This window comes from Mesorhizobium sp. CO1-1-8 (assembly GCF_020164875.1).
GTDB lineage: Bacteria > Pseudomonadota > Alphaproteobacteria > Rhizobiales > Rhizobiaceae > Mesorhizobium.
The window spans coordinates 334,345-389,835 of record NZ_JAIUGZ010000001.1 but is presented as its reverse complement, the minus strand read 5'-3'; the positions used below and the strand labels follow the sequence as shown (position 1 = coordinate 389,835).

Sequence of the window (55,491 nt, the reverse complement as noted above, 5' to 3'; positions counted from 1 at the left end):
ACACGCTTGCCGACTACGCCCAGAACATCGCGGTAGCGCGGCTTCTGTCCGATTTCCTGTCGGCGAACCCGGACTCGCTGTCTTTGGCTTCGGCGCTCACCGTCACCAAATTCGCGCTTTTCGCCATCCCGGTGATCGTCATTGCCGCCTTCTGGCTGGCAGGCCAGAAACGCCAGGCCTGATGCCGCGCGGAAAGCACAGCCGCATAGGGGACACTTCATGAACCAGACCACGATTTTCTGGCCTGTTCTGGCGCATGTGCTGCTGATCTACATCGTCTACTGCGTCCTGGGTCGTCGTAGATACGGGGCAATCAGGTCAGGCGAGGCGAAGCGCGGTCAGTTCAAGGTGCGTTCGACCGAGCCGACCTCCAGCGTCACCGTTGCCGCCAATCTCACCAACCAGTTCGAACTGCCGGTGCTGTTCTATGTGCTGTGCCTGACGCTGCACCTGACCAACGGCGTCAACTATCTGACCCTGGCGCTGATGTGGATATTCGTCGCGTCGCGCTATTTCCATGCCTGGGTTCACCTGACCAGCAACAATCTGCTGCTGCGCAGCCGGTCATTCTTCGTCAGTGCGGTGATTCTCCTGCTGGGATGGATCTGGCTCGCGCTGCACCTGCTCGGCGTGGTTTGATCAGACAGTTCTGCCTTCTCCCCAACGCGGGAGAAGGAAAGAACGCTCGTCTACAGGTCGAACACCGCGATCTTGCGCTTGTCGAACTTGATGCCGATCTCGCCGCGCACCAGCTTGAGCGCAGCCTCGCCGAACACCGCGCGCCGCCAGCCCTGCAGGGCCGGTACGTCGGCTTCCTCGCCCTCGGCGGCGATACGGTCGATGTCGTCGCTGGAGGCCAGCACCTTCGAGGCGACGCCTTCCTTTTCGGCGACGATCCGCAGCAGCACCTTCAACAGTTCCGCCGCGGCGCTCGAGCCCTCGGGCGGCTGGAAACTCTTTGGCAATTTCGGCATCTGCTCCTTGGGCAAGGCAAGTGCGGTGTTGACCGCGCCGAGCAGCGCCGTCGCCGTCGAGGAGCGCTCCCAGCCCTTCGGCGTCGTGCGCAGCTTGCCAAGGGCAGCCGCGTCGCGCGGCGCCTGCTGCGCCACCTCGTAGATCGCGTCGTCCTTGAGCACGCGGCCGCGCGGCACGTCGCGTTCGCGCGCCTCGCGCTCGCGCCACGCCGCAACGCCCTGCACGATCGCCAGTTCCTGCGGCTTGCGCAGCCGCATCTTCAGCCGCTTCCAGGCGTCCTCGGGATGCGGGTCATAGGTCTCGCGCGAGGTCAGGACCTCCATTTCCTCATTGAGCCAATGGGCGCGGTTTTCCCGCTCCAGCTCGGCGCTGAGGTGTTGATAGACCTCGATCAGATGGGTGACGTCGGCCAGCGCGTAGTCGAGCTGCTTGTCGGAAAGCGGCCGGTGGCGCCAGTCGGTGAAGCGCGACGACTTGTCGAGCCGCGCGCCGGTGATGCGCTGCACGAGCTGATCATAGGAAACGCTGTCGCCGAAGCCGCAGACCATCGCCGCCACTTGCGTGTCGAACACTGGATGCGGAACCAGATCGCCGAGATGGACGATGATTTCGATGTCTTGGCGCGCGGCGTGGAAGACTTTGACCACCGCTTCATTGGCCATCAGCCTGAAGAACGGCTTCAGGTCGATATCGGGCGACAGCGGATCGATCAGCGCCGTCACGCCGGGAGCGGCCATCTGGATCAGGCACAGGATCGGCCAAAACGTCGTTTCTCGAATGAATTCGGTGTCGACAGTGACGAAATCCGACTTTTCGAAAGCGGCGAGAACGGTCTCGAGTTCTTTCTGGGTGGTGATGACGTGCATCAAATCGCTTTTGGCAGGAGTAAGGTCTTCCTAGATTTCAGCCGGCGGGGCTTTCGTCAAGCTTTGGCACCGCCATCATTAGGTTCCCGGACCATCGGAATCGCCGTTTCTCCTGGCCAGCCGCGCGAAAACCGTGGAAGTGCGCAGAAGCGCGGTGAAGCGGCCGCGCCTGCCTGCCGGCACGCCGGACCGAGCCTGCATGCGGTAGAGGATGACGGCGATGAAGATCGCATAGACCACCGCGCTGAATACAAACAGGGCGCCCGGTCCGAAATACTGCATCGCCGTCGACGCGGCGAACGGCCCGCCAATTGCGCCGAAGGAATAGAACAACATCAGCGCCGCGTTGATCAGCACGAACTCGCCGGTGTCGGCGCGATCGTTGGAATGCGCCGCCGACAGCGAATAGAGCGGCATGGCGAAACAGCCGAAGATGAAGATGAAGATGAAGTTGAGCGCCGGATTGCTGCCGGCGATGAACACCAGTGCCAGCGCTGAAAGCATCGCGCAGCACGTCGTCATCAGCAGCACCCGGCGCCGGTCCCAGCGGTCGGAGAGATAGCCGAGCGGATACTGGATGATGGCGCCGCCGAAGATGCCGACGCTGACGAAGGTGACGACATCGGCGACCGACATGCCGATCTGCTCGGCATAGACCGGCGACAAGGTGCGAAAGGCGCTGTTGGTGACGCCGACGGCGATGCAGCCGAAGCAGCCCAGCGGCGAAATCCGCCAGACGCGCGCCAGGTCGAGCTTGACCTCCTCGGGCGGCGTCGGATTGGAGCGGTCGCCGAGCGAGACCGGCACCAGTGAGAGCGTGATCATCATCGACATGATGGCGAAGAGGGCGAAACCGCCGGCGCCGAAGATCGGGATCAGGAACTGGGCTGATGTCACCGAACCAATATCGACCATCCGGTAGATCGCCAGCACGCGCGCACGGTCGTGATTGCTGACGCCGGAATTCAGCCAGCTTTCCACGATCGTGAACAGCCCGGCGAAACAGAACCCCCCGGCAAAGCGCACCGCGCACCACATCACCGGATCGATCACCAGCACCAGGAGCAAGGTGCCGACCGAGGCGATTGCCGCCAGCGCCGAAAATGCCCTGATATGGCCGACGGCCTTCATGATGCGGGTGATGGCCAGGCAGCCGAGCAGGAAGCCGGCGAAGTAGAAGGTGCCCATCAGCCCGATGTCGGAAGCCGAAAACCCTTCCTGCGCGCCGCGCAGCGCGATCAGCGTGCTCTGCAGCCCATTGCCGCCGAGCAGTATGCCGGCGGCGAGAAGGAGCGGGATCATCGGGCGGATGGAGGACATGAAGGGGTAATCACGTGTCGGTGATCCCTTCTTGAACCATCGCCTTGGCCAATGCCAGCGGCAATTCCCGGCAAACTACAGCGAGATATGTCCAATTCCTCGTGGAAGGTCCAAACGCTTATGAACCGGCCGTCGTTTAGGTCCTTGCAGCAGAGGGTAAGGATTACCCTTTGTTGCCGACGGTCGCGTGCAACCAAGCGCCTTGAACCGCGCCCAATCGTCTATGCGAGCCGCGTCAAGCAGGTTGAAGATGCGGCGACGCTCTTGAGATGTCAGAAAGAGCTTTTGGTCTTGCATATCCTGATCTCATTGCCGCAAACGTGGGGGTAAAGGATATCGCTATCCATTGTGCCGCCCAAGTTTACAACTGATGGCCTGCCCAACGCCGCTTGCCTTGACAAATCCGGCCTCCCATGCGCTTTTCGCGCAAATTTTGAGGCCGGGCTTGATGCTTCGGCCTGCAACCCAGCACCCCGGACTTCACCAATGACAATGCACCGTTACCGCAGCCATACCTGTGCCCAGCTGAGGAAGAGCGACGTCGGCTCGACCGTTCGCCTGTCGGGCTGGGTGCATCGCGTGCGCGATCATGGCGGCCTGCTCTTCATCGACCTGCGCGACAATTATGGCCTGACCCAGATCGTCGCCGATCCGGATTCGCCTGCCTTCCAGGTCGCCGAAACCGTGCGCGGCGAGTGGGTCATCCGGGTCGACGGCGAGGTCAAGGCGCGCTTGCCCGAGACCACCAACGCCAATTTGCCGACCGGCGAGATCGAGATCTTCGCCCGCGCGATTGAAGTGCTGTCGGCGGCCAAGGAATTGCCGCTGCCGGTGTTCGGCGAGCCTGACTACCCCGAGGATATCAGGCTGAAATACCGCTTCCTCGATCTGCGCCGCGAGACGCTGCACAAGAACATCATTGCGCGTACAAAAATCATCGCGGAAATGCGCAAGCGCATGGGCGAGGTCGGCTTCACCGAATTCTCGACGCCGATCCTCACCGCCTCGTCGCCGGAAGGCGCGCGCGACTTCCTGGTGCCGTCGCGCATCCATCCCGGCACCTTCTACGCGCTGCCGCAGGCGCCGCAGCAGTATAAGCAGCTGATCATGGTGTCGGGCTTCGACCGCTACTTCCAGATCGCGCCCTGCTTCCGCGACGAGGACCCGCGCGCCGATCGTCTGCCCGGCGAATTCTACCAGCTCGACCTCGAAATGAGCTTCGTCGAGCAGGACGACGTGCTGTCGACCATGGAACCGGTCATGCGCGGGGTCTTCGAGACCTTCGCCAACGGCAAGCCGGTGACGCAGAATTTCCAGCGCATTCCCTATGATGTGGCCATGCGCAAATACGGTTCCGACAAGCCGGACCTGCGCAACCCGATCGAGATGCAGGCCGTTTCCGACCATTTTCGCGATTCCGGCTTCAAGGTGTTCGCCAACATCCTGGCCAACGATCCGAAGGCCGAAGTGTGGGGCATTCCCGCCAAGACCGGCGGCAGCCGCGCCTTCTGCGACCGCATGAATTCCTGGGCGCAGGGTGAGGGCCAGCCGGGGCTGGGCTATATCTTCTGGCGCAAGGAGGGCGACAAGCTCGAAGGCGCCGGCCCGCTCGCCAAGAACATCGGCGAGGAGCGCACGGAGGCGATCCGCCTTCAACTTGGCCTTGCCGATGGCGACGCCGCCTTCTTCGTTGCAGGCGACCCGAAGAAGTTCGTCTCCTTTGCTGGGGCTGCGCGCACCCGTGCCGGCGAGGAGCTGAACCTTGTCGACCGCGAGCGTTTCGAGCTGTGCTGGATCGTCGACTTCCCGTTCTTCGAGTGGAACGAAGAAGAGAAGAAGATCGACTTCGCCCACAACCCGTTCTCGATGCCGCAAGGTGGCATCGATGCGCTGAATGGCGAGGACCTGCTCGGCATCAAGGCGTTCCAGTACGACATGGTCTGCAACGGGTTCGAGATCGCCAGCGGCGGTATCCGCAACCATCTGCCCGAAACCATGGTCAAGGCGTTCGAGACGGTCGGGCTGGATCGCGCCACCGTCGAGGAGCGCTTCGGCGGCCTCTATCGTGCCTTCCAGTATGGCGCACCGCCGCATGGCGGCATGGCTGCCGGTGTTGACCGCGTCGTCATGCTGCTGCTCGGCGCCAAGAACCTGCGTGAGATCACCATGTTCCCGATGAACCAGCAGGCCTATGATCTGTTGATGAACGCACCGTCGGAAGCGAGCCCGCAGCAGCTTCGCGACCTGGCGCTACGCGTTGCCGTGCCCAAGAAGGACGCCTGATCGCGCGCTTCGGGCGATGCTTTAAAGAACCGCCCGAACCGATTCTTTCGCTTCGCTAATCCAGGAAAGCCCGGCATCGCTGCCGGGCTTTTCGCATATTTAAGATCGCTTCGATCAGTCTTCGTTGGCCTTGACGGTGACGCCGAGCGTCTTCGGCAGGTCGAGCGGGTTGGACATGGCGCCCGCCATGATCAGCGCGAACGGCACGGACGCCGGCGGCTCGGCCGAGATTTCCAGGCTCTTCGGATCGTCGAGGAATTTGCCGACCGCGGCCGTCACTTGTGCCGTCAGCTCGGGATTGTTGAGCTGCGCCATGCCGAATGGCACGATCGCCTTGGCCTGGTTGGCGATGTCCTTGCCGGACATGCCTTGCTGCTTGCCGACATAGTCCAGAACCTTGTTGGTCAGCGAATCGTCGTCGAAGCGGATCGAGGCGCTGTTGAACGAAAGCTGCTGCAACAGGCCGAGCATGGCCATGCCTTGCGCCGAATTGTCGGCGCCTTCAGGCTGGGCCGCCATCTTCTTCTGCATTTCCTGCAGCGACTTGATAAAGTCCAGCGTGTAGCCGCCGAGATTGAAGGTCATGCCGAGCGTGCCGGCATTCTCGACCGAGACGTCGTATTTCGACAGTTCCATCTTGCCGTCCGTGGGCTGCCAGGTGCCGGCCATTTCGAGATTGCCCGCGATGTTCTGGTAGCCGAGCGCGTTGATGACTTCCTTGGACTTGGGATCGTCGACCAGCGTCAGGTCGGCGTTGAATTTTTCCGTGGTGGCGGTGAATTCCATCGCCTTGCCGTCCGCCGGCGGCGTGATCTCGATGGCAAGTCCGTCCATCGAGAAGGCGGTCTTGTCGGCGACCTTGACGGTCATGTTCGAGAGTTCGGCTGACTTGTACATCATCAGCGAGCCCAGCGGGCCGGTGGCGCCGTCGGCCGGAACTGTCATGTCATGGATGACGAAGGGGCTGAGGTCGAGGGTGACGCCGTCCTTGCTGTGTGTGAAGGCAGCCGTCGATACGGTGGCGATGTCATAGCCGCCATTTGCCTCGGTCACGCCTTCGAGTTTGACGTCGCCGATGGGAAGCGCTTCCTTCTCCGCCGCCGGTTTGATGGCAACGCCCTGCAGCACCATGCTGGTGTTGTCGCCGGTCACCCCGGTCCAGGTGATGTCGACACCTTGTGCGACAAGCGCTGCCTTCAGCCGGTCGGCCACTGCCGTATCCTGTGCGAGGGCCGCATTCAGCGGCAGCGTGAGCAAGAAGGTCGAGAAAGCCAGTTTCTTGAGAGTTGAGCGTTTGATTGTCATCGCAAGGTCCCTGAGAGTGTGCTGAAATTGTTTTTTTCAATTATTTGCGCCATCACCATTCCGTGACGAACTGGACCGGAAAAAGGCGTGTCCCGGCACATTGGTCAAAAATCGCGGTGAAAGGCAAACCCGATCCCACCGTCTTTGCGCAAACCGGTGAATTTGTCATGAAGAGCCGATAGCCGGATATCGTCGCGCTTGGCCATAGAACCCGCATGTAACAGGCTGATGTTGGCCGAGATCCCCCGGGTGCGGTTTCATGTTGCAGAAAGGCCGGTATCTCCGTCGAGCTCTTGCCGCGAATCACCCGCTCGGCTAGTCCGAGCCCATGGGAAAAAGGCTTTTGCCGCCTGAAAGTGGCGGTGGCGATCATATCGAGCCGGTCGATCTGAAGAAGGCGCTGGAAGAGCGCTATCTGGCCTATGCGCTGTCGACCATCATGCACCGGGCACTGCCCGATGTGCGCGACGGACTGAAGCCGGTCCATCGCCGCATCATGCACGCCATGCGCCTGCTGCGGCTCAATCCCGACCAGGGCTTTGCCAAATGCGCCCGCATCGTCGGCGAGGTGATGGGCAAGTTCCACCCGCATGGCGACCAGTCGATCTATGACGCGCTGGTGCGGTTGGCGCAGGATTTTTCGATGCGCTATCCCCTGGTCGACGGGCAGGGCAATTTCGGCAACATCGACGGTGATAACGCCGCCGCCATGCGCTACACAGAAGCGCGCATGACCGATGTGGCGACCGAACTGTTGTCCGGCATCACCGAGGACGCCGTCGACTATCGGCCGACCTACAACGAAGAAGACGAGGAGCCGGTGGTCTTGCCCGGCGCCTTTCCGAATCTGCTGGCCAACGGCTCGTCCGGCATCGCGGTGGGCATGGCGACATCGATCCCGCCCCACAATGCCGCCGAGCTTTGCGATGCCGCACTTCACCTGATCGAAAACCGGGACGCGCCGGTGGCGAAGCTGATGGACTTTGTCCAGGGGCCGGATTTCCCGACTGGCGGCATCATCGTCGACAGCCGCGCCTCGATCCTCGAAGCCTACGAAACCGGTCGCGGTGGCTTTCGCGTGCGCTCGAAGTGGTTTCAGGAGGACCAGGGCAGGGGCACCTGGAGCATCGTCGTCACCGAAATCCCCTATGGCGTGCAGAAGGCGCGGCTGATCGAGAAGATCGCCGAGCTGCTGATGGCGCGCAAGCTGCCGCTGCTCGAGGACATCAGGGACGAAAGCGCCGAGGACGTCCGCGTCGTGCTGGTGCCGAAGAGCCGTTCGGTCGACCCCGGCATCCTGATGGAATCGCTGTTCAAGCTGACCGAGCTCGAAAGCCGCTTCCCGCTCAACATGAATGTGCTGTCGCGCGGCAAGGTGCCCAACGTGCTGTCGCTGAAGGGCGTACTGCAGGAATGGCTCGAGCACCGCCGCGAGGTCTTGATCCGCCGCTCGAAACACCGGCTCGGCGAAATCGAAAGACGGTTGGAGATACTTGCCGGCTACCTGATCGCCTACCTCAACATCGACGAGGTGATCAGGATCATCCGCGAGGAGGATGAGCCAAAGCAGGTGATGATGGCCCGCTGGTCGCTCACCGACAACCAGGCCGAAGCCATCCTCAACATGCGGCTGCGCGCTCTGCGCAAGCTTGAAGAATTCGAGATCCGCAAGGAATTCGACGGCCTGAGCGCGGAGAAGAAGCAGATCGAGGCACTGCTTGCTTCAAACGAGAAGCAGTGGGCGACGATCAAGTGGGAAGTCACCAACATCCGCGACAAGTTCGGCCCGGAGACCGAGCTCGGCAAGCGCCGCACCCAGTTCGCCGACGCGCCCGAGCATGATCTGACCGACATTGCCCATGCCATGATCGAGCGCGAGCCGGTCACCGTCGTCGTCTCGGAAAAGGGCTGGCTGCGGGCGATGAAGGGGCATCTGGCCGATCTCTCGACGCTGACCTTCAAGGAGGGCGACAGCCTCAAGCTCGCCTTCCATGCCCAGACCACCGACAAGGTGCTGGTCTTCACCACCGGCGGCAAATTCTACACCATCGGCGCCGACCGGCTGCCTGGCGGGCGAGGCCATGGCGAGCCGATCCGCATCATCGTCGATATGGACAATGACCAGGACATCGTCACCGCCTTCGTTCATGACCCGAAACGCAAGCTGCTGCTGGCCTCGCACGACGCCAACGGTTTCATCGTGCCGGAGGAGGAAGTCGTCGCCAACACCCGCAAGGGCAAGCAGGTGATGAACGTCAAGGCGCCGGACGAAGCCAAGCGCTGCATCCCGGTCACCGGCGACCATCTCGCCATCGTTGGCGAGAATCGCAAGATGCTGGTGTTCGCGCTCGCCGAGATTCCGGAGATGGGCCGCGGCAAGGGCGTGCGCCTGCAGAAATACAAGGACGGCGGCCTTCTCGACCTCAAGCCGTTCACGCTGGAGAGCGGCCTCTCCTGGCAGGATTCAGCCGACCGCACCTTCATAAGGTCGCGGGAGGAACTGGCCGAATGGATCGGTGCGCGTGCGTCGGCCGGACGCATGGTGCCGAAGGGATTCCCGAGGACGGGGAAGTTTGGGTAGCGCCAAATCTCCCCCTCGAGGGGGAGATGTCGCCAAAGGCGACAGAGGGGGTCGGTACGACCGGACGGGACCTCCCTTCGCCGGCAGAGGAGGCTAGCGCTTCACGCGAGGCGACCCCCTCTGGCCTGCCGGCCATCTCCCCCCCAAGGGGGGGAGATGGCCACGCCCACCCCAATCATTTGGACTATCGTCACGATTGCTGCACTATATCAGTGCATAGACAGGAGGGGTGTTTGGGAGAGCCAGGCGTTTGAAGGAAGCAAGAATCCAGAAACCCGAACGGCAGCAGCGCCTGTTCGGCCTGTCGACGCCGCTCAGGGCAGCCGTCATCCCGCCGCTGTCGGCGGCACGCTGGCTGCTGGTGCTGATCGTCGCCGCCGGCGTCTATTTCTTCCACGGCTTCCTGTTTCCGGTGCTGGCGGCGCTCGTCATCGCTTTCGCCAGCTGGCCGCTCTACCGGCGCCTGCTCGTTGCAGTCAGTGGCAACCGCACCATCGCCGCGACCTTTGCCATCCTCTTCATTCTCGCCTTCCTGGTGATACCGATCGCGCTCGCCGGCACCTATGCGATCAACGAAGTCCGCGAATGGGTCGCCTGGGCGATCGAGACCAACCGTCATGGCGCGGTGACGCCGCACTGGATTGCCACCATGCCTGTCGTGGGCGAGTGGCTGAACGAGCAGTGGACGACCAATTTCGGCCATCCCGGCGGCATTGGTGAGCTGATCCAACTGGTCAGCGGCGCCAACATCGGCAGTATCTATCGCGGTGTGCTGGCCGCAGGCGGCAGTGCTTTCGGCCTCCTGTTGACGCTGCTGTTCATGATGATCGCGCTGTTCTTCGCCTATCGCGACGGTGAGCATTTTGCCGGCCAGGTCGACCGTCTCGGCGAGCGCATCCTGCCGACCAGATGGGAACGGATTTCGCGTGTCGTGCCGGCGACGATCTCGTCGACCGTGACCGGCATGACCGTCATCGCCATCGGCGAAGGCCTGGTGCTGGGCATCGCCTACTGGCTGGCCGGCGTGCCGTCGCCGGTCACGCTTGGCGCCCTCACCGGCGTCATGGCGCTGATCCCCGGCGGGGCGCCGCTGTCGTTCACGCTGGTCTCGATCTATCTCGCCGCCAGCGGCTCGCCGATGGCCGGGCTTGCGCTGTTCCTCTGGGGCGCTGTCGAACTGTTCATCGTCGACAAGACACTGCGCCCGAAGCTCGTCGGCGGGCCGATAAAACTGCCCTTCCTGCCGACGTTTTTCGGCCTGATCGGCGGCGTCAAGACCATGGGGTTTCTCGGCCTGTTCATCGGCCCGGTGCTGATGGCCCTGCTGGTCGCGATCTGGCGCGAATGGCTGCGCGAGGTGGAAATGGCCGACGACGTCGTTCCGGGCTCGCCAGCCGAAATCGAAGCCGGTCCGCAAATCGAGGTTTTGCCGGAACCTGACGTGGCGAAGAAGGCCAGCGCCTGATCTTAACGCACCTTAGGCCGGATGTTGCACCGCAAGGTCGCCACGCCGCTTGCGTCCCTCGTGAAGTTGCCACAGCGAATGCGCGATCAGCGTGACGATCAGGATCGCGCCGCCGATCAGGCTGTTGCGCGTCGGTGTTTCGGCAAAGATCATCCACACCCAGACCGGCGCCAGCACGGTTTCAAGCAGGTAGAACATCGCCACTTCCGGTCCCGAAATGTATTTTGGTCCGGCGGCAAGGCAGAAGAACGCTATCGGCATGATGACGGCGCCGTTGAGGATGATCCACCAGGGCGCTTCCACCTGAAAGCCGGTTCTGGAGACCATCAACGCCGCCAGCCCGAAAGGCAGGACGACGCCGATCAGTGAGGTAAAGCCCATATCCTTGCCGCTGGCGCGCGAGATGGTGATGGCGCAGGCAATCAGGAAGGCCGAACACAATGCCATCAGGTCGCCGAACAGATGTCCGGTGCCGACGGAATCGCCGACGATGATGGCGACGCCGACGATCATCATGGCCAATGCCGCAAAGGTCAGCGGCCGCGGCCGCTCCTTCAGGAACACCCACGACAGCAGCGCGGCGAACATGGTGGTGAAGGCCAGGATGAAAACCAGGTTGGCGGTCGAGGTGTTGTAGACGCCGGTGATGAAGGCAATCGCGCCGAGCCCGTAGATCGCGGCAACGATCAGGCCCGACCAGCCAGGTATCAGCTGCGGCGCATTCTTGCTGAACGAGCGCCAGATGGTCCACATGATCAGTGCCGCGGCCAAGGTGCAGCCGGTGCGCAGCAGCAGGATTGTCCACGCCTCGCCGTGGGCGAGCCGGATCAGCGGGATGTCCACGGTCAGCGTCAGCCCGCCAAATGCGGTGAGCAGAAGGCCTTTGGTGTGAGTATCGTGAGACGACATGCAGCGACTTTCACAATGAATTCGGGAGAGGATGGCGGACCGGCGCAATCGCACGCTCTCCGCCAACCAGCGGAAAGACCAGCATCGTCTCGATTGAAAATGTTTAAGCCCGGACTTGGGAAAGAGTAATCAGCGCGCGACCGCTTCGTTGGTGTAGCGCTCCCAGCCCTTCGGGCCGAGATGCTCCTGCGGCATGAAGCGCATCTTATAATTCATCTTGCGCGAGCCGTTGACCCAGTAGCCGAGATAGACATGGGGCAGGCCCATCGCTCTGGCGCGGGCGATGTGGTCGAGGATCATGAACGTGCCGAGCGACCGTTCCTCGAAATCGGGATTGAAGTAGGAATATACCATCGACAGGCCGTCGGCCATCTTGTCGGTGAGCGCCACCGCGATCAGCTCGCCCTGTCCTTTGCCAGTGATAAAGGTGTCAGGCCCGCGTCGGCGATACTCGATCACCTTGGTGTCGACATGGGTATCCTCGACCATCATCGCATAGTCGAGCACCGTCATGTCGGACATGCCGCCACGGCGGTGGCGGGCGTCGAGATAGCTGCGGAACAGGGAATATTGTTCGGTCGAAGGCTCGGCATTGTGCATGTGGCCGACGAGGTCGGAATTGTGCTGCAGCACGCGCTTCATGTTGCGGCTGGCGACGAATTCCTGGGCGAGGATGCGTACCGAAACGCAGGCGCGGCAGGTCTCGCAGGCCGGCCTGTAGGCGATGTTCTGCGAGCGTCGGAAGCCGCCTTGCGTCAAGAGGTCGTTCATCTCCGCCGCCTTGTCGCCGACCAGGTGCGTGAACACCTTGCGCTCGAACTGGCCGTCGAGATAGGGGCACGGCGACGGAGCGGTCAGGAAGAACTGCGGCGACTGGGTCGGATGCTGCGTCATCGAGTCTTGGAAACACTCCTTCGAATCGCTCTACCTTTGGCGCGGACGGCGAAAAATTCAACAGGATTGTGTGGGCGTGGTCGACTCGACGCCTTCACATTTGTGCTCAACCGCTTGCGACTGCTCTTCAGAGGGCCGTTTCAGCGGTCGGTGCGGCTGACGACCGTGCCAAGCAAAAGATCATGCAAGGTGCGCTTGCGGTCGGAAAACAGCGTCACCAGAAGCACCAGCGGCGACAGGATGACATTGCCGGCCCAGAACAGCACCGAGTGGACGACCGCGGTGAGGCCGTCGATCGGCCTGCCGTCGAGCCGGTCGAGGCGGATGCCCATCATCTTCATGCCCGTGGTGGCCTGGTCGGTGCTGCCCAGCGTGTTCCAGATGTAGAGGATGGCCACAGTCGGCAACAGGATGCCGAACAGCATCCAGCCAAGCCCGAGGGTCAAAAGCCCGAGGAAGAACACCAATATGGCAAACGGAATGGTGAGCAGCGCGACGATCACATAGTCGATCACGAAGGCCAGGATGCGCTTCGTGCGCACACCGTCATAGGCCCTGACATCGTCAAGCCTGCCGGTGATGATTTCGCCGTCGAGAACGCGCGCGTCCATGTCATTTCCTCGTAACAAGGTCCGACGTAGGGTGCGGACCGCTCAGTGATGAAATGGTGAAGGCCTGTGGCGGAATCAAGATCGGTCTTCGTGCGGTGCGCCGGCTTCGATGGCGCCGGTTGAATTTGCGGCGCGGATAGCATTAGCTTGTTGCGGCGCAGCAAAGCGCACATGGCGGGGGACTGGGCAATATGGACTACGACATGCTGGTCATCGGCAGCGGCCCTTCCGGCCGCCGTGCCGCGGTGCAGTCGGCCAAGCTTGGCAAATCGGTGCTGGTGGTCGACCGCGGCCGGCGTCTGGGCGGTGTCTCGGTGCATACCGGCACCATTCCGTCGAAAACGCTGCGTGAAACGGTGCTCAACCTCTCCGGCTGGCGCGAGCGCGGCTTTTATGGGCGCGGCTACCGAGTCAAGCAGGATATCTCGGTCGGCGATCTGGTCGAGCGCCTGCACAAGACGCTCGACCATGAGGTCGAGGTGCTGCAGCACCAGTTCATGCGCAACACGGTCAAGAGCGCCCGCGCCGCGGTAAAGTTTCTCGGCCCCAACAAGGTTAGCCTGACCACCGACACCGGCGATTACAGCGAGGTCGGTTTTGCCAATGCGCTGATTGCGGTCGGCACCAGGCCGCACCGGCCGCGCGACGTGCCTTTCGATAAGACCCGCGTCTTCGACAGCGACGAGATGCTGGAGCTTGACCGCCTGCCGCGCACGCTGACGGTGATCGGCGCCGGCGTCATCGGCGTCGAATATGCAACGATCTTCTCCGCGCTCGATGTGCCGGTGACCTTGGTCGAGCCGCGCAACTCCATCCTCGATTTCGTCGACCGCGAGATCGTCGACGATTTCATCCACCAGATGCGCGATCGCGGCATGACCATCCGGCTGGGCAGCGCGGTGAAGGAAATACGCTCCAAGCCCGACGCCGCCGAAGTGGAACTGGCCGATGGCCGCACCATTCGTTCGGAGGTCGTGCTCTACGCCGCCGGCCGCACCGGCAATGTCGGCAGCCTGGGCCTGGATGTCGTCGGCATCGATGCCGACTCCAGAGGGCGTATCAAGGTCGATCCGCAATCCTTCCAGACCAGCGTGCCCAACATCTATGCCGCCGGCGACGTCATCGGCTTTCCGAGCCTGGCCTCGACTTCGATGGAGCAGGGCAGGGTGGCCGCTTGCCATGCCTTCGGTGTGCCTTTGCCGCCGCCACCGGAAACCTTTCCCTATGGCATCTATGCGGTGCCTGAAATTTCGACGGTCGGCCAGTCCGAAGAACAGGTGCGTGAGAGCGGTGCGGCCTACGAGGTCGGCGTGGCGCGTTTTCGCGAGACCTCGCGCGGCCACATCATGGGCGTCAACACCGGCTTCCTGAAACTCTTGTTCTCGATCGAAACGCGCCGTCTGCTCGGCGCGCATATCGTCGGCGAGGGCGCCACCGAGCTCATCCACATCGGCCAGGCGGTGATCAATCTCGGCGGCACCGTGGACTTCTTCGTCAACAACACCTTCAACTATCCGACGCTCGCCGAAGCCTACAAGATCGCCGGGCTGGATGCCTGGAACAGGATGGGACGAGGGTAGAAGGAGCTGCAGTGACGAAGGAGCAGGCCGAACATCGAAGGCCCCTCAACCTGTCTGCGCCACCGCCGCCGATCCCGCCAGCCATTGCCTGACGATCGCGGCGTCGGCGCTGCCGAATTCATGACCCGATGCAACAATCCGGGCATCGATCTCCGCGCCGTGCTGGCTGAGCAACGTCACCAGAGCAGGGGCGAAAGGCGCATAGGTGAGGTCGGCGGCGCCGGCGATCATCAGCACCCGCACCTTTGACAGATCCGTCGCCGGCACATCATCCAGCACCGGCATCGGCCGCAGCAGCGCGGCCCGTTCGACCAAGCCTGGATGCAGCAGCATCAGGCTCGAAACCAGATTGGCGCCGTTCGAATAGCCGAGGAACGTTGTGCGCGAGAGGTCGAGATGGTGACGTGCGGCGACGTCAGTAACGAAGCCCGCAAAGGCCTCGGTTTCGGTGCGGATGCTCGCCTGTTCGAAGCGCGTCGGCGTGATGCGCACGAACCAGCGGAAACCGTCCTCCTGGACAACACGGCCACGCACCGCGATGAGCGTGGCACGCGGTGCGATCTCTCGCGCCAGCGGCACCAATGTCGTCTCGTCGACACCCGACCCATGCAGCAGGAAGAAGCACTCGCCCGTTGAATCCGCCGGGCTGTAAAGGCGGTAGCGAAAGGCGAGATCACGCCGCAGCGCACCATCTTGTGAGGTCTCTTCCATCATCGCCCATCCTCTTGATTATATTACGTTTCGCTCAATTTGCCGGCTTCAAAACGCAATATTTTCAAGCTCCGCGAAAGTTGATTGAACCGGGCCCATTACAGTCCGTTTCTCCGCCGATAACATTCCTTCGGGAGGAATCGAAGCGGTGCGCCTGGGGTCGCATTGCCGGTATGAACAACCAGCTTTGAGGCCTTTTTGTCGATGACCACCCAGATTTCCCCGGACCGCGATTCGGGTGTCCCAGACCGCAATTCGCGTGTCTCGGATCGCACTGAGCGTGACACGCGCATCGATGTGATCCGTGCTCTCGCCTTGCTGACCATCTATGTCGACCATGTGCCGGGTACCGCCTTCGAGTATCTGACGTACAAGAATTTCGGCTTTTCGGATGCGGCGGAGGTCTTCGTGCTGATCTCGGGCATCTCGGTCGCGCTCGCCTACGGCAAGAAATTTCAGCCTGGAAACCGGCTGTTGGCAACCTTGAAGATGTTGCGCCGGGCCGGTGTGCTTTATGCCACCCACATCGTCACCACCATGGTGGTGATGGCCATTTTCTGCGCTGCGGCGGTGTTTGCCAGGCGGCCGGAACTTTTGACGATGATCAACATCGAGCCGTTGATCAAAAATACGCCGCAGGTGCTGATCGGCATCGTGACGCTGGGCCACCAACTTGGCTACAACAACATCCTGCCCGTCTATGCGGTGCTGCTCTTGCTGACGCCGCTGTTTCTGCTCATTGTCAGCTATCGGCCGGTCCTGGCACTGGCGGCATCCGGCGCCCTGTGGCTGGTCGCGGGGATTTATCAGATTGCACCGCCCAACTATCCCGAGCCCGGCTTCTGGTTTCTCAACCCGCTGTCGTGGCAGTTCCTTTTCAACATCGGCCTGGCAGGCACGCTGCATGTGCGTCGCGGCGGCACCATCCCGGTCAATCGCTGGCTGGTTGGCGCGGCCTCGGCCTACACCGTTATGGCACTGGTCTGGGTGCACAGTCCGCTCTGGGGGCAGATCTCCTGGTTTGGCCTGCCTCCGGTGCTGACCGGCTTCGACAAGACGTTCCTGTCGCTGCCGAGGCTGCTGCATATACTGGCGGTGAGCTACCTGATCATAGCATTCCCAGCGATCTCGAACCTGTTTCGCACCGGGCGCGATCATCCGCTTGCCATATTGGGCAAACGATCGTTGCCGGTTTTCATTGCCGGCACGGTGCTCGCGATGGCGGCGCAGGTGCTGAAGCTGATCAATCCGGGCGGATTTGCCTATGACAGCCTGTTGATATCGGCCGGCATCGTCATGCAGTTCGCGCTTGCCTACTATCTCGAATGGCTTTCGGGCCTTGGCTGGTCCGGCAAAAGCAGGCCGGTTCACAACGCCGCACCGCCCGTCCATGCTGCATCCTTCGCGATGCCGACCATGGCGACAGGAATGGGCCGTTGAGCTCAGGCGGGCGAGGGGCCGGATGAGGCTCGCACCAGGAGTTCGACCGGCAGCGATTGCCGGCTGAACGAGCCGTCATTTTCAAGGATCGCCTTGACGGCTAGGCGCCCCATCTCGGCGATCGGCTGGACGATCGTGGTCAGCGGCGGACTGGAAACCGCTCCTTCCGGAACACCGTCGAAGCCGACGACCGAAACATCGCCCGGTACCGAGATGTCGTGCTTCCGCAACCAGTCCAGCGCATGGAGCGCCATCCTGTCCGACATAGCCAGGATGGCTGTCGGCGTCTCGGCACCGGCGAAAATATGGTCGAGGCCGGCCCACACGCTCTCCTCGTCATTGACGGTTTCGTAGATCGGTACACGCTCGACGTCGATGTCGACGCGGGAGAGTTCCGCGAAATAGCCACGCAGGCGGTCGCGCGTCCCGGAATACAGGGCCTTCTCCATCTGCTCCCTTGTGGTGGGGCCGAAGCCGGAGTCCGCGACGGGCAGGGCAAGCACCGCAAAGCGACGATGCCCAAGCTCGGTCAGATGTCGAGCCGCGAGGCCCGCCCCGGCGATGTTGTCGACACCGATGGCGGCGACCGCGTCGTCGTCGTCTGAATCGAGATCGAGCGCAACGAAGGGGAGCTTGCGTTCGCGCGCCAGTTCGACCAGCTTTGAACCGCCGTCGACGCAGAAGACGATGAAGCCATCGACTAGCGCGCTCTGGATGTTCCAGGCGAGTTGCTCATTGTTGGCGGCGGAGACCAGTGAAATCCCCGCACCGGTCGCGTCGCAAGCCTGCGAGATGCTAGCCATCATCACCCGGGCAAAAGGGTCGTCGAAGAAATAGGAGAGGGGTTCCGCGGTCGCGACACCGATGGCGTTGACCTTGCCGGCGCGCAGCAGCCGGCCCTTGGGGTCGGGCCCGCCATATCCCATAGCCTCGGCTGCCGCCTTGACCCGCTCGCGGACCTCCTCGCGCACGATCTCCGGACGGGCGAACACGTTGGACGCGGTGCCGTGCGATACGCCGGCTGCCTTGGCGATGTCCGCCAACCGCACCGGTCTTGTCTTTGCAGAGATAAGTGGCGCCATCTTCGTCTCCTGAATTCCCCCATCTAACACTTTCGTTGGATCGGTTCAAATTTTGACTTGATCGAAGCCTCGATAAGGCCTATGTTTGAATCGATCCAAGGGAATGTCGGTCGTTAGGATTGGATCGATTCAACATCAAGCAAGGAGTTGTGTCATGCATCCCGTCAATTTTCTGTTCGAAGACATTTACCGCAACGACTGGAGCATCTCGTCGACCACCGCGACGCAGAGGCGTCGTGGCAAAGCCGATCCATGGGTCCGCGAGCTGCGGTTCCTTGTGGAGCGCAAGCGGAGTTGAGCGGGGCGGTTTTTCGTGCCCATCGATTGGATCGATTCAAGCACTGAAAGGAGTGCACATCATGCATCCCGTGAGCTATCTATTTGAAGACATCTATCGCAACTATTGGGGCATCGCGCCGGCTTCCGAACAGCCGGAGCGGCGTCGGTTGGCAAGGTTCCGGCGGCGCAATCGCGAATTGGTCATCCAGCCCGAGCCCCGGCAGGACTAACGGCCCGGCAAACGACGTTTGACAGGCGGAGGTCTGTTTATCGGGCAGGGCGCCCAGAGGCGTTCAGGAACGTGCGCGCACCAGCGCCGAGGCAGCGATCGCCAGCCAGCCAGCGATAAGTAGGGTGCCGCCGATCGGCGCCGACAGCGGGAACAGTCGCGACCCGATGAAATCGCGGGCCAGCAGATCGCCGCAGAAAAGCAGAAGCCCAACCAGCAGGATCAGGCTGGCGATGCGCAGGATCCGGTTTGCGCCAAGCAGTCCGGCGGCAAGGAAGACCGGCGCGTGCATCAGCAGGAACGATGCCGCGGTGCCGACGAAAGCGCCACCCAGATGCGCCGCCGCGGCCGACAGCGCCACACCCGCCGCGCCGCAGAGGCCGCTGGCCAGGACGAGGATACGGCTGCTGGCGCCGGAAAATTGCTCGGCCGTGCTCATGTCCGTGGCTCCGTGGTATCAGAGGGAAATGCCTGACTCGGTCAGGGCTTGCCGGGGTTGGCGAGCATGTCCTGCGCGCGGCGTGATTGCGCCAGCCAGTTATACACCGCGCCCCCGGCCATCAAGACGGATGTGCCCAAAAACACCGAGCGCATGCCGAAATGACCACCGGCAAAGCCGCCCAGCAAGGGGCCTGCGACTTGCCCGACATACTGGGCGGAAATCGACAACCCGAGCACATTGCCGCCGACGCCATCGGGAACATTGTGGCGGATCACGCTGGTGATGCAAGGCAAGAGACCGCCCAGCGCCAGGCCCATCAGGAAGCGCAGGCCGATGAGTTGCCAGCTTTGTGTGACGAAGGCCTGCGGGATCAGCAGCAGCGCCGAGACGGCAAGTGCGCCGATAATGACGTTCCAGTGGCCGACGCGGTCGGCGAGCTTGCCGAGGCGCGAGGCCGACAGGATGGCGCCGAGGGCCGCCGCCGACATGACGACGCCTGATATCATCGTGACGCGGCTTTGGTCCGCAATCAACTGCTGCACATAGACGGTGATGATCGGCTCGATCGACATGGTGGCGAAGCTCAACAGCATGCCGGTCGCCAGCATGGCGACGACAGGCCGCTTGTCGGGGATTTGTGCCCAGCCGCCTTTCTGCTTCTGCTTCGACGCGGCGTCTGCTGTTTTCGGCCGGGGATTCTCCTTGATTAGAAACGTGGTCGCCAGGAACGCCAGGAAGATGACGCCGCCGGACAAGAGGAAGGTGGCGCGGATGCCGATCAGCGGCGGCAGGGCGCCGCCAACCAGCGGGCCAACCAGAGCCCCACCCGTGATGCCGGCCGACAGCAGGCCCAACGCCCAGCCGGAACGCTCCTTCGGCGTCTGCATGGCGACGAGGATGGTCGATCCCGAGGAATAGCCGCCGGCAAAACCGATCAGCAGCCGCAACAGCACCAGTTGCCAGACCGTCTGCACCATGCCGGTCAGCGACATGCATATGGCCATGCCGAAGCTGGCGCGAACCAGCATCACCTTGCGGCCGTAGCGGTCACCGAGACGTCCCCAGAGCGGCGCCACCAGCGCCGCAGCCAAGAACGTCGCGCCATAGGCGATCCCTGACCATTGCACGATCGCCGCGTGGCCCTCGGCACCCAGCTGCTCGATATAGAGCGGCAGGAAAGGCAAAAGCAATGTCATGGCGACGAGCGTCGAGAACGACCCGGCAAAGCACACGAACAGATTGCGCCGCCAGTGGATATTATAGGTGCTGTCGGTCACCGGGGGCGTGTTCTGCGGCATGTCATATGTCCTGTCTCAGCACCTCTTTTATCGATGGTTGCTGCGGGTACCAGTTTGGGATACCAATATGGTGCACGTCATGGACGCAAGCTTGGCCGCTGTCAATGCAACCTGTCGAACGTGATCGGCAAGACGATTGCAACGACCAAAAGATGGAAACGACAATGTCGCAGATGCAGAGCGTCGAAAAGCAGCTTCGGCAGATGATCCTGGGCCTCGAGATCGGTCCCGGCGAAAAGCTGACCGAGCGCTGGATAGAGAGCCGTTTCGGTGCATCGCGAACCCCGGTCAGGGCAGCACTTCTGCGGCTCGAGACCGAGGGCCTGGTCGGTAGGGACGGGCGCGGCTGGACGGTGTCGCCGATCAATCTGGCTGAACTCGAGCAGATCGCCGTCTACAGGGAGGCGGTCGAGGTCGCGGCCCTTCGCCTGACATGCAGCCTGGCGGACCGGAGCGCCGTCGATGTCATCGAGGCGATGCTCGAATCCTGCGGCAACGACACGCCGCGCGAGGAATGGCATCGCGTCGGCATGGATTTTCACATCGAACTGGCGCGTCTGTCGGGCAATGAATTCCTGTTCCGGGCGGTGCGCGATGCCATGACGCGCCTGTCGCGGGCGCGCTGGCTGGAGGTTCGCGACGAAGCGGCCCTCAGCCGCGCCTGGGCCGAACATCGCGCCATACTGGCGGCGGCACGCCTTGGCGACGCCGATGAAGCCGCACGCCTGCTCTCGGTTCACATCGTCGGCAGCCGCGACCGGCTGGTGACGTCGCTCGCCAACGATCGGCGCGGTCTTCGCGCCAGAGGCTTTGCCGTCGTTGCTGCTTGAAGGTGGATGAAGGGGCGCAAAGCGGCGTCTGAACGTATGCGCACTTTCGCCTCGCTTCGCAGACGCCGATGGCGTAAGGAGCGGCGATGGAAAACAACCGATTTGAAACACCTGTGACTGTGAAGTCAGTCGCGGCGGGAAGCACTCAGCTCTTGCGCACGGCGCGTGAGGCTTCCGACTACCTCCTCAACAGCTGGCCCGGCAAGCGCAGCCCCAAGCATCGCGCGGCCCTGCAGGCCTGCCATGACGCACTCGCCGGCGACAAGCCGGCGATGAATGCCAGGCGCGCCTTCATTGCGGCAGCACGCGAAGTGGACGTCTTTGTCAGCGACAAGGCGCCGGCCTGACACAAGGCGACTTCCGGGGCGGCAATCCGGATTGAGGCACGGCCCGCATTCGCGGGCCTTTTGCCGTCACTTTGCCGTTTCGGTTTCGCCTTCGGTTTCGTCCTCGGGCTTCGAACGTTCCCTCGCTGCGACCTTGGCTGCGAGCTTCTCAGCCTTCTTGGCCGCCTTCTGGCGGTCGCGTTCCTTGCGTTCCTGATCGTAATTTGGTGGTCGTGCCATATCGGCTCCTTTTCACTGCCTCGCGGCTCTGGTCCTGCCTAGGAGCATTAGCCGTCAAACACAACAGCTGAAGCGATAGTGCGTCGATGATGGCCAGGCTTGCAAGATGCGCGTCGCGATGAAAGGCCAAGCCCGTTATTGCGGTGGCCGATTACCTATCGCCGTCGATTTGCCGGTCAGATGCCGCTTCGGTCAATCACCAGATCGGCGGCACCAAAGCGGTCCTTTGCCGTCAGTTGCTGGTGCCAGTAGGGATAGAGCAAGGGCGGCCGGCTGACCGCGTCGAGGCGCTCGCGCTCTTCGCCGGAAAGCACCAGGCTTGCCGCCGCGATGTTGTCCCGGAACTGCGTTTCCGTCCTGCCGCCGATCACCAGGGAGCTGATGGAGGGCCGGCCAAGCAGCCAGGCCAGCGCCACCTGCGCTGCCGACACGCCGCGCTGCGCGCCGATCTCCACAAGCACATCGACGATCCGCCACAGCCGGTCCTCGTCGCGGATCGGCGGTTCCGACCAGCCCGCGAGCTGGCGGGCGGAGGGGCTGTCGCGGCGGTATTTGCCGGACAGCAATCCGCCGGCAAGCGGGCTCCAGACCAGAACGCCCAATCCCTGGTCGACGGAAATCGGCAGCAGCTCGTACTCCGCCTCGCGCGCTTCCAGCGTGTAGTGGATCTGCTGCGTGACGAAGCGGGGCTGATGATGGCTGTCGCTGATGCCGAGCGCCTTCATCACCTGCCAGCCGGAATAGTTGGAGCAGCCGACATAGCGGATCTTGCCCTGGGCAACCAGCGTGTCGAGCGCGGCGATGGTTTCCTCCAGCGGTGTCACGCCATCCCATTCGTGCAGGAAATAGATGTCGATGACGTCGGTCTTGAGCCGCTTCAGGCTCTTCTCGCATTCGCGGATCAGGTGATGGCGCGACAGGCCTTCATCGTTCGGACCTTTGCCGATCCGCATCCGCGCCTTGGAGGCGATCAGCACTTCGCCCTTGCGCTTGCCGCCGAGCGCTTCACCGATGATCTCTTCCGAAATGCCGTTCGAATAGACATTGGCGGTGTCGATGACATTGATGCCGGCGTCGATGCAGAGGTCGATCATCCGGCGCGCCTCGTCGAGGTCGGTCTCGCCGACAGCCGAAAACGCGCCGGCGCCACCGAAAGTCATGGTGCCCATGGTCAGCGTCGATACTTTCAGGCCGGAACGGCCGAGAGTGCGGTATTCCATGTAGGTCCTCGCGATTGCATTGGGAAAGGGGCCGGGGAGAGCCCCGAATATGGCTGCTATTTGTAGGACAATTTGAGGTGATTTGTCTCCATGCCAGTACGACGGATCGATCATGCCTGGCGGGATTGGCAGCTGCGGTGATCACGCCAGGGCTGCAATAAAACCGTCATTGCAGGCCTATATTGAAGTCGGCTCAGGTGTTGCCTTTCCCAGGCCGTAAGCCGGGATTTTGGGCGCCGGACGTGGATCGACAGAGCTTGCAAGTGGAGCAGCCGATAATGACCGAGCTAAAACAGAATTCTCCGGCCAGGGATTGGCTTGAAGCCGAGCTCGCCGACACGCTTGACGAAGACTATGAGCTCGAAATGTCGGAGCCGGCGCTGTCGATGGAGATCGCCAAGATCTACAAGAACGCGCATCCGCCTTCGATCGATCGCATGCAATATTTTCGTGATTTGATCAGCCTGCAGTCCGAATTGATCAAGCTTCAATCCTGGGTCGCCTACCACAAGAAGAAGCTGGTGGTGATCTTCGAGGGCCGCGACTCGGCCGGCAAGGGCGGGGTCATCAAGCGCATCACCCAGCGGCTCAATCCGCGCATCTGCCGTGTCGTGGCACTGCCGGCGCCGACCGAGCGCGAAAAGTCGCAATGGTATTTCCAGCGCTACGTTCCGCATCTGCCGGCCGGCGGCGAAATCGTGCTGTTCGACCGCTCCTGGTACAACCGCTCCGGCGTCGAACGGGTGATGGGCTTTGCCCAGTCCGATCAGGTCGAAGAATTCTTCCGCGACGTGCCGGAGTTCGAGCGCATGCTGGTCCGCTCGGGCATTACCGTGGTCAAATACTGGTTCTCGATCACCGACGAGGAACAGCAGATGCGCTTTTTGATGCGCATCCACGATCCGATGAAGCAGTGGAAACTGTCGCCGATGGACCTGCAGTCGCGAGTGCGCTGGGAACACTACACCAAGGCCAAGGAAGAGACCTTCGCCCGCACCAACATCCCGGAAGCGCCCTGGTTCATCGTAGAAGGCAACGACAAGAAGCGCGCGCGGCTGAACTGCATCGACCACCTGCTCAAGCAACTGCCCTACGAGGAAGTGCCGCACGAGGAGATCACGTTGCCGGAGCGCGTCTTCAACCCCGAATACGAGCGCCAGGTGCTGCCGCGTGAACTCTACGTGCCGGAGAAGTATTGAGACGAAGCTGCGATCTCCGCTCTCGTGGGGGAGATGCCCGGCAGGGCAAAGGGGGGCGTGTAGGATCGCCGGCCTCTCCACAGCCTGTCGAAACAGGCCAAAGGCAAAGTCGCTATGGATTGAAGCGCTGGAGGGACAGCGCCGCCCTCTGGCCTGCTGGCCATCTCGCCCGCACGGGGCGAGATTGGCTCGCCACCTTACGCCCGCTTGACGGTGACGTGCGTGGCGAGCGGTGTCGCCACCTGCTCGCTGCAGAGATAACCCAGCTTGGGCATGTCGAGGCCGGCAAAAAGGTTCTCGCCCGTGCCGAGCAGCACCGGCGAGATCGCCAGATGCATCTCGTCGATGAGCTTTTCCTGCAAATACTGGCGGATTGTAGCGACACCCCCGCCGACCCGCACATCCTTGCCGCCAGCGGCAGCCTTGGCCTGTTCAAGCGCCGAATGGATGCCATCAGTGATGAAATAAAAGGTCGTGCCGCCCTCCATGACGATCGGTTCGCGCTTGTGATGGGTCAGCACGAAAACCGGCACGTGGTAGGGCGGGTTGTCGCCCCACCAGCCCTTCCAGCTGTCGTCAGGCCATTCGCCGCGGAGCGGCCCGAACATGTTGCGGCCCAGAATCCAGGCGCCGACATTTTCGAAACTGCGCGCCGCGAACGCCTCGTTGATGTCGGTGGTGCCGCCATCTTGTCCGAGCACCATCTCACGGAAGGTGCGGGTGTCGACAAACCACTTGTGCAAGGATTCCCCGCCGACGCCGAGAGGATTTTGCAGATCCTGATCGGGACCGGCGCCATAGCCGTCGAGCGACAGGGTGAAAGCATTGACGCGAAGTTTGGACATGCGAGCCTCCTCGATAACCAATTGTATTTTGCAATCAGTTATTTTGTAGCAAACCGATTGCGAATTGCAAGCAGCATTTTTGGGCGACGATCGGACTGTCGGCTTTGAAGACAAGCCAGCAGCCTCGCCGGCGAGAACCCGCCGTGGCTGCCGCACTAATTACATGAGCGGAGAAGAAAGATCCGGTGGTCTCGACACGCGAAAAAAGCTCCGTTGCCTGGATGCGATTGCGTGTGACGAGATAAATCTCACACCCCTCCCTTGCGACGCGAAGCAGGATGCCGCCGCAGCCTGTCTGCTAGATTCCAAACGATCTAGCGGCCTATCCCTTCAGCAGTTCCGCCACTTCCGGAGCGAAATAGGTCAAGATGCCGTCGCAGCCGGCGCGCTTGAAGGCGAGCAGCGATTCCAGCATTGCCTTCTCGCCGTCGATCCAGCCATTGGCGCCTGCCGCCTTGATCATCGAATATTCGCCCGACACCTGGTAGGCGAAGGTCGGCATCTGGAACTCGTCCTTGAGCCGCCGGATGATGTCGAGATAGGGCAGGCCGGGCTTGACCATCAGCATGTCGGCGCCCTCGGCGATGTCCTGTTCGGCCTCTCTCACCGCCTCGTCGGAATTGGCATGGTCGATGTAATAGGTCTTCTTGTCGCCCTTGAGCAGGCCGGCGGTGCCGACCGCCTCGCGATAGGGACCGTAGAAGGCCGAGGCGAATTTGGTCGCATAGGACATGATCGCGACGTCCTGAAAACCATTGGCGTCGAGCCCGTCGCGGATGGCGCCGATGCGGCCATCCATCATGTCGGACGGCGCAATGATGTCGGCGCCGGCCGCCGCCTGGATGACGGCAGCGGCAGTCACCTGTTCCACCGTCTCGTCGTTGACGATGATGCCGTCGCGCAGGATGCCGTCATGGCCGTGGCTGGTGAACGGGTCGAGCGCGGCGTCGGTGATGATGCCGATCTGAGGCACCGCGTCCTTGATCGCGCGGGTGGCACGGTTGATGACATTGTTTGGGTCGAGGATGTGCGAGCCGGTCTGGTCGCGCAGCGAGATGTCGACATTGGGGAAGGTGGCGAGCGCGGGAATACCGAGCTTTGCCGCGCGCTCGGCCTCCTTGACGGCGAGATCGATCGACAGGCGGAAGACCCCCGGCATGGCGGCGATCGGTTCGCGGATATTCTTGCCGTCAACGACGAAGATCGGCCAGATCAGGTCGTCGACCGAAAGCCTGTTCTCCTGCACGAGACGGCGCGACCAGTCGGCCTTGCGCATGCGGCGCAGACGGCGGCTGCCGGTGATCTCGTCGACGCCGCGCGCGCCGGCGGGCTTAGCGGGGGTGAATTTGTTCATCGCCAATACTCTCGTTCGGGCAGGCTTTTACCACGAGCTCCCGCCGCTGACCAATGCGGCACGATTGTGCCAGCGATCCGTTCGAGGTCTATTCGGGCTGCCCGTTGCCAGACAGAATCTGTGCTGCGCCCCTGATGGCGACACGGAAAGCCTCGTCGAAGCTGACACCGCGCACCTGCCAGATGTAAGTCTTGCCGGCCATGGCCAGCCGCCAGTCGGCGATCCAGCCCAGTTCCTTGTCGCTCCAGACGAGACTGCCGGAAAGCGCGTGGTCGGCGCCGGCCTTCTTCGCGAGTGTGTCGAGCTTCGTCATCTCGGCATTGCGAAGCGCCTGATCGTCCAATCCGGCCTGCGCCAACTGCGCCGCCGTGAGAAAAGCCACCTGCATGGCCAGCGGTACGGCGGCATTGCCGAACGATTCCCGCATCGGCATGCCACGGTCGTCATCGGCAGCGAGCGCATAATGCATCGTTCCGCGCTCGGTCGCCAAAAACACCGCCAGTCGTGGCCGCGCGGTCAGCCATGGCCTGCTGCCGAGCGAAGCAAGCACCGGGTCGATCACTTCAGGCTTGTACTGGCAGTAAAGGTTGTGAGGCCGGTCGTAGGTGCCCTGGTCGTCATGGTTGGGAATGCCTTCCATGCGGTCGCGATAGCGGAAGCTGGCGACGAAGCTGCCGGCCTTGTCGCGCAATGCCGTCATTTCAGGTTTCGCCGACAGGCGCTGATCGCCGGAGACCCGCGTCAGAACCGCGTCGAGACAGCGCCTGAAGCCGGACTGACGGTTCTTCTCGTACTTACCGTTGACGATGGTCTGCGAACTGTAGAGGTCTTCCAAAGCCTCCGCCAAGACCGGGTGAACAGCCAAGCAGATGCTCAGCCCAATTGCCACCGGCGCAAGGCGTGAAAATCGAGTCATAATCAATCGTCCCGTTCGAAGACCCGCCAGAGCTGCGCTGCATGAACTCTATCCAGTTTTTCAGCATTGCACCTCGATTTTTAGCACTGGCTCCTGGTCCGGGCCAGAGCTTGCACCGGTGTGCTCGCCATTGACGCACCCATGCGCCACGCTTTAGCACTTCAGTCCCGGCGGCCGGGAGAGGGATTCTTCACGATGGATTTTGGCGGAGGCGACGAGATCCGCTTCGAACATCTGGGCCGGGCCGGCGTTGTCACCTTGACGCGGCCGCAGGCGCTCAATGCGCTGACGCACCGCATGATCGGGGCGCTCGACGCTGCTCTTTCCGCCTGGGAGGTCGACCAGGGCATCGACGTCGTCGTCGTCAAGGCAGAGGGCAGGGCCTTTTCGGCCGGCGGCGATATCCTGCATGTCTATGAGACAGGCCGGGCGGGAAAACCGCCTGTCGAGTTCTTCGCCGATGAATATCGCCTCAACGCTCGCATCAACAGTTTCAAGAAACCTTACGTCGCCCTGATCGACGGCATCGTCATGGGCGGTGGTGTCGGCATCTCCTTCCACGGCTCGCACCGGGTGATGACCGAGAATGCCCAGTTTGCCATGCCGGAAGTCGGCATCGGCTTCTTTCCGGATGTCGGCGCCAGCCACCTGCTGCCCGATCTCGGCGGCTCCTTCGGTATGTATCTGGCGCTGACCGGCAATCGCATCCGCTATGGCGATGCGCTGTGGTCGGGGCTTGCCACCCATACCATCAAGGCCGAGGACCAGGCTGGCTTCCTCGACCGGCTGGCGTTGACCGGCGATCCGGAATCGGTGCTGCGCGGCTTCTTCGTGCAGGCAAGGCGAGAAACCGACAGACCGACGCTGGAGGCGATAGTTCGCCATTTTTCGCAGCCGTCCCTGAACCGCGTCATCGACAGCCTCGAGCGTGCGGCGGATGCCGATGAGTTCGCGGCAAAGACACTGGCGACGATCCGCACCCGTTCGCCGACCAGCCTGCGCGTCGCCTGGCGGCAGATCAGCGCCGGACTGACGCTGTCCATGGAAGCCTGCATGAAGATGGAGTTCCGCATCCTCAACCGGATGCTCGCCGGCCATGATTTCTACGAAGGCATCCGCGCTGCCATCATCGACAAGGGCTCGAAGCCGCAATGGCGGCCGGCAAGCCTCGCTGCGGTCAGCGAAGCGGATGTCGATGCCTATTTCGCTCCGCTCGGCGAACGGGAACTCTTGATATGAGCGAGGTGACCTCAAGGCGCGTCGTGCTGCAGCCCTCCGGGGTGGAGGTGATCTTCGCCTGGTTCCAGCGCGTCATATCAGGCTACTGCCTGCTGTTCGGCATTCTCTACTGGATCAAGCTGATCGGCTTTTATCCGGGCACACTGTGGCGTTTCGACCTGATGCCCGTGCACTGGCAGGTCGCGGCGGTGGTGCTCGCCGTGTTCTTTCCCTTTGCCGCTGCCGGCCTGTGGATGCTGGCGTCCTGGGGCCCGGTGATCTGGTTCATTTGCGCGGTGACCGAGACGGTCATGTATGCCGGCTTTCCCGAGCTCTTCGGCCACCGCTTGCTGATTGTCGTCTCGCATGCGGCGGTGGCGGTGCTCTACATCGTCTTTCGCGTCCTCATCTACCTGCAGAAGCGCCCGGTCCGCCACTAAGCCGTTGAACCCATTGTCGGCCCGGCTGTCGCCTCGCACGAGCCCCGCAATCGTTGCCGAAATCTTTAGGTTAATTATCCTTGCTCGGGTGACCGTTCGTTAAGCCTCTTCCGAAACCTCTTACCGGTAAGCTCTTGTTAGCCCTAGCGTTTAAGTCGAATTTTATGAGTATTCGATAGTGTCGCGATCAAGGTGAAAAACAAAAAATCACCAGGGCGACAAACGAGAGGCAAAGACAATGATCAATTCGCGTCCGGCGGCGAAGACCGCCAACGTATCCGACGATCGCCGCGAGGCTATCCGTTCCCTGTACATGGAATCGCTGCAGCTCGTTGAGCGGCTGCACCGCCGCCTGCTTGATGTGATCAAGGACGAATTCGACCGCAACGGCCGTTCCGACATCAATGCCATCCAGGCGCTGCTGCTGTTCAACATCGGCAACTCCGAGCTGACCGCCGGTGAGCTGCGCTCGCGTGGCTACTATCTCGGCTCCAACGTCTCCTACAATCTGAAGAAGCTGGTCGATCTCGGCTTCATCAACCACCAGCGCTCGCGCATCGACCGCCGTTCGGTCCGTGTCTCGCTGACGCCGAAGGGCAACGAGGTGGCCGAGGTCGTCGCCGGCCTTTACGAGCGTCATGTCGGCTCGATCGAACAGGTCGGCGGCATCAACACCGACGAGTTCAAGCAGATGAACCGCGCTTTGCAGCGGCTCGACCGCTTCTGGAACGACACCATCGCCTACCGGATGTAAGGCGCAGAGATCCGGCCCGCGCCACAGAAGCGCGGCCGAAATATCGACCTTCAGTCAGGGCCGGTACCGCAAGGCATCGGCCTTTTCTTTTTCCTGATCCAAAGCCCAAATATCCGGCCATGTATGCTTTCGCTGCAGCAGCGAGCCCTGTGACGACAACGACCCGATAGTGACGCTTGCCGACAAAGCAACGGAGATGTGGGTGGTCCGCTGCACGTTGGACAAGGTTCAGAAGATCAGCCACCTGGATGTCGTCATCCTGGATATGACGTGTACGGATGGCGAGAGCACAGACAAGAGGCGGGAGCTGCTGCTCAAGCTGGAGGACAACAAAGTCCTGCGCCATCCCAGCATTTCCTACGCTACCGCCAGCATGAGGTGTTGCAACGCTGTTCGGAATTGAAGGCGCAGCCAGTCCGGGTCCAAAGGTTGAAACCCCACACTGAGGGATCGTGAGGATAGGCAGCGCGTCTCGTGGAGCGTCCGAACCGCCGCCTGCTTGACGCGATCAAGGACGCTGATCGATACCGAAAAAGCACGGGCCTTTCATTTCGCTGCGTCGCCCGATGCAAATCGCGGGCCAAGGCCACGTTGCCGCCATATTCCAGTGGAACCGAGAGGGCCAGTGATGCTGGTGTGAAGACCATGCGTTCACCCGCAATCCGTATCGCGCCTGGGCGCTGTCACACCAAGGTGATGCGGAGCATGGTTGGCTAATTGTTAAGATTGCCAATTTTACAGTGCGGGCGAGATCGCCCGGTGATCAACGCAGCAAGTGATCGAACTGCTACCAATGTCTGGAACGTCCATGAGAACCAGCCGTCGTTTTTTCCTCTCCGGAGCCTCCGCGCTCGCAGCCGCGATGGTCGCCGGCGGCGCCAATGCGCAGGATGTGATCGGTGATATTCTGAAATCCTCGGCGCGCGGCAATTGGGACGACCAGTTCGACGCCCGCGCCAGCGAGGGCGGCAAGGTGGCCTCGACGCTGCCGATCTTCAGCCCTCAGACCGTCGCCTTCACGGAGCAGGCGGTCGGGCAATACCAGAACATTGTCGGGCAGGGTGGCTGGGTCGAGGTTCCCGCGACCAAGAAGCTGCAGCTCGGCGTCGATGATCCCGATGTGGTGCCGTTGCGCAAGCGGCTGATGGTTTCCGGCGACCTGTCGCAAAGCGCCGGCATTTCGACGGCTTTCGATTCCTATGTCGACTCGGCGGTCAAGCGCTTCCAACTGCGTCACGGCCTGCCGGCTGATGGCTCGATGGGCAAATACACCTATGCGGCGATGAACGTTTCGGCGCAGATCAGGCTTGGCCAGTTGCAGACCAATCTGCAGCGGCTGCGCGAGAAGGCCGGCACGCTGGGCAGCCGCTACGTGCTGGTCGACATTCCGGCAGCCCAGGTCGAAGCGGTCGAGAACGACCGCGTCGTGCTTCGCCACACCGCGATCGTCGGCAAGATCGACCGGCAGACGCCGATCGTCAATTCCAAGATCAACGAGATCATCGTTAATCCATACTGGAACGCGCCGGTCTCGATCGTGCGCAAGGACATCATTCCGCTGATGCGGAAAAATCCCGATTATCTCAAGAACAGCCACATCCGCCTGTTCGCGCCGGATGGCAGCGAAGTCGATCCGATGAATGTGGACTGGTCGACCGACGACGCCGCCAAGTACCGGTTCCGCCAGGATCCCGGCTCAGAAAACGCCATGGCTTCGGTGAAGATCAATTTCCCGAGCCCTGACGGCGTCTACATGCACGACACGCCGCAGCAGAGCCTGTTCGGCAAGATGTTGCGTTTCGATTCCTCGGGCTGCGTGCGCGTGCAGAATGTGCGCGACCTCGTCACCTGGATACTGCGCGACACGCCCGGCTGGGACCGTCAGCATTTCGAGGCGGCGATCAAGACTGGTGAAAACACGCCGATCCAGGTCACCAATCCGGTGCCTGTCCACTTTCTCTATCTCTCGGCCTGGTCGACCGGTCCGGGTGTCGTGCAGTTCCGCGACGACGTCTACGCGCTTGACGGCAACAACGAGCTGCAGATCACGTCTGCGCTATAAACATTTGATTCTTATATTAAAAGGGCCGCCTCTCAGGGCGGCCTTTTTCATTGATTGGGTGCCGCAGCGTTTTTCACGGGACGGGCGGCTGGACGGATCGGCCGGCTTTGCGCATGGTCGGCGGGAAAGCCTGGAACCGGACCATGGAAGTCGCCGTCTTCATTCTGGTCGTGCTTGTCTTCGTGGCGCTTTCCGGCGCTCTGGTTCGCCTGGTGCGGGTGCCGTTGCCGGTGCTGCAGATTGCGATCGGTGCCGCGCTCGCCTGGCCGGTGCGCGGCATCCATGTCGAGATCAATCCGGAACTGTTCCTGCTGGTGTTCATTCCGCCGCTGCTGTTCGGCGATGCCTATGGTGCACCGAAGCGTGAACTGATGGCGCTGCGTGGACCGATCCTGGATCTGGCCATAGGGCTGGTCTTCTTCACCATCGTCGGCTTCGGCTACGCCTTGCATTGGCTGGTGCCGAGCATCCCTTTGGTGGTCGCTTTTGCGCTTGCCGCGGTGCTGTCGCCGACCGACGCGGTGGCGGTGTCCTCGATCGTCGACAGGAATGTCGTCCCGGCGCGGCTGATGCACATTCTTGAAGGCGAGTCGCTGCTCAACGATGCGTCGGGGCTGGTTATGTTCCGCTTTGCCGTCGCAGCTGTGCTAACCGGCAGCTTTTCCCTTGCCGCGGCTTCGCTCAGTTTTCTCTATGCCGCGGCGATCGGCATCCTGATCGGCGTGGCGGCGCTGTTCGTTGCCGCCAAGCTGCTGCAATTGCTCAACCGGATCGGCGGCGTGCCGGCCGAGGCGCAGGTGCTGGTGATGGTCCTGCTGCCCTTCATCGCCTATCTCGGCGCCGAGCATGTTGGAGCTTCGGGTGTTTTGGCGGCTGTTACCGCCGGCCTGCTCACCGGCGGCTCCGGCGTGTTTCGCTTCCTCGGCGTCTCGGCGCGCATGCAGACGATGTCGCTGTGGACGACGCTTTCCTTCGTTTTCAACGGTGCTCTCTTCATCGTGCTCGGCCTGCAGCTTCCCGACATCATCCGCCGTGTGCCGCCGGAACTCATGAGCCTGCATCCGATCATCCAGCCGATCGCGACCGTCATTGCGCTGACGCTGTGCCTGATCGCGCTGCGCTTCCTGTGGATCTGGGTTGGCGAGCTCGCGGCCGGCATCGCCGCGCGTCTGGGCAAGCGCAAGGTGGAGCCGTTCGGGCTGCGCGTGCGACTTGCCGGTTCGATGGCCGGCGTGCGCGGCGCCATTACGCTGGCCGGCATATTGTCGCTGCCGCTCGCCATGCCGGACGGCTCGCCGTTTCCGGCGCGCGACCTGGTCATTTTCCTGGCCGCCGGCGTCATCATCTGTTCGCTGGTCTTCGCCAGCCTCGCTCTGCCGACGATCGCCAGGGGCCTGGTCGAGCCCGGTGAGGATGCCGGCGCCGCCGAGGAGCGCCTGGCGCGTGTCGGCGCCGCCAAGGCCGCAATCGCGCGCATCGAGAGCATTGCCGGAGCCGCTGATGATGAGGGAGGCGAGGTGCCCGGCGCCAGGCTTGCCGCCGCCGATAATATCGTCGCTGGTTACCGGCGCCGCATCGCCGCCTCGGACGAAGCCGATGAGGCCCGCGCTGAGGCGCGCGAAGCCGGAAGGCTGGAACTCGAATTGAGATTTGCGGGCATCGAAGCCGAGCGCGAGGCCGTGCGCGCCATGTTTCGCAGCGGCGAGATCAACGACCATACGTCGCAGGCGCTGTTTGCCGAGATCACGCTCACCGAGGCCTTGCTGAAAGGCCGGAAGGCGAGGAAATAGCGACCCGCCGGCCTGGCTGGCGCAATCCGGCCAGCAAATTTCGCGCCGCAAACGTGGCGGGGCGAAAACAACTGTGTTAATGGCGCGGCAAATGCAAGTCGCCCAAAAGTGTGCAGCGGTTTTGGAACTACGACTTGCATAAATCGAAAATTGCCCCCGAACCCCGAGGATTTCCATGGCAACAGCAGCGGCAGTGTCGAACAAATTCGAATCCTTCTTCGAAACCACGCTGGCCGATGCCGATCCGGAGATTTTCGGCGCTATCCGCAACGAACTCGGCCGCCAGCGCCACGAGATCGAGCTGATCGCCTCGGAAAACATCGTTTCCCGCGCCGTGCTTGAAGCGCAGGGCTCGATCATGACCAACAAATACGCCGAGGGCTATCCGGGCAAGCGCTACTATGGCGGCTGCCAGTTCGTCGACGTGGCCGAGGAACTGGCCATCGAGCGCGCCAAGAAGCTGTTCGGCTGCAACTTCGCCAACGTCCAGCCGAATTCCGGCAGCCAGATGAACCAGGCGGTTTTCCTGGCGCTCTTGCAGCCGGGCGACACTTTCATGGGCCTCGACCTCAATTCCGGCGGCCATCTGACCCACGGTTCGCCTGTCAACATGAGCGGCAAATGGTTCAAGGTCGTGTCCTATGGCGTGCGCCAGGACGACCATCTGCTCGACATGGACGCCATCGAGAAGACCGCGCATGAGACCAAGCCGAAGCTGATCCTGGCCGGTGGCACCGCCTATTCGCGCGTCTGGGACTGGAAGCGTTTTCGCGAGATCGCCGACGCGGTCGGCGCCTATCTGATGGTCGACATGGCGCACATCGCCGGCCTGGTCGCCGGCGGCGTGCATCCGTCGCCGCTGCCGCATGCCCATGTCGTGACCACCACGACACATAAGTCGCTGCGCGGCCCGCGCGGCGGCATGATCCTGTGCAATGACGAGGACATCGCCAAGAAGATGAATTCGGCGGTGTTCCCCGGTCTGCAGGGCGGCCCGCTGATGCATGTCATCGCCGCCAAGGCTGTCGCCTTCGGCGAAGCGCTGAAGCCGAGCTTCAAGGTCTATGCCGAGAGCGTCGCCGCCAATGCCAAGGCGCTTGCCTCCAGTCTCAAGGAAACTGGGCTCGACATCGTCTCCGGCGGCACCGACAACCATCTGATGCTGGTCGACCTCAGGCCCAAGAACGCCACCGGCAAGCGCGCCGAGGCGGCGCTCGGCCGTGCCAACATCACCTGCAACAAGAACGGCATCCCGTTCGATCCGGAAAAGCCTTTCGTCACCTCGGGCGTTCGTCTCGGCACCCCGGCCGGCACCACGCGCGGCTTCGGTCAGGCCGAATTCCGCGAGATCGGCAAGCTGATCGCCGAAGTGCTGGATGGTCTCAAGGTCGCCAATTCCGACGAGGGCAACGCCGCTGTCGAAGCAGCGGTCAAGGCCAAGGTCGTGGCGCTGACCGATCGCTTCCCGCTCTATCCCTATCTCGGCTGACGCGATAGGAAGTCTTGCCGCCTGCTGCAACGACAAGCGTCGTTTCAGCAGGCCGGGGCGACCGGCAGGAGCCTTGATGATGCGACCATTTCGTTTCGCCGACCTTGGCGCCGTTGGCGCTCTGGCTGCTTTGATCGCCGTGCCTTTCCCCGGCATCGCCTTGGCGCAAACCGCCCCTGCTCAAGCCGCGCCTGCGCAACCCGCACCTCAGGCTGAGCCCGCGGCGCCAGCCCAGGCCGCACCCAAGCTCGAAACCTTTGGCAGATGGTCGACCCTGGTCGACGAGGTCGACACCGGTGAGGATCTGCGCAAGACCTGCGCGGCCTCGACCGCCTTTATCGGCGCTGGCGGCGAGAGCGGCGTTCTGACGCTCATCATCACGAATGGCGATGCACTGCCGCCGGATGCCTACCCGTCCATAACGATCGCCGTCGACAACAAGGCCTTGCCGGCCGGCAAGTCGGTTGCCGCCACCTTCGGCGACGACAAGGGTCGCGTCACTGCCAAGCTCCATTCCGATGGCGCCGTCAACGGCCGGCTTAGCTGGACCGTGGATAACCAGGCCAAGACCAGCCTGGCGCTCCTGCGCGCCATGCGCCGGGCATCGGTGCTTGATGTTTCCTTCGGCGATGCGCCGGTGGGAAGCATATCCATGGACGGCTTCACCAAGGCCTATCGCAGTCTCGGCGCATCGTGCGGGTTTCCGACCGCCGACGTTGCTCCCTGAGGACATCGGTACGCTGTGCGGCTGCCTGGCGAGGCTGGCAATCCTGCTTGCGCCTCGCTATCTCTGAAGGGCGAGGGGCTGTTGGCGACACTTTGCCATCGCTGCAAAAACCTCTAAGCCTTTCGCTTCACCAGATTCGCCAACCAAAGGCTTCTCCATGCGCTGTCCCTATTGCCAGTCGGAAGATACGCAGGTGAAGGATTCGCGCCCCGCCGAGGATGGCGCGGCGATCCGCAGGCGGCGCGTCTGCCCCGATTGCGGGGGCCGCTTCACCACCTTCGAGCGCGTGCAGTTGCGCGACCTCGTGGTGGTCAAGAAATCGGGCCGCAAAGTGCCGTTCGACCGCGACAAGCTGCTGCGCTCGGTGGAGATCGCCGTTCGCAAGCGCAATGTCGACCCCGAGCGCATCGACCGCGCGGTGACCGGCATCGTGCGCCAACTCGAAAGTTCCGGCGAGACGGAAGTGGCCTCCGGTGAGGTTGGCCGGCTGGTCATGGAAGCGCTGAAATCGCTCGACGATGTCGCCTATGTCCGTTTCGCCTCGGTCTACCGCAATTTTCGCGAGGCCAAGGATTTCCACGAATTGCTGGGCGAGCTCAAGGGAGACGAAATCAAGGGTGAAGAGGAAGCCAGCTGAGCATGACTGCAAGCCAACAGGCCGCCCTTGATCGCCGCTTCATGGCGGCGGCACTCAGACTGTCGCGAAAAAATGCCGGGCGCACCGCGACCAACCCGTCCGTCGGCACGCTGATCGTGCGCGATGACGGCAACGGTCCGATGATCGTCGCCACCGGCGTCACCGCTGTCGGCGGCCGTCCGCATGCCGAGACCGAGGCCCTGACCGAGGCCGGCGACCTCGCGCGCGGCGCCACCGCCTACGTCACGCTGGAGCCTTGCGCCCATCACGGCCGCACGCCGCCTTGCGCCAATGCACTGGTCAATGCCGGCGTTGCGCGCGTCGTCGGTGCTGCCAGCGATCCCGATTCGCGCGTGTCCGGCAAGGGCTACGCAATCCTGCGTGCCGCCGGTGTCGAGGTGGTCGAGAAGGTGCTGGCCGAGCAAGCCTCCGAGCAGATGGCCGGCTATTTGATCCGATCATTGAGAAAACGCCCGGAAGTGATTCTCAAGCTTGCGCTTTCCAGCGACGGCAAGATCGGTCGGGAAGGCGAGGGACAGGTGTCGATCACCGGCGATATAGCACGCCGCGAAGTATATCTGATGCGGGCCGAGGCGGACGCCATACTGGTTGGTATCGGCACGGCCCTTGAGGATGATCCGGCTCTGACGGTGCGTTTGCCGGGGCTGGAGAACCGTTCGCCTGCCCGCATCGTGCTCGACCGCCAGATCCGGTTGCCGGAGGCTTCGAAACTGGTTTCGGGCGTCGACCGGGTGCCGCTCTATGTCGCCGCTTGCCTGGAGGCCGATCCGCTGCGGCGGGCAGCGCTCGAACGCGCTGGCGTCCGCTTCATCGGCACCGAGACGCATGAGGGCGGCATCGCGCTGCCGGAACTGCTCGAGGACCTGGCCGCGCTCGGCATGGCCAGCGTGCTGGTCGAGGGCGGCGCCAAGGTGGCGAGCGCTTTCCTGGCCGATGAACTGGTCGACCGCATCGTGCTGTTCCACGGGCCGGAATCGATCGGCGACGACAGCATTGCATCGCCGATCGACGCCGACCATATGCCGGCAGGTTTTCGCAAGCTTCGCGAGATGCGTTTCGGCGAAGACAGCTACGCCGAGTGGATAAGAGACCTTTAGGGGCCAACACCGATGTTTACCGGAATTGTCACCGATGTCGGCACTGTCGCTTCCGTCAAACCTCTGAGGGAAGGGGTGGGTTTGCGCATCGACACCGCCTATGACCCGCAGACCATCGCCATCGGGGCCTCGATCTCGTGCGGCGGCGTCTGCCTGACAGTCACCGCCTTGCCCGACAGCGGCTCGAACGCGCGCTGGTTCGAGGTTGAAGCATGGGAAGAGGCGCTCAGGCTGACGACGGCGATGGTCTGGAAGTCGGGCACGCGGATCAATCTGGAACGGGCGCTGAAGGTCGGCGACGAACTCGGCGGCCACATCGTTTCGGGCCATGTCGACGGCATGGCAGAAATCGTCCAGCGCAAGGACGAGGGCGACGCGGTGCGCTTCACGCTGGAGGCGCCGCGCGACCTGGCGAAGTTTATCGCGCCCAAGGGGTCGGTTGCGCTCGACGGCACCTCGCTCACCGTCAACAAGGTCGAAGGCACGCGCTTCGACGTGCTTCTGATCCACCATTCGCTGACCGTGACCACCTGGGGCGAGCGCCAGGTCGGCGACCGCGTCAATCTCGAGATCGATACCATGGCCCGCTACGCGGCGCGGCTGGTGGAGACCGCGAAAGGGGGGCTTTGAGTGTGTCAGCCGCCTCCGTCTCGATCTCGACTTAATCAGTTTTAATCGCTATGATTAAGCTTGATGTGAGGCTCAGATGATACAATGGATACAAAAGTAATCACCGCTCACGTTCCGCTTCCGCTGGCAGAAAAGGTAGATCAGTTGGCTGCTCGCCTTGAGCGCCCGCGCGGCTGGATCGTCAAACAAGCTCTATCCGCGTGGGTGGATTTGGAGGAGGAGCGCCGACGGCTCACGCTTGAAGCAATGGCCGATGTCGACGCAGGACGTGTCATCGATCACCAGGCCGTGCAGGCGTGGGCTGAGAGTCTTGGTACCGACAAGCCACTGCCGGTGCCTCGTTGATGGAATTGAAATGGACCGACAAGGCTCTGTCCGACTTGGTCCGGCTCCATAATTTTCTCGCGCCAGCAAATGGCCCGGCGGCTGCACGTGCAGTGCAGTCGCTTACTACCGCACCGGTGCGGCTAGTCGAGTATCCGCGCATCGGTGAGAAACTAGAAGAATTCGAGCCACGAGAAGTGCGCCGCATTTTGGTAGGCAGCTACGAAATTCGTTATGAAATACAGAACACGACAATTTCCGTGTTGCGCCTGTGGCATACGCGAGAGGATCGATAGCGCGAGCGTCCATCCCGCAATCTTCCGCTTGCGATCAAACCGGCTTCGGCCTAAGTCACCGGCAACTCCCCGGAGACTTTTATGGCTGGTACATCCCAACACGGCAAAGCCTTCATGCGTCCGAAGGCGAAGGCGCATCTGCTCATTGTCGAAGCGCGCTTTCACGACGACCTTGCCGACGCGCTGCTCGACGGCGCGACAAGCGCGCTCGATGAAGCGGGCGCGACTTACGACGTCATCACCGTTCCAGGTTCGCTCGAGATCCCCGCGGTGATCACCTTCGCGCTGGACGGCGCGACTGAAGGCGGCACACATTATGACGGCTTTGTCGCGCTCGGCACCGTCGTCCGCGGCGACACCTATCATTTCGACATCGTCGCCAATGAATCCAGCCGCGCGCTCATGGATTTGAGCGTGCAGGACTCGGTCTGCATCGGCAACGGCATCCTCACCACCGAGAATGACGCCCAGGCCTGGACTCGCGCCAAGCGCTCGGAAGGCGACAAGGGCGGCTTTGCCGCGCGTGCGGCGCTGACCATGATTGCCCTCAAGGAACAACTGGGAGCGCGATCGTGAGCGAACCCGCTTCGCCCGGCCAGCCCGCAATGCGCCACGCCAACAAGCGCGGCGCTGCCCGTCTTGCCGCCGTGCAGGCGCTCTATCAGATGGATGTCGCCGGTAGTGGCGTCTTCGAGATCACCGCCGAATACGAGGCCTTTCGTCTCGGCAAGGAAGTCGACGGCGCGCTCTATCGCGAGGCCGATGCGCAATGGTTTCGTGCTATCCTGGCGGGTGTCGTCGAGAACCAGAAGACCATCGATCCGATCATCCGCCAGGCGCTGACCGAGGACTGGCCGCTGTCGCGGCTCGATTCGACGCTGCGCGCCATTCTGCGTGCCGGCGTCTACGAGTTGATGAAGCGCGAGGATGTCCCCGTCGCGGTCATCGTCTCCGAATATGTCGACATTGCCAAGGCCTTCTACGAGGAGGACGAGCCGAAGCTGGTCAATGCCGTGCTCGACCGCGTGTCTCGCCGGGTGCGTGGCGAGGGGCGCGGCAAGGACGCATCATGACGGCCATCGCCCTCGAGGCCGGTCAGGAGGCGCGCCGCACCGCTTTGATCCTCGCCGCCTCGCAGGCGATCATCGGCTCGGCCGCTCCCATCGCCATTTCCGTGGGGGCGCTGGCCGGGCAATATCTGCTTGGTCCCGACAAATCATTGGCGACAGCGCCGATCACCGGCTTCAACATCGGCGTGGCGCTCGGCGCGCTGCCTGCAGCGGCCATCATCCGCAGAATGGGCCAGCGCGGCGGCTTCATGACCGGAACCGTCGTCACGGCGCTTGGCGGCCTCGTCGCCACGCTTGCGCTTTTTCAAGGCAGCTTTTGGCTGTTTGCCTTCGGCTTGCTCACGATCGGTGTCGGCGGCGCCTTCGTCCAGCAGTTCCGCTTCGCCGCCGCCGACAACGCACCGCCGGAATTCAAGGCGCGCGCCATCTCCTTCGTGCTGGCCGGTGGTATCGTCACCGCCATCCTCGGGCCGCAGATTGTCATCTTCACCCGCGAAATGTTGGCGCCGGTCATGTTTGCCGGTTCCTTCGTCTCCATCCTGCCGCTGGCTGCCGTCGGCGCCATCATCCTGTCGTTCCTGCGGCTGCCGGCGAAAGCATCCGGCAGAGTGGAGATCGTCGACAGCGACGCCAGGCCACTGGCTGAAATCGTCACGCAGCCGCGTTTCGTCGCCGCGCTTTTCTGCGCGGTCGGCAGCTATGCGCTGATGAGCTTCGTCATGACGGGCGCACCGCTGGCCATGGTCGGTTGCGGCCTGTCGGAGAACGACGCGACGCTCGGCATCTCCTGGCACGTCATGGCGATGTTCGCGCCAAGCTTCTTCACCGGCTCGCTGATCCATCGCTTCGGCGCCGAACGCATTGTGGCCACCGGCCTGATCCTGCTCATCGGCTGCGCCATTGTCGCTCTGTCGGGCCTGGCGCTGTGGCAGTTCTGGACGTCGCTGATCCTGCTAGGCCTTGGCTGGAACTTCGGCTTCATTGGCGCCACCGCCATGGTGGCGGCCAGCTACCACCCGTCCGAAAAGGGCAAGGTGCAGGGCTTCCACGACTTCGTCCTGTTCGGATCCGTCGCCTGCGCGTCGCTGATGTCGGGCATGGTCTACAACGCCTGGGGCTGGACGATGCTCAACTGGATGATCTTTCCGGTCGCCGCACTTTGCTTCGTGGCACTCGGCGCGCTGAAGATCACAAGCTTGCGGCCGGCTTGACGCCAATTTGAAAGTTATGCGTCCGGCGGCAGGACCTGAAGCACCCGCGCTATGAACATATGGAACTCAGCCATATAATTGCGCAGGAAGTCTTCGGTGGATTCAACCGTCACCTCGCCCTCATCCGTGATCAGCCCCGGCGTGAACTGGATATAGGCTTCGGGCGCATTCATCTGCGGCGAGTTGCAGAAACTCAGAACGCTGCGCAGGCTTTGTTGGGCGACGGCGGTCGCGATGGCGCCCGGCGATGTTCCGATGACGGCGGACGGTTTGCGCGCGAACGAATTCTTGCCGTAGGGGCGACTGGCCCAGTCGATTGCGTTCTTCAGTCCGCCGGGTATCGAGCGGTTATACTCCGGGGTGACGAACAGCACGGCCTGGACGGAGGCGATCTCCTTTTTGAAGGCCTGGGCGGCCGGTGGGAAATTGGCATCATAGTCGTAACTGTAGAGCGGCAGATCCTTGAACCCGATTTCCGTCATTTCGAGCTCGGGAGGGGCAAGTTGAACGAGCGCCTTCGCGAGCTTGCGGTTGATGGATTCCCGGGCAAGGCTGCCGATGAGATAACCGACTTTGTGTATGGCCATGACACGCTCTCCCTGTTTGCCGCCCATCCCTCGCCGCATTATTCACCCGATGGCGGCTGATCGCCAGCCCGCCGTTGCCGCCGCGCCGAAATCGGCGCGTCTGGAACAAAAATATTGCGCTGATCCCCCTTCTTATGAAACCGTATGCCCCGACTGGCCGTTGAAGCCATGCTCATATGCGCCCACCGCATTTCGGTTCACAGCAAGGGGTTTTCACAATGTTTTCAGTCAAGTTTCTGGCCGGCGCGGCATTGGCGCTCGGCATCACGGTGGCTTCCGCCAATGCCCAGGTGGTTGTCTCTTCGAAGATCGACACCGAGGGTGGCGTGCTCGGCAACATCATCCAGCTCGTCCTCAACGCCAACAACATCAAGACATCTGACCGTATCCAGCTCGGCGGCACGCCGGTGGTGCGCAAGGCCATTACCGCCGGCGAGATCGACATCTATCCCGAATACACCGGCAACGCCGCCTTCTTCTTCGAGAAGGCCGACGATCCGGTCTGGAAAGATGCCGCCAAGGCCTATGAGACGGCCAAGAAGCTCGACTATGACGCCAACAAGATCGTCTGGCTGTCGCCGTCGCCCGCCAACAACACCTGGGCGATCGCGCTGCGCAAGGAGGTTGCCGAGACCAACAAGCTCGCCACGCTCACCGACTTCGGCAAATATGTCGCCGGCGGTGGTCAGGTGGTGCTGGCGGCTTCCGCCGAATTCGTCAACTCGGCTGCCGCCCTGCCGGCCTTCCAGACCACTTATGGCTTCACGCTGAAGCCTGAGCAGCTGATCACCCTCTCGGGCGGCGACACCGCGGCAACCATCGCCGCAGCCGCCAACCAGACCAATGGCGCCAATGCAGCCATGGTCTACGGCACCGATGGCGGCATCGCACCGTCCGGGCTCGTCGTGCTCGACGACGACAAGGGCGTGCAGCCGGTCTACCAGCCGGCGCCGATCATCCGCGAAGCGGTGCTGAAGGAACATCCCGAGATCGAGACGCTGCTGAAGCCGGTCTTCGCCAAGCTCGACCTTGTCACGCTGCAGGAGCTGAACGGTCGCGTGCAGGTCGGCGGCGAGCCGGTCAAGGGCGTCGCCGAAGACTTCCTGAAAAAGAACGGCTTCCTGAAGTAGGACGATTCCGGCGCGCCGCTTTCGTGGCGCGCCGGGTCGACTGACGGGGGAGGGCGTGAACATCCGATTCGACAAGCTGGGCGTGGTCATTGCCGCGATATCAGCTTACGTGGCTTTTGCCGCGCCCTTTGCCACATTCCGCGCCAACCGCATTGTCCCCGGCCAGGCGCGCTCGATTCTCGAGGCGCTGCCGGCAACCACCGGGACGCTGCTGCTCGCTATCATTGTCGTTGCCGCACTCATTGCTCTGTTCAAAACACCGCTTGTACTGCGCCTTGCCGCCAGCGTGGCGGCGCTTGCCGCGCTCGCGCTGCTGATCGGCGTCGCCGGAACATTTCTCACGCCGGCGGGCAACACCTTTGCCCGGATTTCGCCAGCCTCGGGCTTTTGGATTCTGATCTTTGCCTTCACGCTTTTGCTCGCCGATGTGCTGACACGCCTGAACCTGTCGCCATTGGCACGGGTTGGCGTGCTTGTGGCTTCAGCTTTGGCGATCGGGCTGCTGTTGATTTCGGGAACCTGGGACAATCTGTCGATCCTGAAGGAATATTTCAACCGCGCCGACAGTTTCTGGGTGGAGGGCTCCAAGCATGTGACGCTGGCGCTCGGTTCGCTGGCGGCCGCGGTGATCGTCGGCCTGCCGCTCGGTATCCTGTGCCATCGCGTCGACAATCTGCGGGCCGGGGTTCTCAACGTGCTCAACATCATCCAGACCATTCCCTCGATCGCGCTGTTCGGCCTGCTGATCGCGCCGCTCGGCTGGGTGGCCACGCATGTGCCAGGGGCTGCCGCGCTCGGCATTCGTGGCATCGGCACCGCACCCGCCTTCGTCGCGCTGTTCCTCTATTCGCTGCTGCCGGTGGTGGCCAACACCGTGGTCGGTCTCGCCGGCGTGCCGCGCGCGGCCAACGACGCGGCACGCGGCATGGGCATGACCGACAGGCAGCGCCTGTTCGGCGTCGAGTTTCCGCTGGCTTTTCCTGTCATCCTCACCGGCATCCGCATCGTTCTGGTGCAGAACATTGGCCTCGCCACCATTGCCGCGCTGATCGGCGGCGGCGGTTTCGGCGTTTTTGTCTTCCAGGGTGTGGGCCAGACGGCGATGGACCTTGTGCTGCTCGGCGCGGTGCCAACGGTCGCACTCGCCTTTGCCGCCGCCATCATCCTCGATGCGGTGATCGAAATGACCGCCACCAGGCGCAGGGTTGAAACGGCATGATCGAGATCGAAGGCATTACCAAGCGCTATGACGCGACGACCGTGGTCGATGACGTTTCGATGGTCATCGAGCCGCGCACCATCGCCGTCATTGTCGGCACGTCCGGTTCCGGCAAGACGACGCTGCTGCGCATGATCAACCGGCTGGTCGAGCCGACCTCGGGCATCATCAAGCTCGATGGCGCCGACAACCGCTCGCTGCCCGGCTACGAGCTGCGCCGCAGCATCGGCTACGCCATCCAGGGCCACGGCCTGTTTCCACATCGCACGGTGGCACAGAACATTGCCACCGTGCCGGTGCTGCTTGGTTGGGACAAGGACCGTATCAAGGCCCGGGTCGACGAATTGATGACGCTCTATCAGCTTGACCCCGAAGCCTTCGGGCCGCGCTATCCGCACGAACTGTCCGGCGGCCAGCAGCAGCGCGTCGGCGTTGCCCGCGCACTCGCCGCCGAGCCCAACGTGCTGTTGATGGACGAACCGTTCGGCGCCCTCGACCCGATCATCCGCACCAAGGCGCAGGAAGATCTGCTGGCGATCCAGAAGCGCTTCGGCACCACCATCATCCTCGTCACGCACGACATGGAAGAGGCCGTGCATATGGGCGACAAGATCGCGGTCATGGATGCCGGCAAGCTGGTGCAATACGCCAAGCCGGCCGAGATCCTGGCAAAGCCGGCAAGCGCCTTCGTCGAGACCCTGGTTGGCGCCAGCGAGAGGCCGTTCCGGTTGCTGTCGCTAGGCCGGGTCCGCGATGCCGTGGAGAAAGGCTCCGCCGAAGGCGAGGCAATCCCCGGCGATGCCAGCCAGCGCGACGCGCTGGCCGAATTGTTGTGGTCGGGTCGGCCGGCGCTGCCGGTCACAGGCGCCGACGGCAAGCCGATTGGCCGCGTCACGGTCGACGGCCTGGTGAAACGCGCGGCGAGGCCGGCATGAAGGCCTGGCTTCCATCGCTGCTCAGGCTGGCTTTGGTGGTGCTGCTCGTGGCCTTCGTCACCAATCCCGGCTGGTTCGAGCCGCTGCTGAAGCCGCTGACCGAAAACAATGCGCCGGTGATCTACAACCAAGGCAGCCTGCTGACGCTGACATTGCTGCATTTGCGCACGGTTCTGATCGCCACCGTGGCGGCAACCATCGTTGCGGTGGCGCTTGCCATCCTGGTCACCAGGCCCGCCGGCGCCGAATTCCTGCCGCTGTCGCGCAGCCTGGTCAACATCGGCCAGACCTTTCCGCCGGTGGCGGTGCTGGCACTTGCCGTGCCGGCCGTCGGCTTCGGCGAGAAGCCGACGCTGATCGCGCTGTTTCTCTACGGCCTGTTGCCGATCTTCGAAAATGCACTGACCGGCCTGACGACGCTGCCTGCCAATGTCGTCGAGGCGGCGCGCGGCGCCGGCATGACCGGTTGGCAAAGGCTCACCAAGGTCGAGCTGCCGCTCAGCGCCCCGATCATTCTGGGTGGCATCAGGCTGTCGGTGGTGATCAGCCTTGCCACCGCCACTATCGGTTCGACTGTGGCGGCCAAGACGCTCGGCGAAGTGATCATCGCCGGACTGTTGTCCAACAATCTCGCCTTCATCTTGCAGGGCGGCCTGATCGTGGCAGCCCTTGCCGTGCTGATCTATGACGGTCTGTCGGCGGTCGAGCGCTACACGGCGCGCCGTATGGGCCGGGAGGCGGAGTAGCCGCGTCCCGCGTCAGGGCCAATTTCAATCGATCTAATAGGGGCGTGCCGACGGCGGTCGTCGCTTGGCCCGAACCATTTGGGCGAAAGCCGGGCAAAAACCGAACAATATCTTGACGTTCGCAGCCCTGTTTCGCATACACCGATGCGAAGAGGCGGATTCCGTGCACGGAGTCCAGTCTTTGTCTCAACGGCCCAGGGAGGGGTTCTTTTGGGCCATCAATCGAGGAAAATCCGGCAATGACAATTATTTCCGCCGTCATCGCCTGCGGCCTGCTTTCAATCCTTTACGCCATCTGGGCGACACGTTCGGTCCTTGCGGCCGATCAGGGCAATGCACGCATGCAGGAAATCTCCGCGGCTATCCGCGAGGGCGCACAAGCCTATCTGGCGCGTCAGTACACCACCATCGCCATCGTTGGCGTCGTCGTCCTCGTACTCGCTTGGTGGTTGCTGTCCATCACCGCCGCGATCGGCTTCCTGATCGGAGCGGTGCTTTCGGGCGCTGCCGGCTTCATCGGCATGCATGTCTCCGTTCGCGCCAACGTTCGCACGGCGCAGGCCGCATCGAACAGCCTCGCTGCCGGCCTCGACATCGCTTTCAAATCGGGCGCCATCACCGGCATGCTGGTTGCTGGCCTGGCCCTGCTCGGCGTGTCGATCTACTACCTCATCCTGACCCACTTCATGGGCCTCCAGCCCAATGACCGTATCGTCATCGACTCGCTGGTCTCGCTCGGCTTCGGCGCATCGCTGATCTCGATCTTCGCCCGTCTCGGCGGCGGCATCTTCACCAAGGGCGCCGACGTCGGCGGCGATCTCGTCGGCAAGGTCGAAGCCGGTATTCCCGAAGATGATCCGCGCAACCCGGCCACCATCGCCGACAATGTCGGCGACAATGTCGGCGACTGCGCCGGCATGGCCGCCGACCTGTTCGAAACCTATGCGGTGACCGTCGTCGCCACCATGGTTCTGGCTGCCATCTTCTTTGGCGGTACCGCCGTTCTGGGTGCGGCCATGCTTTATCCGCTCGCTATCTGCGGCGCCTGCATCCTGACCTCCATCGTCGGCACCTTCTTCGTCAAGCTCGGTTCCAACGGCTCAATCATGGGCGCACTCTACAAGGGCCTGATCGTCACCGGCCTCTTGTCCATTGTCGGCCTCGGCGTTGCCACCCAGGTCACCCTCGGCTGGGGCGAGATCGGCACGGTCGCCGGCATCGTCATTACCGGCAAGAACCTGTTCATCTGCGGCCTCGTCGGCCTCGTGGTGACCGGTCTCATCGTCGTCATCACCGAATACTACACCGGCACCAACAAGCGCCCGGTCAACTCCATCGCCCAGGCGTCGGTCACCGGTCACGGCACCAACGTCATCCAGGGCCTTGCGGTCTCGCTGGAATCGACGGCGCTGCCGGCGATCGTCATCGTCGGCGGCATCATCTCGACCTATCAGCTCGCCGGCCTCTTCGGTACGGCGATCGCGGTCACGACGATGCTCGGCCTTGCCGGCATGATCGTTGCGCTCGACGCCTTCGGCCCGGTCACCGACAATGCCGGCGGCATTGCCGAAATGGCTGGCCTGCCCAAGGAAGTGCGCCAGTCCACCGACGCGCTCGACGCGGTCGGCAACACCACCAAGGCGGTGACCAAGGGCTACGCGATCGGCTCCGCCGGTCTCGGCGCACTGGTGCTGTTTGCCGCCTACTCGAACGACCTGAAGTTCTTTGCCGCCAATGGCGACAAATATCCCTACTTCCAGGGCATGGGAGAGATCTCCTTCGATCTCTCCAACCCCTACGTCGTCGCCGGCCTGATCTTCGGCGGCCTGATCCCGTACCTGTTCGGCGGCATCGCCATGACGGCTGTCGGCCGTGCGGCGGGTGCCATCGTCGAGGAAGTGCGCAAGCAGTTCCGCGAGGATCCGGGCATCATGGCCGGTACCTCCAAGCCGAATTATGCCCGCGCGGTCGACCTTCTGACCAAGGCGGCAATCAGGGAAATGATCATCCCGTCGCTGCTGCCGGTTCTGGCGCCGCTCGTCGTCTATTTCGGCGTGCTGCTCATCTCTGGCTCGAAGGCGTCCGCCTTTGCCGCCCTTGGTGCCTCGCTGCTCGGCGTCATCGTCAATGGCTTGTTCGTCGCCATCTCGATGACCTCCGGCGGCGGTGCCTGGGACAACGCCAAGAAGTCCTTCGAAGACGGCTTTGTCGACAAGGACGGCGTCAAGCATCTCAAGGGTTCCGAGGCGCACAAGGCTTCGGTGACCGGCGACACGGTCGGCGATCCCTACAAGGACACGGCTGGCCCGGCCGTCAACCCGGCGATCAAGATCACCAATATCGTCGCGCTCTTGCTGCTGGCCGTGCTCGCGCACGGCTGATCGAGGCTTCAGCCCGAAAAAGCCCGCGGGAGCGATCCCGCGGGTTTTTGTTGAGCAGTGTCATGCCGACGTGTCAACAAGCCGATCTCCGCCTTTTATGGGGTTAATGCGTCGGCATCTCATCTACCCGGCTTGGGTTTCGACGGCTTAAGCACCTCAGACATACCGGGACCTTGCCCGAAGCGTGGCCACAACAAAAACCCGCAGGATCGCTCCCGCGGGTTTTTGGTCGCCTGAGATGATGAGGCTTCCGGAATGGAAGCCGAAGGAATTAGACGCCGCCGCCTGGAACGCTGGGTGCCAGCTTGCTGGCACCGTTGATGATCTGGCTGAGGAAGTTCTGGTCCTTGCCGCCGGTCGGTGTGGTGCGCGAGATGAAGTCGAACATCTTGCCGTCCTTCATCCCGTAATTGGCGATCTGGGTGACGCGGCCATCGGCGCCGAAATAGACCGCCAGCACATGCTGGTCAATGAGCCGCGGCTTGTCGAAGGCGACGTAGCGCTTGCGCGTCTGCGAAATGTAATAGAAGGCCTCGTTGTCGAAGGTCGCGGTCGTCGACGGCGTGCCGAGCGCCAGAAGCACCTGCTCGCGGCTCGAACCGACCGGCACCAGGTCGATTGCCTGCTGGTCTATGACGTAACCTTGCGTCAGCGTCTCACTCGGGCTGAGGTCGCCGATCATCTTGGAGGTGTGGCAGGCGGACAGTGCCGAAACGATCACCAGCAGCGAGATCGCGCCGGCGGGCCTGGACGAGAAGGTCGACTTGAAATTCAGCGCGCGCAACAACAACTCCATTAGCTGGCCGCAACTTGCGCTGGGCCGCGAAACCGGTAAACCAGCTTGCTTGCCGATGCAACAAGCCCACTTCAACAAACGGTCCCCAGGAGACCATCCCCAATGTTCCAGCGCTTTTTTGGCCGCGAACGCTACGCCAACCGCGCTATCACCGAGGCGCTTTACGCACAAATCGTGGCGGCGGCGCGGCAGACTGTGTTTTATTCCCACTGGAATGTGCCAGATACGCCGCTTGGCCGTTTCGAGATGCTGTCGCTGCATATGTTCCTGTTCCAGCACAGGTTGCGCGATGAGAGCGGTGCGGCGCAAGAGGTGGCCCAGGTGCTGATCGACGAGTTCTTCCTCGACGTTGACCATTCGTTGCGGGAATTGGGCATTGGCGACGTTGGCGTGCCCAAACGCATGAAAAAGCTGGCAAAGATGTTTTATGGCCGAACCGCTGCCTATGACGATGCCCTGGAAAGAAACGACCGTGAAGGGCTGACCGCGGCTCTTGCCCGCAATGTCCGGCCCGACGCGGGCGCCTGGCCGGAAGCATCGCTGCTGGCCAACTATGTTACCGACGCGCGCAATCATCTGGCCGCGCAGACATCCGAATCGATTGTCTCCGGCACGCTGACCTTTCCCGCCGCCAAGGAGGTTGAACAATGAAGCATGTTGACCCGCATAGCCCGGTCTCCTTCCGCGCCAATGTTACGCGCCTGCCGCAGAAGGGCCTGCCGCTGGTTATCGAGGCCGATGCCGCACAGCGTGCGGCACTGGCCGAGGAGCACGGGCTGATTTCCGTCGAATCCTACCGCGCCGAGCTTCTGGTCGCATCGTGGAAGCGCAATGGCGTGAAGATAAGCGGTCGCGTCGAAGCCGACATCACCCAGGCCTGCATCGTCACGCTCGAGCCTGTCGAGGCGCATATCGGCGAACCGGTCGAAGCGCTGTTGCTGCCCGAGGATTCCAAGCTTGGACGGCAGGGTTTCGATGGTGGCGGCGAGATCCTGCTCGACGCGGAAGGCCCTGACAGTCCAGAGACATTTTCCGGTGACACGATCGATGTCGGGGCACTCGCCGAACAGTATTTCGGGCTCGCCATCGACCCCTATCCGCGCAAGCAGGGCGCATCGCTCAACGCCGGCAGCGAGAACGAACCGGCGGAGAATGAATTTCAGCAAAAACTGCGATCCTTGCTGGGAAAATCCTGAAAAGCTCGCCCGCGACGGAAAAGTCGGTTGTGCGGCAGCCCAAAACCGTTATTTTCGCCGAACCTTCGCGGTCGCTAAAGCGACCTGCCGCCTAACCGTGAGATAAATACCGCGTGATCAGGATTTCCATCGATGCCATGGGCGGCGATCACGGACCAGCCGTGGTCATTCCAGCGCTCATGACGGTCGCGACCCGTCGTCCCGACATCCGCTTCGTCATCTTCGGGCGTGAGGAGGTCGTGCGCCCGGAGCTTGCCAAATTTCCCAAGCTCGCCGAGATCAGCGAATTCTTCCATTGCGAAATTGCGGTCAGGATGGACGACAAGCCGAGCCAGGCGCTGCGCCACGGCCGCTGGAAGTCATCGATGTGGAAGGCCGTCGAAGCGGTCAAGGCCGGCACGGCCGACGCCTGCATTTCCGCCGGCAATACCGGCGCGCTGATGGCGATGTCGAAATTTTGCCTGCGCACCATGGCCACCATCGATCGACCGGCGATCGCAGCCCTTTGGCCGACATTGCGCGGCGAGAGCGTGGTGCTGGACGTCGGCGCCACCATCGGCGCCGATGCGCACCAGCTGATCGACTTTGCCATTCTCGGCACCGGCATGGCGCGCTCGGTCTTCGGCATTACCCGGCCCAGCGTCGGCCTGCTCAATGTCGGCGTTGAGGAGATCAAGGGCCAGGAAGAGGTCAAGGAGGCCGGGCGCATGCTGCGCGAAGCCAACATGGCCTCGATGAACTATCACGGTTTCGTCGAGGGCGACGATATCGGCAAGGGCGTGGTCGACGTCGTCGTCACCGAAGGCTTTGCCGGCAACATCGCGCTGAAGACGGCGGAAGGCACGGTGCGTCAGATCGGTGGCTATCTGCGCGCGGCGATGAGCCGGACGCTGATGGCCAGGATCGGCTACATCTTCGCCAAGGGCGCCTTCGATCGCCTGCGCGAAAAGATGGATGTCGGCCGCTCCAACGGCGGCGTCTTCCTGGGACTGAACGGCATCGTGGTGAAAAGCCATGGTGGTGCGGACTCGGACGGCTTCGCCGCGGCGATCGAACTCGGCTATGATATGGTGCGCAACAATCTGCTCGACCGCATCGAGGCCGACCTCGACCTGTTCCATGCGCGCAACCCGCATGCCCAGGCAAACAGGAAATCCGACGTCGTTACCGACGCAAAGGAATAGGAAAGAACTTTGATCAGATCAGTCGTGCGCGGCACGGGCGCCGCGCTGCCCCGCCGAATCATGAAGAATGCCGATTTCGAAGGCATGGTCGAGACCTCCGACGAGTGGATCGCCCAGCGCACCGGTATTCGCCAGCGCCATATCGCTGGCGACGACGAGACGACGGCGTCGCTGGGGGAAGCGGCGGCACGTGCCGCCCTTGCCAATGCGGGCCTCACGCCCGCCGACATCGATCTGATCGTGCTGGCGACCTCGACGCCCAACAACACATTTCCGGCCACCGCCGTCGAGATCCAGAACCGGCTCGGCATGCATCACGGCTTTGCCTTCGATATGCAGGCGGTCTGTTCGGGCTTCGTCTATGCCGTGACCACCGCCGATCTCTACATCCGCGGCGGCCTGGCCAAGCGTGTCCTGGTGATCGGTTCGGAAACATTCTCGCGCATCCTCGACTGGAGCGACCGCTCGACTTGTGTGCTGTTCGGCGACGGTGCCGGTGCCGTGATCCTGGAAGCAGGCGAGGGGACGGGCACGATCGCCGACCATGGCGTTCTGGCGGCCAGCCTGCGTTCCGACGGAACGCACAAGGACAAGCTATTCGTCGACGGCGGGCCGTCGACGACGGGTACGGTCGGCCACCTCCGGATGGAGGGCCGCGAAGTCTTCAAGCATGCGGTCGGCATGATCACCGACGTCATCGAGGCGACGTTCGCGCAAGCCGGTATCTCAGCAGATGATCTCGACTGGTTCGTGCCCCACCAGGCCAATAAACGAATTATTGACGCTTCCGCCAAGAAGCTCGGGATAGCTGAGCAAAAGGTCGTGGTTACGGTCGATTTGCACGGTAACACCTCGGCTGCTTCCGTGCCGTTGGCGCTGTCGGTGGCCGTTGCCGACGGCCGCATCAAGAAGGGCGATCTCGTCCTCCTGGAAGCGATGGGTGGCGGCTTCACCTGGGGCGCTGTCCTGGTTCGCTGGTAAGTGCCGAACGGTCCGGTTTCGGTCCTTGACCTTGACGGATCAATTACTTAGGCTCTGCCGTTGTTGTGCCGAATTTTATGTTTTGAGCTGATGGGACGGTCGCATGGGGGGAAAGACACTTACGCGCGCCGACCTTGCCGAGGCAGTTTACCGGAAGGTCGGCCTGTCGCGCACTGAATCGGCCGAGCTCGTCGAAGCGGTGCTGGATGAAATCTGCGAAGCCATCGTGCGCGGCGAAACGGTGAAGCTGTCGTCCTTCGCGACATTCCACGTCCGCTCCAAGAACGAACGCATCGGCCGCAATCCCAAGACGGGCGAGGAAGTTCCGATCCTGCCGCGTCGGGTGATGACCTTCAAGTCGTCGAACGTGCTGAAGAGCCGTATCCTGCGCTCCCATCAGAGCGGCAAGGCCAAAAGCGGCAAGTAGTCCTATTGCGCGGTTGAAAACCGCCGCCACCATGACGCCGGGCTTGAATATTGCTTCATAAACCGCTGAAATAAGCCCCGATTCGGCAGGTAGGCCGGATCATCGTCCAGCGTGAGGATTCGCCCATGGACAAGAGCCCCGACGCCTTTCGTACCATCAGCGAGGTCGCCGAAGATCTCGATTTGCCGCAGCATGTGCTGCGCTTCTGGGAAACGCGTTTCAACCAGATCAAGCCGATGAAGCGCGGCGGCGGCCGTCGTTACTACCGGCCGCAGGATGTCGAACTGATCAAGGGCATCCGACACATGCTCTACGACCAGGGCTACACCATCAAGGGCGTGCAAAAGCTGTTGCGCGAGAACGGCAACCATTTCCTGGTGGCCATCGGCAATGGCGACATGGCCGCCGTCGAGGCGATCTCGCAGCGAAGGCAGGCTGACCAGGTGCCGCTGACACCGGCGGCCCAGCCGCGTGGCATGGACGACGAACTGGTCGGCCAGCCGCGGGTGAAGCCCAGCCGTCGTTTTTTCGGCCTGGGCAAGAGCGACGAGGACGGTCCGGTGCAGCCGGATGCATCGAAACTCTCGCGCGACAACAGGGCCTTGCTGCAGGAGGCGCTGTTCGACCTCCTGGAATGCAAGCGCCTGCTTGACCAGGTGCGCTGACCGCAGCCCGACGCGACATCGGCAGTTCGAAAACCGGAACCCGTCTTCCGGTGAGGCGTTACGTTTCCTTCTGCAAGTGAAGGAAACACATCATGGCATCATTTTCGACCCTCTCCGACATTGATCTCGACAGGCAGGTCGCGGCTCTCAGCAAGGAATTGGCCAGCTTGAAGAGGGCTGTGGCGAAGCGAGGCGGCGCCTACTACGAGGACGGTCGCGATGCCGCCTTCGACACTTATTCCGATCTTGCCGGCCGCCTGCGCGATGCCATGCCGGCAATCCGCAAACAGGGCAGGGTGATCGAGAGGTCCGCCCGCGACCATCCGGCGGCTGCCGCCGCGATGGGCCTTGTGGTGCTCGGTCTTGTCGCCAGTCTGCTGTTCAGCCGGCGCTGAATTCCAAAAACCCAAATCCCAGGGATAAGAGCAGAAGTGACGGCTCGCATCAGGGCGATCCGCTATTTTCATTGTGGTCGGCTATGTCTGTTGTCGCTCCGGCATCTTGCGAGGAGCGCGTCGGCATAGAGGCGTCGCGGCGCTGGATTTGCGTGAATTATCGATCCGGTCCGCGATCGAGCCTCGAGGGGCGGAGTAGCCGGCCTTGACAGGAAGCCAAGGCCGGTCTTCTCGGTGGCAGCCTGCGGTGCTTAGGCCTTGTTTCCCATCACATGGTGGTGGTGGCGGTGATGATGGTGGTGGCGGACATGGTGGCGATGATGATGGTGGTGACGATGATGCTTGGCCATCGGGGCCGCATCCGCACTCGTCGCGCCAATGACAGGCACCGTGAAAGCCAATGCAACTGCAAGCCCGAGGGCCGAGAGGAGGGACTTCTTCATGGATCGTTTCCTTTTGTTTCGCGGGCGCATATGGATCGGGGCGATAGCCCGGCCGCCGCGAATGGAATTACGCGCCTGAATTTTTTCGTCAGTATTTCCCGATTGTAGAATTTTGTTTCTGGACTGTTTCTGACCAATCCAGCCTCCCGCCACCATGCACGGCGAATCGAGAGGCGGCCATTGGCCGCCTGTTCGACTACATCGGCGGCACGACGCCGTTGTTTCCGACCACGACGCGGCTGGCGCTCAGCGCCCCGTCACTGCCCCGCTCTGCGGTAACGAAGACAGTCGCACCCGGCTTGAGGTCGGTCGGTGTCGCCGGTGCGAAGGTCACGACAGGCGTGGTGTCGGGGATCGAGATCTTCTTGGTCTGGCCATTGTCATAGGTCAGCGTGACGGATCGCCCGCTTATATCGGTAACGTCGGCGACGGTGCCGTTGGTCATCCGGCTGTTTGGCTGCAGGTCCCAGGGGCGGTCACCCTCGCCGGTGCCTTTCAGCGCGGCCGGAAAGACCACCACCTCCAGGGCGCCGCTGCCGCCATCCGCTTTCGAAACAGAGGCAATGCCGAGGAAATCGCCCTTCTTGATGTCCTTTGCCGAGGCGTTGGCGACGCCCGAGATCTTCCAGCCAGCCTTGAGCTTGATCGCGTCGGTATCGCCCTGACGGGTTTTCACGGTGAGCAGCGTGGGCTCAAAACTGACCACCGCGCCGCGCACACGCAGCGCGTCCGCAGCTTGGGCGGCGCCCGCGCCGGCGAGGGAAAGGCTGGAAATCGTGCCGAGCACGACCATGACTGTCTTCAAGTTCATTGCAAAAATCCTTCCGGGAACGAGCCGGCTGGAACCGGATGGTTTCACGCCAGCAACCCCGAGATAACGAACGGGCGCGGCGAAACTGCCGGCAAAAGGCCGATCAGGCCTTCAAAACAACTTGATCGCGACGTGTGCGCGAGAGGGCCGCGCCAGGCACCTGGTTCACGATCCCGTGACGACCCTTTTGGCTCTTGGCAAATCGCCGGCGAGAGGGCATCTTCCCGACCGTCTCAGGCAACACTCCTCATTTGATCAAACTCTTTCAGTCATGGAGTTGCCAATGCCCCATAATGCGAAAAGCGAACCCCTCTCCGAACCGGCAACCAACGGGAGCGGGCCAGATTACAACACCCTCAGAGCGATGCGGGAGACCCGCGGTTACAGCGTGGAAGAGCTCTCCCTGACATGCGGCCTGGCGGTGGACGAAATTGAGGATATCGAAAGCGGCAGAGTGACCGACCCGTCGAAGCTGCGTCGTATTGTGTCCGCGCTTCGACTTCCCCAGGAGGCTCTGATCACCCCGGCTGTGCCGACGCCGGCGGCGCAAGGTCGATCCCTGGCATAAATCAGCACCAGGCATTCCAGAGAACCCGCCAAGGCCCCTTGGCGGGTTTCTTATACCTGCC

General features: G+C 62.6%; 59 protein-coding genes (1 of these 59 only partly in view). 41 read left to right on the top strand and 18 right to left on the bottom strand.

Translation table 11 applies throughout. The features are described 5' to 3' along the window. A protein-coding gene (locus tag LB558_RS02005) for a hypothetical protein (RefSeq protein ID WP_224695949.1) crosses the window boundary here: on the top strand, positions 1–182 show its 3' portion. Its footprint begins 442 nt before the window's first position; the window shows 182 of its 624 coding nt (coding positions 443–624); its start codon lies off the left edge, out of view; its stop codon occupies positions 180–182. Positions 183–219: 37 nt separating this feature from the next. Further along, a complete protein-coding gene (locus LB558_RS02000; protein WP_224695947.1) occupies positions 220–639 on the top strand; it encodes an MAPEG family protein in 420 nt (139 codons plus the stop codon). A 50-nt stretch (positions 640–689) separates the two neighbouring features. Here the strand turns inward: LB558_RS02000 and rnd are convergent, their stop codons facing one another. Both rnd and LB558_RS01990 read right to left on the bottom strand, forming a co-directional pair. Then, entirely contained in the window at positions 690–1,841 is a 1,152-nt protein-coding gene (rnd, locus tag LB558_RS01995) for a ribonuclease D (RefSeq protein WP_224695946.1), read from the bottom strand. A gap of 78 nt (positions 1,842–1,919) precedes the next feature. Then, positions 1,920–3,161 (bottom strand): MFS transporter, encoded by a 1,242-nt coding sequence (locus LB558_RS01990; RefSeq protein ID WP_224695944.1) that lies wholly within the window; start codon positions 3,159–3,161, stop codon positions 1,920–1,922. A gap of 492 nt (positions 3,162–3,653) precedes the next feature. On the opposite strand from LB558_RS01990, the gene aspS reads away from it, so the two are divergent. Further along, positions 3,654–5,444 (top strand): aspartate--tRNA ligase, encoded by a 1,791-nt coding sequence (gene aspS, locus LB558_RS01985; RefSeq protein WP_224696218.1) that lies wholly within the window; start codon positions 3,654–3,656, stop codon positions 5,442–5,444. A 114-nt stretch (positions 5,445–5,558) separates the two neighbouring features. On the opposite strand, the gene LB558_RS01980 is transcribed toward aspS, so the two are convergent. After that, on the bottom strand, positions 5,559–6,749 hold the full coding sequence (locus tag LB558_RS01980; protein WP_224695942.1) for a hypothetical protein: 1,191 nt from the start codon (positions 6,747–6,749) through the stop codon (positions 5,559–5,561). A gap of 328 nt (positions 6,750–7,077) precedes the next feature. Between LB558_RS01980 and parC the strand changes: the two genes are divergently transcribed. Beyond that, positions 7,078–9,330: a DNA topoisomerase IV subunit A gene (parC, locus tag LB558_RS01975; RefSeq protein ID WP_224695941.1), complete on the top strand. Its 2,253-nt coding sequence runs from the start codon at positions 7,078–7,080 to the stop codon at positions 9,328–9,330. Positions 9,331–9,580: 250 nt separating this feature from the next. Beyond that, positions 9,581–10,795, top strand: coding sequence for an AI-2E family transporter (locus LB558_RS01970; protein ID WP_224695939.1), 1,215 nt, complete (start codon positions 9,581–9,583; stop codon positions 10,793–10,795). Positions 10,796–10,807: 12 nt separating this feature from the next. Here the strand turns inward: LB558_RS01970 and LB558_RS01965 are convergent, their stop codons facing one another. The 3 genes from LB558_RS01965 to LB558_RS01955 all read right to left on the bottom strand — a co-directional run bounded on the left by LB558_RS01965 (position 10,808) and on the right by LB558_RS01955 (position 13,209). After that, positions 10,808–11,704 carry a DMT family transporter gene (locus tag LB558_RS01965; RefSeq protein WP_224695937.1) on the bottom strand — a complete coding sequence of 299 codons (897 nt, stop codon included), beginning with the start codon at positions 11,702–11,704 and terminating at the stop codon, positions 10,808–10,810. Between the two features lie 129 nt (positions 11,705–11,833). Beyond that, positions 11,834–12,598: an arginyltransferase gene (locus tag LB558_RS01960; RefSeq protein ID WP_023810205.1), complete on the bottom strand. Its 765-nt coding sequence runs from the start codon at positions 12,596–12,598 to the stop codon at positions 11,834–11,836. Positions 12,599–12,738: 140 nt separating this feature from the next. Continuing rightward, positions 12,739–13,209 carry an RDD family protein gene (locus LB558_RS01955; RefSeq protein WP_224695935.1) on the bottom strand — a complete coding sequence of 157 codons (471 nt, stop codon included), beginning with the start codon at positions 13,207–13,209 and terminating at the stop codon, positions 12,739–12,741. A 191-nt stretch (positions 13,210–13,400) separates the two neighbouring features. On the opposite strand from LB558_RS01955, the gene sthA reads away from it, so the two are divergent. Beyond that, on the top strand, positions 13,401–14,789 hold the full coding sequence (gene sthA / locus LB558_RS01950) for a Si-specific NAD(P)(+) transhydrogenase (protein ID WP_056594004.1): 1,389 nt from the start codon (positions 13,401–13,403) through the stop codon (positions 14,787–14,789). A gap of 45 nt (positions 14,790–14,834) precedes the next feature. Here the strand turns inward: sthA and LB558_RS01945 are convergent, their stop codons facing one another. Beyond that, the gene (locus tag LB558_RS01945) at positions 14,835–15,503 is read right to left on the bottom strand and encodes an alpha/beta hydrolase (protein ID WP_224695933.1); all 669 of its coding nucleotides are present in this window, start codon (positions 15,501–15,503) and stop codon (positions 14,835–14,837) included. 201 nt (positions 15,504–15,704) lie between these two features. Between LB558_RS01945 and LB558_RS01940 the strand changes: the two genes are divergently transcribed. Continuing rightward, the gene (locus LB558_RS01940) at positions 15,705–16,940 is read left to right on the top strand and encodes an OpgC family protein (protein WP_224695932.1); all 1,236 of its coding nucleotides are present in this window, start codon (positions 15,705–15,707) and stop codon (positions 16,938–16,940) included. Between the two features lie 2 nt (positions 16,941–16,942). On the opposite strand, the gene LB558_RS01935 is transcribed toward LB558_RS01940, so the two are convergent. Beyond that, positions 16,943–18,022, bottom strand: coding sequence for a LacI family DNA-binding transcriptional regulator (locus LB558_RS01935; RefSeq protein WP_224695930.1), 1,080 nt, complete (start codon positions 18,020–18,022; stop codon positions 16,943–16,945). 154 nt (positions 18,023–18,176) lie between these two features. Between LB558_RS01935 and LB558_RS01930 the strand changes: the two genes are divergently transcribed. Beyond that, positions 18,177–18,320, top strand: a complete 144-nt coding sequence (locus tag LB558_RS01930) for a hypothetical protein (protein ID WP_224695928.1) — start codon at positions 18,177–18,179, stop codon at positions 18,318–18,320. A 61-nt stretch (positions 18,321–18,381) separates the two neighbouring features. After that, positions 18,382–18,531 carry a hypothetical protein gene (locus tag LB558_RS01925; RefSeq protein ID WP_224695926.1) on the top strand — a complete coding sequence of 50 codons (150 nt, stop codon included), beginning with the start codon at positions 18,382–18,384 and terminating at the stop codon, positions 18,529–18,531. Between the two features lie 63 nt (positions 18,532–18,594). Here the strand turns inward: LB558_RS01925 and LB558_RS01920 are convergent, their stop codons facing one another. Next, positions 18,595–18,969 (bottom strand): DUF423 domain-containing protein, encoded by a 375-nt coding sequence (locus LB558_RS01920; RefSeq protein ID WP_127258136.1) that lies wholly within the window; start codon positions 18,967–18,969, stop codon positions 18,595–18,597. Between the two features lie 41 nt (positions 18,970–19,010). Next, positions 19,011–20,270 carry a multidrug efflux MFS transporter gene (locus LB558_RS01915; protein WP_224695925.1) on the bottom strand — a complete coding sequence of 420 codons (1,260 nt, stop codon included), beginning with the start codon at positions 20,268–20,270 and terminating at the stop codon, positions 19,011–19,013. Between the two features lie 164 nt (positions 20,271–20,434). Between LB558_RS01915 and LB558_RS01910 the strand changes: the two genes are divergently transcribed. Both LB558_RS01910 and LB558_RS01905 read left to right on the top strand, forming a co-directional pair. Continuing rightward, the gene (locus tag LB558_RS01910) at positions 20,435–21,100 is read left to right on the top strand and encodes a GntR family transcriptional regulator (RefSeq protein ID WP_224695923.1); all 666 of its coding nucleotides are present in this window, start codon (positions 20,435–20,437) and stop codon (positions 21,098–21,100) included. Between the two features lie 86 nt (positions 21,101–21,186). Continuing rightward, positions 21,187–21,447, top strand: coding sequence for a DUF982 domain-containing protein (locus LB558_RS01905; protein ID WP_013532263.1), 261 nt, complete (start codon positions 21,187–21,189; stop codon positions 21,445–21,447). Between the two features lie 66 nt (positions 21,448–21,513). Here LB558_RS01905 and LB558_RS01900 read toward each other — a convergent pair whose 3' ends face one another. Continuing rightward, positions 21,514–21,666 carry a hypothetical protein gene (locus LB558_RS01900; RefSeq protein ID WP_081738829.1) on the bottom strand — a complete coding sequence of 51 codons (153 nt, stop codon included), beginning with the start codon at positions 21,664–21,666 and terminating at the stop codon, positions 21,514–21,516. 176 nt (positions 21,667–21,842) lie between these two features. Beyond that, positions 21,843–22,886, bottom strand: a complete 1,044-nt coding sequence (locus tag LB558_RS01895) for an aldo/keto reductase (RefSeq protein WP_224695921.1) — start codon at positions 22,884–22,886, stop codon at positions 21,843–21,845. 278 nt (positions 22,887–23,164) lie between these two features. On the opposite strand from LB558_RS01895, the gene ppk2 reads away from it, so the two are divergent. Next, positions 23,165–24,085 carry a polyphosphate kinase 2 gene (ppk2, locus tag LB558_RS01890; protein ID WP_224695919.1) on the top strand — a complete coding sequence of 307 codons (921 nt, stop codon included), beginning with the start codon at positions 23,165–23,167 and terminating at the stop codon, positions 24,083–24,085. Positions 24,086–24,282: 197 nt separating this feature from the next. Here the strand turns inward: ppk2 and LB558_RS01885 are convergent, their stop codons facing one another. The 3 genes from LB558_RS01885 to LB558_RS01875 form a co-directional block, all read right to left on the bottom strand. Next, the gene (locus tag LB558_RS01885) at positions 24,283–24,930 is read right to left on the bottom strand and encodes a dihydrofolate reductase family protein (RefSeq protein WP_224695918.1); all 648 of its coding nucleotides are present in this window, start codon (positions 24,928–24,930) and stop codon (positions 24,283–24,285) included. Between the two features lie 322 nt (positions 24,931–25,252). After that, positions 25,253–26,284: a porphobilinogen synthase gene (gene hemB, locus LB558_RS01880; protein ID WP_224695917.1), complete on the bottom strand. Its 1,032-nt coding sequence runs from the start codon at positions 26,282–26,284 to the stop codon at positions 25,253–25,255. Between the two features lie 88 nt (positions 26,285–26,372). Further along, positions 26,373–27,149, bottom strand: a complete 777-nt coding sequence (locus LB558_RS01875; RefSeq protein WP_224695915.1) for a DUF2066 domain-containing protein — start codon at positions 27,147–27,149, stop codon at positions 26,373–26,375. 246 nt (positions 27,150–27,395) lie between these two features. On the opposite strand from LB558_RS01875, the gene LB558_RS01870 reads away from it, so the two are divergent. From LB558_RS01870 to LB558_RS01795, 16 genes are all read left to right on the top strand, one after another. Beyond that, a complete protein-coding gene (locus LB558_RS01870) occupies positions 27,396–28,439 on the top strand; it encodes an enoyl-CoA hydratase/isomerase family protein (protein ID WP_224695913.1) in 1,044 nt (347 codons plus the stop codon). Next, a complete protein-coding gene (locus LB558_RS01865; RefSeq protein WP_224695912.1) occupies positions 28,436–28,858 on the top strand; it encodes a DUF6163 family protein in 423 nt (140 codons plus the stop codon). The genes LB558_RS01870 and LB558_RS01865 overlap by 4 nt, the downstream gene beginning before the upstream one ends. A gap of 238 nt (positions 28,859–29,096) precedes the next feature. Continuing rightward, a complete protein-coding gene (gene ldtR / locus LB558_RS01860; protein WP_008875359.1) occupies positions 29,097–29,612 on the top strand; it encodes a transcriptional regulator LdtR in 516 nt (171 codons plus the stop codon). A gap of 169 nt (positions 29,613–29,781) precedes the next feature. Then, positions 29,782–30,015, top strand: coding sequence for a hypothetical protein (locus LB558_RS01855; RefSeq protein WP_224695910.1), 234 nt, complete (start codon positions 29,782–29,784; stop codon positions 30,013–30,015). Positions 30,016–30,420: 405 nt separating this feature from the next. Next, positions 30,421–31,674: a L,D-transpeptidase family protein gene (locus LB558_RS01850; RefSeq protein ID WP_224695909.1), complete on the top strand. Its 1,254-nt coding sequence runs from the start codon at positions 30,421–30,423 to the stop codon at positions 31,672–31,674. Positions 31,675–31,817: 143 nt separating this feature from the next. Next, a complete protein-coding gene (locus LB558_RS01845; protein ID WP_224695907.1) occupies positions 31,818–33,464 on the top strand; it encodes a Na+/H+ antiporter in 1,647 nt (548 codons plus the stop codon). A gap of 175 nt (positions 33,465–33,639) precedes the next feature. Further along, positions 33,640–34,953 (top strand): serine hydroxymethyltransferase, encoded by a 1,314-nt coding sequence (glyA, locus tag LB558_RS01840; protein WP_013532252.1) that lies wholly within the window; start codon positions 33,640–33,642, stop codon positions 34,951–34,953. A 76-nt stretch (positions 34,954–35,029) separates the two neighbouring features. Beyond that, positions 35,030–35,680 carry a hypothetical protein gene (locus LB558_RS01835; RefSeq protein ID WP_224695906.1) on the top strand — a complete coding sequence of 217 codons (651 nt, stop codon included), beginning with the start codon at positions 35,030–35,032 and terminating at the stop codon, positions 35,678–35,680. Positions 35,681–35,837: 157 nt separating this feature from the next. Beyond that, positions 35,838–36,317, top strand: a complete 480-nt coding sequence (gene nrdR, locus LB558_RS01830; RefSeq protein WP_023810227.1) for a transcriptional regulator NrdR — start codon at positions 35,838–35,840, stop codon at positions 36,315–36,317. 2 nt (positions 36,318–36,319) lie between these two features. Next, the gene (gene ribD / locus LB558_RS01825) at positions 36,320–37,435 is read left to right on the top strand and encodes a bifunctional diaminohydroxyphosphoribosylaminopyrimidine deaminase/5-amino-6-(5-phosphoribosylamino)uracil reductase RibD (protein WP_224695904.1); all 1,116 of its coding nucleotides are present in this window, start codon (positions 36,320–36,322) and stop codon (positions 37,433–37,435) included. A gap of 12 nt (positions 37,436–37,447) precedes the next feature. Then, the gene (locus LB558_RS01820; protein WP_224695902.1) at positions 37,448–38,065 is read left to right on the top strand and encodes a riboflavin synthase; all 618 of its coding nucleotides are present in this window, start codon (positions 37,448–37,450) and stop codon (positions 38,063–38,065) included. 84 nt (positions 38,066–38,149) lie between these two features. Next, positions 38,150–38,410, top strand: a complete 261-nt coding sequence (locus LB558_RS01815; protein ID WP_013532247.1) for a CopG family ribbon-helix-helix protein — start codon at positions 38,150–38,152, stop codon at positions 38,408–38,410. Further along, positions 38,410–38,685: a type II toxin-antitoxin system RelE/ParE family toxin gene (locus LB558_RS01810; protein ID WP_224696217.1), complete on the top strand. Its 276-nt coding sequence runs from the start codon at positions 38,410–38,412 to the stop codon at positions 38,683–38,685. Before LB558_RS01815 ends, LB558_RS01810 begins: the two co-directional genes overlap by 1 nt. 81 nt (positions 38,686–38,766) lie before the next feature. After that, on the top strand, positions 38,767–39,261 hold the full coding sequence (ribH, locus tag LB558_RS01805) for a 6,7-dimethyl-8-ribityllumazine synthase (RefSeq protein WP_224695901.1): 495 nt from the start codon (positions 38,767–38,769) through the stop codon (positions 39,259–39,261). Then, positions 39,258–39,758 carry a transcription antitermination factor NusB gene (gene nusB / locus LB558_RS01800; RefSeq protein WP_013532244.1) on the top strand — a complete coding sequence of 167 codons (501 nt, stop codon included), beginning with the start codon at positions 39,258–39,260 and terminating at the stop codon, positions 39,756–39,758. Before ribH ends, nusB begins: the two co-directional genes overlap by 4 nt. Then, complete coding sequence (locus LB558_RS01795) at positions 39,755–40,966, top strand: MFS transporter (RefSeq protein WP_224695899.1); 1,212 nt, start codon at positions 39,755–39,757, stop codon at positions 40,964–40,966. Before nusB ends, LB558_RS01795 begins: the two co-directional genes overlap by 4 nt. A gap of 14 nt (positions 40,967–40,980) precedes the next feature. Here LB558_RS01795 and LB558_RS01790 read toward each other — a convergent pair whose 3' ends face one another. Further along, on the bottom strand, positions 40,981–41,553 hold the full coding sequence (locus tag LB558_RS01790) for an NADPH-dependent FMN reductase (protein ID WP_224696216.1): 573 nt from the start codon (positions 41,551–41,553) through the stop codon (positions 40,981–40,983). Positions 41,554–41,771: 218 nt separating this feature from the next. On the opposite strand from LB558_RS01790, the gene LB558_RS01785 reads away from it, so the two are divergent. The 5 genes from LB558_RS01785 (at position 41,772) to LB558_RS01765 (ending at position 47,964) form a co-directional block, all read left to right on the top strand. Continuing rightward, the gene (locus LB558_RS01785) at positions 41,772–42,683 is read left to right on the top strand and encodes an ABC transporter substrate-binding protein (protein ID WP_127322450.1); all 912 of its coding nucleotides are present in this window, start codon (positions 41,772–41,774) and stop codon (positions 42,681–42,683) included. Between the two features lie 55 nt (positions 42,684–42,738). Continuing rightward, positions 42,739–43,902, top strand: a complete 1,164-nt coding sequence (locus LB558_RS01780) for an ABC transporter permease (RefSeq protein WP_224695897.1) — start codon at positions 42,739–42,741, stop codon at positions 43,900–43,902. Next, a complete protein-coding gene (locus LB558_RS01775) occupies positions 43,899–44,837 on the top strand; it encodes an ABC transporter ATP-binding protein (protein ID WP_224695895.1) in 939 nt (312 codons plus the stop codon). Before LB558_RS01780 ends, LB558_RS01775 begins: the two co-directional genes overlap by 4 nt. Further along, positions 44,834–45,583: an ABC transporter permease gene (locus LB558_RS01770; protein ID WP_224695894.1), complete on the top strand. Its 750-nt coding sequence runs from the start codon at positions 44,834–44,836 to the stop codon at positions 45,581–45,583. The genes LB558_RS01775 and LB558_RS01770 overlap by 4 nt, the downstream gene beginning before the upstream one ends. A gap of 239 nt (positions 45,584–45,822) precedes the next feature. Next, positions 45,823–47,964 (top strand): sodium-translocating pyrophosphatase, encoded by a 2,142-nt coding sequence (locus tag LB558_RS01765; protein WP_224695892.1) that lies wholly within the window; start codon positions 45,823–45,825, stop codon positions 47,962–47,964. A gap of 271 nt (positions 47,965–48,235) precedes the next feature. Here the strand turns inward: LB558_RS01765 and LB558_RS01760 are convergent, their stop codons facing one another. Further along, on the bottom strand, positions 48,236–48,748 hold the full coding sequence (locus LB558_RS01760; RefSeq protein WP_224695891.1) for an outer membrane protein assembly factor BamE: 513 nt from the start codon (positions 48,746–48,748) through the stop codon (positions 48,236–48,238). Positions 48,749–48,862: 114 nt separating this feature from the next. On the opposite strand from LB558_RS01760, the gene LB558_RS01755 reads away from it, so the two are divergent. The 7 genes from LB558_RS01755 (at position 48,863) to LB558_RS01725 (ending at position 53,608) form a co-directional block, all read left to right on the top strand. Further along, positions 48,863–49,411, top strand: a complete 549-nt coding sequence (locus LB558_RS01755) for a ubiquinol-cytochrome C chaperone family protein (protein ID WP_224696215.1) — start codon at positions 48,863–48,865, stop codon at positions 49,409–49,411. After that, the gene (locus LB558_RS01750) at positions 49,408–49,956 is read left to right on the top strand and encodes a YceD family protein (RefSeq protein WP_224695889.1); all 549 of its coding nucleotides are present in this window, start codon (positions 49,408–49,410) and stop codon (positions 49,954–49,956) included. Before LB558_RS01755 ends, LB558_RS01750 begins: the two co-directional genes overlap by 4 nt. Before the next feature lie 113 nt (positions 49,957–50,069). Continuing rightward, on the top strand, positions 50,070–51,140 hold the full coding sequence (plsX, locus tag LB558_RS01745) for a phosphate acyltransferase PlsX (RefSeq protein ID WP_224695888.1): 1,071 nt from the start codon (positions 50,070–50,072) through the stop codon (positions 51,138–51,140). Positions 51,141–51,149: 9 nt separating this feature from the next. Continuing rightward, entirely contained in the window at positions 51,150–52,121 is a 972-nt protein-coding gene (locus LB558_RS01740; protein WP_127258179.1) for a beta-ketoacyl-ACP synthase III, read from the top strand. A gap of 103 nt (positions 52,122–52,224) precedes the next feature. Continuing rightward, a complete protein-coding gene (locus LB558_RS01735) occupies positions 52,225–52,548 on the top strand; it encodes an integration host factor subunit alpha (RefSeq protein ID WP_013532231.1) in 324 nt (107 codons plus the stop codon). A gap of 125 nt (positions 52,549–52,673) precedes the next feature. Further along, on the top strand, positions 52,674–53,213 hold the full coding sequence (locus LB558_RS01730; protein WP_023810244.1) for a MerR family transcriptional regulator: 540 nt from the start codon (positions 52,674–52,676) through the stop codon (positions 53,211–53,213). Positions 53,214–53,305: 92 nt separating this feature from the next. Further along, positions 53,306–53,608, top strand: a complete 303-nt coding sequence (locus LB558_RS01725) for a hypothetical protein (RefSeq protein ID WP_224695886.1) — start codon at positions 53,306–53,308, stop codon at positions 53,606–53,608. A 639-nt stretch (positions 53,609–54,247) separates the two neighbouring features. On the opposite strand, the gene LB558_RS01720 is transcribed toward LB558_RS01725, so the two are convergent. Further along, entirely contained in the window at positions 54,248–54,862 is a 615-nt protein-coding gene (locus tag LB558_RS01720; protein WP_224695884.1) for a hypothetical protein, read from the bottom strand. A 283-nt stretch (positions 54,863–55,145) separates the two neighbouring features. Between LB558_RS01720 and LB558_RS01715 the strand changes: the two genes are divergently transcribed. After that, positions 55,146–55,430 (top strand): helix-turn-helix domain-containing protein, encoded by a 285-nt coding sequence (locus LB558_RS01715; RefSeq protein WP_224695882.1) that lies wholly within the window; start codon positions 55,146–55,148, stop codon positions 55,428–55,430. The last annotated feature ends 61 nt before the right edge of the window (positions 55,431–55,491 follow it).

Coding starts and splice junctions, on each gene's coding strand:
- LB558_RS02000 (WP_224695947.1), top strand. CDS start 220: ATGAACCAGACCACGATTTTCTGGCCTGTTCTGGCGCATGTGCTGCTG.
- rnd (WP_224695946.1), bottom strand. CDS start 1,841: ATGCACGTCATCACCACCCAGAAAGAACTCGAGACCGTTCTCGCCGCT.
- LB558_RS01990 (WP_224695944.1), bottom strand. CDS start 3,161: ATGTCCTCCATCCGCCCGATGATCCCGCTCCTTCTCGCCGCCGGCATA.
- aspS (WP_224696218.1), top strand. CDS start 3,654: ATGCACCGTTACCGCAGCCATACCTGTGCCCAGCTGAGGAAGAGCGAC.
- LB558_RS01980 (WP_224695942.1), bottom strand. CDS start 6,749: ATGACAATCAAACGCTCAACTCTCAAGAAACTGGCTTTCTCGACCTTC.
- parC (WP_224695941.1), top strand. CDS start 7,078: ATGGGAAAAAGGCTTTTGCCGCCTGAAAGTGGCGGTGGCGATCATATC.
- LB558_RS01965 (WP_224695937.1), bottom strand. CDS start 11,704: ATGTCGTCTCACGATACTCACACCAAAGGCCTTCTGCTCACCGCATTT.
- LB558_RS01960 (WP_023810205.1), bottom strand. CDS start 12,598: ATGACGCAGCATCCGACCCAGTCGCCGCAGTTCTTCCTGACCGCTCCG.
- LB558_RS01955 (WP_224695935.1), bottom strand. CDS start 13,209: ATGGACGCGCGCGTTCTCGACGGCGAAATCATCACCGGCAGGCTTGAC.
- sthA (WP_056594004.1), top strand. CDS start 13,401: ATGGACTACGACATGCTGGTCATCGGCAGCGGCCCTTCCGGCCGCCGT.
- LB558_RS01945 (WP_224695933.1), bottom strand. CDS start 15,503: ATGATGGAAGAGACCTCACAAGATGGTGCGCTGCGGCGTGATCTCGCC.
- LB558_RS01940 (WP_224695932.1), top strand. CDS start 15,705: ATGACCACCCAGATTTCCCCGGACCGCGATTCGGGTGTCCCAGACCGC.
- LB558_RS01935 (WP_224695930.1), bottom strand. CDS start 18,022: ATGGCGCCACTTATCTCTGCAAAGACAAGACCGGTGCGGTTGGCGGAC.
- LB558_RS01930 (WP_224695928.1), top strand. CDS start 18,177: ATGCATCCCGTCAATTTTCTGTTCGAAGACATTTACCGCAACGACTGG.
- LB558_RS01925 (WP_224695926.1), top strand. CDS start 18,382: ATGCATCCCGTGAGCTATCTATTTGAAGACATCTATCGCAACTATTGG.
- LB558_RS01920 (WP_127258136.1), bottom strand. CDS start 18,969: ATGAGCACGGCCGAGCAATTTTCCGGCGCCAGCAGCCGTATCCTCGTC.
- LB558_RS01915 (WP_224695925.1), bottom strand. CDS start 20,270: ATGCCGCAGAACACGCCCCCGGTGACCGACAGCACCTATAATATCCAC.
- LB558_RS01910 (WP_224695923.1), top strand. CDS start 20,435: ATGTCGCAGATGCAGAGCGTCGAAAAGCAGCTTCGGCAGATGATCCTG.
- LB558_RS01905 (WP_013532263.1), top strand. CDS start 21,187: ATGGAAAACAACCGATTTGAAACACCTGTGACTGTGAAGTCAGTCGCG.
- LB558_RS01900 (WP_081738829.1), bottom strand. CDS start 21,666: ATGGCACGACCACCAAATTACGATCAGGAACGCAAGGAACGCGACCGC.
- LB558_RS01895 (WP_224695921.1), bottom strand. CDS start 22,886: ATGGAATACCGCACTCTCGGCCGTTCCGGCCTGAAAGTATCGACGCTG.
- ppk2 (WP_224695919.1), top strand. CDS start 23,165: ATGACCGAGCTAAAACAGAATTCTCCGGCCAGGGATTGGCTTGAAGCC.
- LB558_RS01885 (WP_224695918.1), bottom strand. CDS start 24,930: ATGTCCAAACTTCGCGTCAATGCTTTCACCCTGTCGCTCGACGGCTAT.
- hemB (WP_224695917.1), bottom strand. CDS start 26,284: ATGAACAAATTCACCCCCGCTAAGCCCGCCGGCGCGCGCGGCGTCGAC.
- LB558_RS01870 (WP_224695913.1), top strand. CDS start 27,396: ATGGATTTTGGCGGAGGCGACGAGATCCGCTTCGAACATCTGGGCCGG.
- LB558_RS01865 (WP_224695912.1), top strand. CDS start 28,436: ATGAGCGAGGTGACCTCAAGGCGCGTCGTGCTGCAGCCCTCCGGGGTG.
- ldtR (WP_008875359.1), top strand. CDS start 29,097: ATGATCAATTCGCGTCCGGCGGCGAAGACCGCCAACGTATCCGACGAT.
- LB558_RS01850 (WP_224695909.1), top strand. CDS start 30,421: ATGAGAACCAGCCGTCGTTTTTTCCTCTCCGGAGCCTCCGCGCTCGCA.
- LB558_RS01845 (WP_224695907.1), top strand. CDS start 31,818: ATGGAAGTCGCCGTCTTCATTCTGGTCGTGCTTGTCTTCGTGGCGCTT.
- glyA (WP_013532252.1), top strand. CDS start 33,640: ATGGCAACAGCAGCGGCAGTGTCGAACAAATTCGAATCCTTCTTCGAA.
- LB558_RS01835 (WP_224695906.1), top strand. CDS start 35,030: ATGATGCGACCATTTCGTTTCGCCGACCTTGGCGCCGTTGGCGCTCTG.
- nrdR (WP_023810227.1), top strand. CDS start 35,838: ATGCGCTGTCCCTATTGCCAGTCGGAAGATACGCAGGTGAAGGATTCG.
- ribD (WP_224695904.1), top strand. CDS start 36,320: ATGACTGCAAGCCAACAGGCCGCCCTTGATCGCCGCTTCATGGCGGCG.
- LB558_RS01820 (WP_224695902.1), top strand. CDS start 37,448: ATGTTTACCGGAATTGTCACCGATGTCGGCACTGTCGCTTCCGTCAAA.
- LB558_RS01815 (WP_013532247.1), top strand. CDS start 38,150: ATGGATACAAAAGTAATCACCGCTCACGTTCCGCTTCCGCTGGCAGAA.
- LB558_RS01810 (WP_224696217.1), top strand. CDS start 38,410: ATGGAATTGAAATGGACCGACAAGGCTCTGTCCGACTTGGTCCGGCTC.
- ribH (WP_224695901.1), top strand. CDS start 38,767: ATGGCTGGTACATCCCAACACGGCAAAGCCTTCATGCGTCCGAAGGCG.
- LB558_RS01795 (WP_224695899.1), top strand. CDS start 39,755: ATGACGGCCATCGCCCTCGAGGCCGGTCAGGAGGCGCGCCGCACCGCT.
- LB558_RS01790 (WP_224696216.1), bottom strand. CDS start 41,553: ATGGCCATACACAAAGTCGGTTATCTCATCGGCAGCCTTGCCCGGGAA.
- LB558_RS01785 (WP_127322450.1), top strand. CDS start 41,772: ATGTTTTCAGTCAAGTTTCTGGCCGGCGCGGCATTGGCGCTCGGCATC.
- LB558_RS01775 (WP_224695895.1), top strand. CDS start 43,899: ATGATCGAGATCGAAGGCATTACCAAGCGCTATGACGCGACGACCGTG.
- LB558_RS01770 (WP_224695894.1), top strand. CDS start 44,834: ATGAAGGCCTGGCTTCCATCGCTGCTCAGGCTGGCTTTGGTGGTGCTG.
- LB558_RS01765 (WP_224695892.1), top strand. CDS start 45,823: ATGACAATTATTTCCGCCGTCATCGCCTGCGGCCTGCTTTCAATCCTT.
- LB558_RS01755 (WP_224696215.1), top strand. CDS start 48,863: ATGTTCCAGCGCTTTTTTGGCCGCGAACGCTACGCCAACCGCGCTATC.
- LB558_RS01750 (WP_224695889.1), top strand. CDS start 49,408: ATGAAGCATGTTGACCCGCATAGCCCGGTCTCCTTCCGCGCCAATGTT.
- LB558_RS01735 (WP_013532231.1), top strand. CDS start 52,225: ATGGGGGGAAAGACACTTACGCGCGCCGACCTTGCCGAGGCAGTTTAC.
- LB558_RS01730 (WP_023810244.1), top strand. CDS start 52,674: ATGGACAAGAGCCCCGACGCCTTTCGTACCATCAGCGAGGTCGCCGAA.
- LB558_RS01725 (WP_224695886.1), top strand. CDS start 53,306: ATGGCATCATTTTCGACCCTCTCCGACATTGATCTCGACAGGCAGGTC.
- LB558_RS01720 (WP_224695884.1), bottom strand. CDS start 54,862: ATGAACTTGAAGACAGTCATGGTCGTGCTCGGCACGATTTCCAGCCTT.
- LB558_RS01715 (WP_224695882.1), top strand. CDS start 55,146: ATGCCCCATAATGCGAAAAGCGAACCCCTCTCCGAACCGGCAACCAAC.